Annotated in this window: 69 protein-coding genes, 1 pseudogene and 2 other annotated features (2 of these 72 only partly in view); of the genes and pseudogenes, 68 read left to right on the top strand and 2 right to left on the bottom strand. The window is 39.8% G+C overall.

The genetic code is table 11. The features are described from left to right. The 66 genes and pseudogenes from R4Z09_RS00495 to rpsI all read left to right on the top strand — a co-directional run. Positions 1 to 148, top strand: the 3' end of a protein-coding gene (locus tag R4Z09_RS00495; protein WP_338450494.1) for a UvrB/UvrC motif-containing protein. 401 nt of this gene lie to the left of the window's left edge; the window shows 148 of its 549 coding nt (coding positions 402-549); the start codon falls outside the window, past its left edge; the stop codon is at positions 146 to 148. Position 149: 1 nt separating this feature from the next. Then, the gene (locus R4Z09_RS00500; protein WP_338450495.1) at positions 150 to 1,220 is read left to right on the top strand and encodes a protein arginine kinase; all 1,071 of its coding nucleotides are present in this window, start codon (positions 150 to 152) and stop codon (positions 1,218 to 1,220) included. A gap of 13 nt (positions 1,221 to 1,233) precedes the next feature. Beyond that, positions 1,234 to 3,684, top strand: a complete 2,451-nt coding sequence (gene clpC, locus R4Z09_RS00505; RefSeq protein ID WP_338450496.1) for an ATP-dependent protease ATP-binding subunit ClpC — start codon at positions 1,234 to 1,236, stop codon at positions 3,682 to 3,684. Between the two features lie 142 nt (positions 3,685 to 3,826). Beyond that, positions 3,827 to 5,203: a DNA repair protein RadA gene (gene radA, locus R4Z09_RS00510; protein WP_338450497.1), complete on the top strand. Its 1,377-nt coding sequence runs from the start codon at positions 3,827 to 3,829 to the stop codon at positions 5,201 to 5,203. 3 nt (positions 5,204 to 5,206) lie between these two features. After that, a complete protein-coding gene (disA, locus tag R4Z09_RS00515) occupies positions 5,207 to 6,283 on the top strand; it encodes a DNA integrity scanning diadenylate cyclase DisA (protein ID WP_338450498.1) in 1,077 nt (358 codons plus the stop codon). 237 nt (positions 6,284 to 6,520) lie between these two features. After that, positions 6,521 to 7,603 carry a PIN/TRAM domain-containing protein gene (locus R4Z09_RS00520; protein WP_338450499.1) on the top strand — a complete coding sequence of 361 codons (1,083 nt, stop codon included), beginning with the start codon at positions 6,521 to 6,523 and terminating at the stop codon, positions 7,601 to 7,603. A gap of 101 nt (positions 7,604 to 7,704) precedes the next feature. Beyond that, positions 7,705 to 8,403 (top strand): 2-C-methyl-D-erythritol 4-phosphate cytidylyltransferase, encoded by a 699-nt coding sequence (gene ispD / locus R4Z09_RS00525; protein WP_338450500.1) that lies wholly within the window; start codon positions 7,705 to 7,707, stop codon positions 8,401 to 8,403. A 5-nt stretch (positions 8,404 to 8,408) separates the two neighbouring features. Next, positions 8,409 to 8,897 (top strand): 2-C-methyl-D-erythritol 2,4-cyclodiphosphate synthase, encoded by a 489-nt coding sequence (gene ispF / locus R4Z09_RS00530; RefSeq protein ID WP_338450501.1) that lies wholly within the window; start codon positions 8,409 to 8,411, stop codon positions 8,895 to 8,897. Positions 8,898 to 8,948: 51 nt separating this feature from the next. Beyond that, a complete protein-coding gene (gltX, locus tag R4Z09_RS00535; protein ID WP_338450502.1) occupies positions 8,949 to 10,403 on the top strand; it encodes a glutamate--tRNA ligase in 1,455 nt (484 codons plus the stop codon). A 47-nt stretch (positions 10,404 to 10,450) separates the two neighbouring features. Continuing rightward, positions 10,451 to 10,675, top strand: a binding site (T-box leader). Between the two features lie 205 nt (positions 10,676 to 10,880). Further along, positions 10,881 to 11,552 carry a serine O-acetyltransferase gene (gene cysE / locus R4Z09_RS00540; protein WP_338450503.1) on the top strand — a complete coding sequence of 224 codons (672 nt, stop codon included), beginning with the start codon at positions 10,881 to 10,883 and terminating at the stop codon, positions 11,550 to 11,552. Then, complete coding sequence (gene cysS, locus R4Z09_RS00545; protein ID WP_338450504.1) at positions 11,533 to 12,930, top strand: cysteine--tRNA ligase; 1,398 nt, start codon at positions 11,533 to 11,535, stop codon at positions 12,928 to 12,930. The genes cysE and cysS overlap by 20 nt, the downstream gene beginning before the upstream one ends. A 4-nt stretch (positions 12,931 to 12,934) precedes the next feature. Then, a complete protein-coding gene (locus R4Z09_RS00550; RefSeq protein WP_338450505.1) occupies positions 12,935 to 13,366 on the top strand; it encodes a Mini-ribonuclease 3 in 432 nt (143 codons plus the stop codon). After that, on the top strand, positions 13,356 to 14,105 hold the full coding sequence (gene rlmB / locus R4Z09_RS00555; RefSeq protein WP_338450506.1) for a 23S rRNA (guanosine(2251)-2'-O)-methyltransferase RlmB: 750 nt from the start codon (positions 13,356 to 13,358) through the stop codon (positions 14,103 to 14,105). Before R4Z09_RS00550 ends, rlmB begins: the two co-directional genes overlap by 11 nt. 2 nt (positions 14,106 to 14,107) lie before the next feature. Beyond that, positions 14,108 to 14,614, top strand: a complete 507-nt coding sequence (locus R4Z09_RS00560) for an NYN domain-containing protein (RefSeq protein WP_338450507.1) — start codon at positions 14,108 to 14,110, stop codon at positions 14,612 to 14,614. 74 nt (positions 14,615 to 14,688) lie between these two features. Continuing rightward, positions 14,689 to 15,348 carry an RNA polymerase sporulation sigma factor SigH gene (sigH, locus tag R4Z09_RS00565; protein ID WP_338450508.1) on the top strand — a complete coding sequence of 220 codons (660 nt, stop codon included), beginning with the start codon at positions 14,689 to 14,691 and terminating at the stop codon, positions 15,346 to 15,348. A 94-nt stretch (positions 15,349 to 15,442) separates the two neighbouring features. Beyond that, positions 15,443 to 15,586, top strand: coding sequence for a 50S ribosomal protein L33 (rpmG, locus tag R4Z09_RS00570; protein WP_338450509.1), 144 nt, complete (start codon positions 15,443 to 15,445; stop codon positions 15,584 to 15,586). A gap of 51 nt (positions 15,587 to 15,637) precedes the next feature. Further along, entirely contained in the window at positions 15,638 to 15,820 is a 183-nt protein-coding gene (gene secE / locus R4Z09_RS00575) for a preprotein translocase subunit SecE (RefSeq protein ID WP_338450510.1), read from the top strand. A 172-nt stretch (positions 15,821 to 15,992) separates the two neighbouring features. Next, complete coding sequence (gene nusG, locus R4Z09_RS00580; RefSeq protein ID WP_338450511.1) at positions 15,993 to 16,526, top strand: transcription termination/antitermination protein NusG; 534 nt, start codon at positions 15,993 to 15,995, stop codon at positions 16,524 to 16,526. Between the two features lie 180 nt (positions 16,527 to 16,706). Continuing rightward, positions 16,707 to 17,132 carry a 50S ribosomal protein L11 gene (rplK, locus tag R4Z09_RS00585; RefSeq protein ID WP_016204545.1) on the top strand — a complete coding sequence of 142 codons (426 nt, stop codon included), beginning with the start codon at positions 16,707 to 16,709 and terminating at the stop codon, positions 17,130 to 17,132. A gap of 167 nt (positions 17,133 to 17,299) precedes the next feature. Next, entirely contained in the window at positions 17,300 to 17,995 is a 696-nt protein-coding gene (gene rplA, locus R4Z09_RS00590) for a 50S ribosomal protein L1 (RefSeq protein ID WP_338450512.1), read from the top strand. 55 nt (positions 17,996 to 18,050) lie between these two features. Further along, positions 18,051 to 18,202: a sequence feature (ribosomal protein L10 leader region), on the top strand. Positions 18,203 to 18,236: 34 nt separating this feature from the next. Beyond that, entirely contained in the window at positions 18,237 to 18,737 is a 501-nt protein-coding gene (rplJ, locus tag R4Z09_RS00595) for a 50S ribosomal protein L10 (protein WP_338453169.1), read from the top strand. 54 nt (positions 18,738 to 18,791) lie between these two features. Further along, a complete protein-coding gene (rplL, locus tag R4Z09_RS00600; protein WP_338450513.1) occupies positions 18,792 to 19,154 on the top strand; it encodes a 50S ribosomal protein L7/L12 in 363 nt (120 codons plus the stop codon). Positions 19,155 to 19,280: 126 nt separating this feature from the next. After that, positions 19,281 to 19,886, top strand: coding sequence for a class I SAM-dependent methyltransferase (locus R4Z09_RS00605; RefSeq protein ID WP_338450514.1), 606 nt, complete (start codon positions 19,281 to 19,283; stop codon positions 19,884 to 19,886). A 300-nt stretch (positions 19,887 to 20,186) separates the two neighbouring features. Further along, positions 20,187 to 23,744, top strand: a complete 3,558-nt coding sequence (gene rpoB, locus R4Z09_RS00610; protein ID WP_338450515.1) for a DNA-directed RNA polymerase subunit beta — start codon at positions 20,187 to 20,189, stop codon at positions 23,742 to 23,744. Positions 23,745 to 23,872: 128 nt separating this feature from the next. Then, on the top strand, positions 23,873 to 27,472 hold the full coding sequence (gene rpoC, locus R4Z09_RS00615; RefSeq protein ID WP_338450516.1) for a DNA-directed RNA polymerase subunit beta': 3,600 nt from the start codon (positions 23,873 to 23,875) through the stop codon (positions 27,470 to 27,472). 198 nt (positions 27,473 to 27,670) lie between these two features. Then, positions 27,671 to 27,919, top strand: a complete 249-nt coding sequence (locus R4Z09_RS00620; RefSeq protein WP_338450517.1) for a 50S ribosomal protein L7ae-like protein — start codon at positions 27,671 to 27,673, stop codon at positions 27,917 to 27,919. 102 nt (positions 27,920 to 28,021) lie between these two features. Further along, complete coding sequence (gene rpsL, locus R4Z09_RS00625; protein WP_071396721.1) at positions 28,022 to 28,444, top strand: 30S ribosomal protein S12; 423 nt, start codon at positions 28,022 to 28,024, stop codon at positions 28,442 to 28,444. Positions 28,445 to 28,481: 37 nt separating this feature from the next. After that, positions 28,482 to 28,952: a 30S ribosomal protein S7 gene (gene rpsG / locus R4Z09_RS00630; RefSeq protein WP_338450518.1), complete on the top strand. Its 471-nt coding sequence runs from the start codon at positions 28,482 to 28,484 to the stop codon at positions 28,950 to 28,952. A gap of 50 nt (positions 28,953 to 29,002) precedes the next feature. Further along, the gene (fusA, locus tag R4Z09_RS00635; protein WP_338450519.1) at positions 29,003 to 31,081 is read left to right on the top strand and encodes an elongation factor G; all 2,079 of its coding nucleotides are present in this window, start codon (positions 29,003 to 29,005) and stop codon (positions 31,079 to 31,081) included. Positions 31,082 to 31,201: 120 nt separating this feature from the next. Further along, positions 31,202 to 32,389, top strand: a complete 1,188-nt coding sequence (tuf, locus tag R4Z09_RS00640) for an elongation factor Tu (protein ID WP_338450520.1) — start codon at positions 31,202 to 31,204, stop codon at positions 32,387 to 32,389. 418 nt (positions 32,390 to 32,807) lie between these two features. Further along, positions 32,808 to 33,116: a 30S ribosomal protein S10 gene (gene rpsJ / locus R4Z09_RS00645; RefSeq protein ID WP_071396717.1), complete on the top strand. Its 309-nt coding sequence runs from the start codon at positions 32,808 to 32,810 to the stop codon at positions 33,114 to 33,116. Positions 33,117 to 33,152: 36 nt separating this feature from the next. Then, positions 33,153 to 33,782: a 50S ribosomal protein L3 gene (gene rplC, locus R4Z09_RS00650; RefSeq protein WP_338450521.1), complete on the top strand. Its 630-nt coding sequence runs from the start codon at positions 33,153 to 33,155 to the stop codon at positions 33,780 to 33,782. Between the two features lie 25 nt (positions 33,783 to 33,807). Then, a complete protein-coding gene (gene rplD, locus R4Z09_RS00655) occupies positions 33,808 to 34,431 on the top strand; it encodes a 50S ribosomal protein L4 (protein WP_338450522.1) in 624 nt (207 codons plus the stop codon). After that, positions 34,431 to 34,715 carry a 50S ribosomal protein L23 gene (rplW, locus tag R4Z09_RS00660; RefSeq protein ID WP_071396714.1) on the top strand — a complete coding sequence of 95 codons (285 nt, stop codon included), beginning with the start codon at positions 34,431 to 34,433 and terminating at the stop codon, positions 34,713 to 34,715. The genes rplD and rplW overlap by 1 nt, the downstream gene beginning before the upstream one ends. 29 nt (positions 34,716 to 34,744) lie before the next feature. Continuing rightward, the gene (gene rplB / locus R4Z09_RS00665) at positions 34,745 to 35,575 is read left to right on the top strand and encodes a 50S ribosomal protein L2 (protein WP_338450523.1); all 831 of its coding nucleotides are present in this window, start codon (positions 34,745 to 34,747) and stop codon (positions 35,573 to 35,575) included. Positions 35,576 to 35,635: 60 nt separating this feature from the next. Next, a complete protein-coding gene (gene rpsS / locus R4Z09_RS00670) occupies positions 35,636 to 35,914 on the top strand; it encodes a 30S ribosomal protein S19 (RefSeq protein WP_338450524.1) in 279 nt (92 codons plus the stop codon). Positions 35,915 to 35,932: 18 nt separating this feature from the next. Next, positions 35,933 to 36,274 carry a 50S ribosomal protein L22 gene (gene rplV / locus R4Z09_RS00675; RefSeq protein ID WP_071396711.1) on the top strand — a complete coding sequence of 114 codons (342 nt, stop codon included), beginning with the start codon at positions 35,933 to 35,935 and terminating at the stop codon, positions 36,272 to 36,274. A 3-nt stretch (positions 36,275 to 36,277) separates the two neighbouring features. Next, positions 36,278 to 36,934 (top strand): 30S ribosomal protein S3, encoded by a 657-nt coding sequence (rpsC, locus tag R4Z09_RS00680; protein WP_338450525.1) that lies wholly within the window; start codon positions 36,278 to 36,280, stop codon positions 36,932 to 36,934. Between the two features lie 2 nt (positions 36,935 to 36,936). Next, positions 36,937 to 37,371, top strand: coding sequence for a 50S ribosomal protein L16 (gene rplP / locus R4Z09_RS00685; protein WP_338450526.1), 435 nt, complete (start codon positions 36,937 to 36,939; stop codon positions 37,369 to 37,371). Then, positions 37,361 to 37,564: a 50S ribosomal protein L29 gene (rpmC, locus tag R4Z09_RS00690; protein WP_003351417.1), complete on the top strand. Its 204-nt coding sequence runs from the start codon at positions 37,361 to 37,363 to the stop codon at positions 37,562 to 37,564. Before rplP ends, rpmC begins: the two co-directional genes overlap by 11 nt. Positions 37,565 to 37,583: 19 nt before the next feature. Beyond that, positions 37,584 to 37,847 (top strand): 30S ribosomal protein S17, encoded by a 264-nt coding sequence (gene rpsQ / locus R4Z09_RS00695; protein ID WP_338450527.1) that lies wholly within the window; start codon positions 37,584 to 37,586, stop codon positions 37,845 to 37,847. Between the two features lie 40 nt (positions 37,848 to 37,887). After that, positions 37,888 to 38,256 carry a 50S ribosomal protein L14 gene (gene rplN, locus R4Z09_RS00700; protein ID WP_338450528.1) on the top strand — a complete coding sequence of 123 codons (369 nt, stop codon included), beginning with the start codon at positions 37,888 to 37,890 and terminating at the stop codon, positions 38,254 to 38,256. Between the two features lie 35 nt (positions 38,257 to 38,291). Further along, entirely contained in the window at positions 38,292 to 38,603 is a 312-nt protein-coding gene (rplX, locus tag R4Z09_RS00705; protein WP_071396706.1) for a 50S ribosomal protein L24, read from the top strand. A 26-nt stretch (positions 38,604 to 38,629) separates the two neighbouring features. Next, positions 38,630 to 39,169, top strand: coding sequence for a 50S ribosomal protein L5 (gene rplE, locus R4Z09_RS00710; RefSeq protein WP_338450529.1), 540 nt, complete (start codon positions 38,630 to 38,632; stop codon positions 39,167 to 39,169). A gap of 25 nt (positions 39,170 to 39,194) precedes the next feature. Next, positions 39,195 to 39,380, top strand: a complete 186-nt coding sequence (gene rpsN, locus R4Z09_RS00715) for a 30S ribosomal protein S14 (protein WP_001085700.1) — start codon at positions 39,195 to 39,197, stop codon at positions 39,378 to 39,380. Between the two features lie 30 nt (positions 39,381 to 39,410). Further along, positions 39,411 to 39,809, top strand: a complete 399-nt coding sequence (gene rpsH / locus R4Z09_RS00720) for a 30S ribosomal protein S8 (RefSeq protein ID WP_338450530.1) — start codon at positions 39,411 to 39,413, stop codon at positions 39,807 to 39,809. Positions 39,810 to 39,839: 30 nt separating this feature from the next. Continuing rightward, on the top strand, positions 39,840 to 40,376 hold the full coding sequence (rplF, locus tag R4Z09_RS00725; protein WP_338450531.1) for a 50S ribosomal protein L6: 537 nt from the start codon (positions 39,840 to 39,842) through the stop codon (positions 40,374 to 40,376). Between the two features lie 32 nt (positions 40,377 to 40,408). After that, entirely contained in the window at positions 40,409 to 40,771 is a 363-nt protein-coding gene (gene rplR, locus R4Z09_RS00730; protein ID WP_338450532.1) for a 50S ribosomal protein L18, read from the top strand. Positions 40,772 to 40,795: 24 nt separating this feature from the next. Then, positions 40,796 to 41,296, top strand: a complete 501-nt coding sequence (gene rpsE, locus R4Z09_RS00735) for a 30S ribosomal protein S5 (RefSeq protein ID WP_338450533.1) — start codon at positions 40,796 to 40,798, stop codon at positions 41,294 to 41,296. Between the two features lie 13 nt (positions 41,297 to 41,309). Next, positions 41,310 to 41,492, top strand: coding sequence for a 50S ribosomal protein L30 (gene rpmD, locus R4Z09_RS00740; protein WP_338450534.1), 183 nt, complete (start codon positions 41,310 to 41,312; stop codon positions 41,490 to 41,492). Positions 41,493 to 41,525: 33 nt separating this feature from the next. Then, positions 41,526 to 41,966 carry a 50S ribosomal protein L15 gene (gene rplO / locus R4Z09_RS00745; protein WP_338450535.1) on the top strand — a complete coding sequence of 147 codons (441 nt, stop codon included), beginning with the start codon at positions 41,526 to 41,528 and terminating at the stop codon, positions 41,964 to 41,966. Next, a complete protein-coding gene (secY, locus tag R4Z09_RS00750; RefSeq protein WP_338450536.1) occupies positions 41,966 to 43,261 on the top strand; it encodes a preprotein translocase subunit SecY in 1,296 nt (431 codons plus the stop codon). Before rplO ends, secY begins: the two co-directional genes overlap by 1 nt. A gap of 68 nt (positions 43,262 to 43,329) precedes the next feature. Continuing rightward, positions 43,330 to 43,983, top strand: a complete 654-nt coding sequence (locus tag R4Z09_RS00755; RefSeq protein ID WP_338450537.1) for an adenylate kinase — start codon at positions 43,330 to 43,332, stop codon at positions 43,981 to 43,983. Between the two features lie 20 nt (positions 43,984 to 44,003). Continuing rightward, positions 44,004 to 44,114 (top strand): annotated as a pseudogene (locus R4Z09_RS30955) (type I methionyl aminopeptidase); the annotation flags it as partial. Positions 44,115 to 44,193: 79 nt separating this feature from the next. Continuing rightward, positions 44,194 to 44,412: a translation initiation factor IF-1 gene (gene infA / locus R4Z09_RS00760; RefSeq protein ID WP_338450538.1), complete on the top strand. Its 219-nt coding sequence runs from the start codon at positions 44,194 to 44,196 to the stop codon at positions 44,410 to 44,412. A 38-nt stretch (positions 44,413 to 44,450) separates the two neighbouring features. Then, positions 44,451 to 44,564: a 50S ribosomal protein L36 gene (rpmJ, locus tag R4Z09_RS00765; protein ID WP_003156543.1), complete on the top strand. Its 114-nt coding sequence runs from the start codon at positions 44,451 to 44,453 to the stop codon at positions 44,562 to 44,564. Positions 44,565 to 44,587: 23 nt separating this feature from the next. Beyond that, positions 44,588 to 44,953, top strand: coding sequence for a 30S ribosomal protein S13 (gene rpsM, locus R4Z09_RS00770; protein WP_150441761.1), 366 nt, complete (start codon positions 44,588 to 44,590; stop codon positions 44,951 to 44,953). Between the two features lie 23 nt (positions 44,954 to 44,976). Beyond that, entirely contained in the window at positions 44,977 to 45,366 is a 390-nt protein-coding gene (rpsK, locus tag R4Z09_RS00775) for a 30S ribosomal protein S11 (RefSeq protein WP_150441760.1), read from the top strand. A 170-nt stretch (positions 45,367 to 45,536) separates the two neighbouring features. Continuing rightward, a complete protein-coding gene (locus R4Z09_RS00780) occupies positions 45,537 to 46,481 on the top strand; it encodes a DNA-directed RNA polymerase subunit alpha (protein WP_338453170.1) in 945 nt (314 codons plus the stop codon). Between the two features lie 58 nt (positions 46,482 to 46,539). Beyond that, complete coding sequence (gene rplQ, locus R4Z09_RS00785) at positions 46,540 to 46,902, top strand: 50S ribosomal protein L17 (RefSeq protein ID WP_150441759.1); 363 nt, start codon at positions 46,540 to 46,542, stop codon at positions 46,900 to 46,902. Between the two features lie 558 nt (positions 46,903 to 47,460). Continuing rightward, the gene (locus R4Z09_RS00790) at positions 47,461 to 48,300 is read left to right on the top strand and encodes an energy-coupling factor ABC transporter ATP-binding protein (RefSeq protein WP_338450539.1); all 840 of its coding nucleotides are present in this window, start codon (positions 47,461 to 47,463) and stop codon (positions 48,298 to 48,300) included. Further along, complete coding sequence (locus R4Z09_RS00795; RefSeq protein ID WP_338450540.1) at positions 48,276 to 49,145, top strand: energy-coupling factor ABC transporter ATP-binding protein; 870 nt, start codon at positions 48,276 to 48,278, stop codon at positions 49,143 to 49,145. Before R4Z09_RS00790 ends, R4Z09_RS00795 begins: the two co-directional genes overlap by 25 nt. Continuing rightward, the gene (locus R4Z09_RS00800; RefSeq protein WP_338450541.1) at positions 49,142 to 49,939 is read left to right on the top strand and encodes an energy-coupling factor transporter transmembrane protein EcfT; all 798 of its coding nucleotides are present in this window, start codon (positions 49,142 to 49,144) and stop codon (positions 49,937 to 49,939) included. Before R4Z09_RS00795 ends, R4Z09_RS00800 begins: the two co-directional genes overlap by 4 nt. A 12-nt stretch (positions 49,940 to 49,951) precedes the next feature. Next, on the top strand, positions 49,952 to 50,689 hold the full coding sequence (gene truA / locus R4Z09_RS00805; RefSeq protein ID WP_338450542.1) for a tRNA pseudouridine(38-40) synthase TruA: 738 nt from the start codon (positions 49,952 to 49,954) through the stop codon (positions 50,687 to 50,689). A 203-nt stretch (positions 50,690 to 50,892) separates the two neighbouring features. Further along, positions 50,893 to 51,330 (top strand): 50S ribosomal protein L13, encoded by a 438-nt coding sequence (gene rplM, locus R4Z09_RS00810; protein WP_338450543.1) that lies wholly within the window; start codon positions 50,893 to 50,895, stop codon positions 51,328 to 51,330. A gap of 21 nt (positions 51,331 to 51,351) precedes the next feature. Further along, positions 51,352 to 51,744 (top strand): 30S ribosomal protein S9, encoded by a 393-nt coding sequence (gene rpsI, locus R4Z09_RS00815; protein ID WP_338450544.1) that lies wholly within the window; start codon positions 51,352 to 51,354, stop codon positions 51,742 to 51,744. A gap of 99 nt (positions 51,745 to 51,843) precedes the next feature. Here the strand turns inward: rpsI and R4Z09_RS00820 are convergent, their stop codons facing one another. Both R4Z09_RS00820 and R4Z09_RS00825 read right to left on the bottom strand, forming a co-directional pair. Beyond that, positions 51,844 to 53,016, bottom strand: a complete 1,173-nt coding sequence (locus tag R4Z09_RS00820; RefSeq protein ID WP_338450545.1) for a site-specific integrase — start codon at positions 53,014 to 53,016, stop codon at positions 51,844 to 51,846. 57 nt (positions 53,017 to 53,073) lie between these two features. Then, complete coding sequence (locus R4Z09_RS00825) at positions 53,074 to 53,865, bottom strand: helix-turn-helix transcriptional regulator (RefSeq protein ID WP_338450546.1); 792 nt, start codon at positions 53,863 to 53,865, stop codon at positions 53,074 to 53,076. Positions 53,866 to 54,034: 169 nt separating this feature from the next. Between R4Z09_RS00825 and R4Z09_RS00830 the strand changes: the two genes are divergently transcribed. Then, entirely contained in the window at positions 54,035 to 54,316 is a 282-nt protein-coding gene (locus tag R4Z09_RS00830) for a helix-turn-helix domain-containing protein (RefSeq protein ID WP_338450547.1), read from the top strand. Positions 54,317 to 54,532: 216 nt separating this feature from the next. Next, positions 54,533 to 56,174, top strand: partial view of a DUF927 domain-containing protein gene (locus R4Z09_RS00835; protein ID WP_338450548.1) — the 5' portion only. The gene runs 5 nt beyond the window's last position; 1,642 of the gene's 1,647 nt are visible here — the first part of the coding sequence; its start codon is at positions 54,533 to 54,535; its stop codon lies beyond the right edge, outside the window.

The raw sequence follows: 56,174 nt of genomic DNA on the forward strand, positions 1-56,174 counted from the left end.
GATGCATATCATGAAAAATATAGGAGAATTAAAGCAGCAATTGCAAGAACTGATAGCAAGTGAAGAGTTTGAAAAAGCTGCCATAATAAGAGACGAGATCCGCTCATTAGATCAAAAATTAGATGAAACTGCCAGAGGAGGGGAATAACTTGTCGCTGGAGCGTTTTTTAAATCAAGCCGTGAGCTCTTGGATGAGCGCTGAAGGCCCTGACTCCGATATTGTCCTCAGCTCGAGAATACGGTTAGCACGTAATATTGATCAATACAGATTTCCGCTTTTATATTCGAATGAAGAAGCTTTAGAGGTCATTCAAATCATAAAAAATAGAATGCAAAGTCTTCCGTTTACAAAAGCAGGTGAAATGGATTTACTTATTATGCAGGACTTGCAACCTCTCCAAAAGAGAGTATTAGTAGAAAAGCATTTAATCAGTCCTAACCTCGCTGAAGATTCAAACAATGGGGCATGTTTACTTTCGGAAAATGAAGAAATCAGCATTATGATTAATGAAGAAGATCATATAAGAATACAATGTATATTTTCGGGCTTACAGCTGCAAGAAGCATTGTCAATGGCGAATGAAATCGACGACTGGATTGAGGATTACGTTACTTACGCATTTGATGAAACAGTCGGCTATTTAACAAGCTGTCCAACAAATGTAGGAACCGGGCTTCGAGCATCTGTAATGATGCACCTTCCAGGACTTGTCCTTACACAGCAAATGAATCGATTGATTCCAGCAATTAATCAACTTGGGCTAGTTGTTAGAGGAATTTACGGTGAAGGCAGCGAAGCATTAGGTAACATCTTTCAAGTTTCCAACCAGATCACATTAGGTAAATCTGAAGAGGACATTGTGGAAGACTTAAAAAGTGTAGTAAGTCAGATTGTATCGCAGGAGCGTTCGGCCCGTGATGCATTATCTAAGACATCAAATATACAGTTAGAAGACAGGGTTTATCGTTCCTTCGGAGTTTTAGCTAACAGCAGGATTATTGAAACGAAGGAAGCAGCTAGATGTTTATCAGATGTAAGGCTTGGTATTGATATGGGCTATATTAAAAATATTTCCCAAAATATTTTAAATGAATTGATGATATTAACCCAGCCTGGATTTTTACAACAATATGCCGGAGGTCCATTAAGACCGAATGAACGGGATATTCGTCGGGCTACTCTCATAAGAGAAAGACTAAATTTAGAAAAACAAGAGTAGGGAGGAAGTGGACATGATGTTTGGACGTTTTACAGAAAGAGCTCAAAAGGTGCTGGCTTTAGCCCAGGAAGAGGCGATACGATTAGGTCATAATAATATTGGAACAGAGCATATTTTATTAGGACTTGTCCGTGAAGGCGAGGGAATAGCAGCAAAAGCATTGTATGCATTAGGACTCAGTTCTGAGAAAATTCAGAAGGAAGTTGAAGATTTGATTGGCAGAGGCCAGGATGCAGCTGGGTCCATTCATTACACACCACGAGCAAAGAAAGTAACAGAACTATCAATGGATGAGGCAAGAAAGTTGGGACATTCCTATGTTGGAACTGAACATATCCTTTTAGGACTAATTCGTGAAGGTGAAGGTGTTGCAGCACGTGTATTAAATAACTTAGGCGTCAGCTTGAATAAAGCACGTCAGCAAGTACTTCAGCTGTTAGGAAGCAACGAATCCGGCACACATCAAGGTGGTTCTGCAGCAAGTGCTAATACACCTACTCTAGACAGCTTAGCCCGTGACTTAACAGTTATTGCCCGTGAAGGAAGTTTGGATCCAGTTATTGGACGAAGCAAAGAAATTCAACGTGTTATTGAAGTATTAAGCAGACGTACAAAAAATAACCCTGTTTTAATCGGTGAACCAGGGGTTGGTAAAACAGCCATTGCTGAAGGTCTTGCACAGCAAATCGTAAACAATGAAGTGCCTGAAATTCTTCGAAATAAACGTGTAATGACTCTTGATATGGGAACAGTCGTTGCTGGTACAAAATACCGCGGTGAATTTGAAGACCGTTTAAAGAAAGTAATGGACGAAATCCGCCAAGCCGGCAATATTATATTATTCATTGATGAGCTGCATACATTGATTGGAGCCGGTGGAGCAGAAGGTGCCATTGATGCATCGAATATCTTAAAGCCGTCACTCGCCCGTGGCGAACTGCAATGTATCGGTGCAACAACATTAGATGAATATCGCAAATATATTGAAAAAGATGCTGCTTTAGAGAGACGTTTCCAGCCAATTATGGTTGATGAACCGACTGCTGATGAATCGATTCAGATTTTAAAAGGATTACGAGACAGATACGAAGCGCATCATAGAGTATCGATTACAGACGATGCGATTGAAGCAGCTGTTAAGTTATCTGACCGCTACATTTCTGATCGTTTCCTACCGGATAAAGCAATTGACTTAATTGATGAGGCTGGTTCAAAGGTCCGTCTTCGTTCTTATACAACACCACCTAACTTAAAGGAATTGGAAGTTAAGCTTGAAGAAGTAAGAAAAGAGAAGGATGCAGCCGTTCAAAGCCAGGAATTTGAAAAAGCTGCCTCATTAAGAGATTCAGAACAGCGCCTTCGTGAACAGTTAGAGGAAACGAAGAAAATTTGGAAGGAAAAGCAAGGAAAGGAAAACAGTGAAGTTACGGTTGATGACATAGCAAGCGTTGTCTCCAGCTGGACGGGAATTCCTGTTTCAAAACTACAGCAAACAGAAACAGACAAACTATTGAAACTGGAAGAGATCCTTCACTCACGCGTTATTGGTCAGGAAGAGGCAGTTATCGCTATTTCAAAAGCAGTTCGCCGTGCACGTGCTGGTTTAAAGGATCCAAAACGCCCTATCGGTTCATTCGTATTCCTTGGACCAACTGGTGTTGGTAAAACTGAATTAGCTCGGGCATTAGCTGAAGCGATGTTTGGCGATGAGGATGCGATGATTCGAATTGATATGTCTGAATACATGGAAAAGCATTCGACATCAAGACTTGTTGGTTCACCTCCAGGCTATGTCGGCTATGAGGAAGGCGGTCAGCTGACTGAAAAAGTGAGAAGAAAGCCATACTCTGTTGTTCTGTTGGATGAAATTGAAAAGGCACATCCGGATGTCTTTAATATCCTGCTTCAAGTATTAGAGGATGGAAGATTAACGGATTCTAAAGGACGTACAGTTGATTTCCGTAATACGGTCTTAATTATGACATCTAACGTAGGTGCATCCGCCTTACAAAGAAATAAATATGTCGGCTTCAATATTCAAGATTCAAACCAGGATTATAAGGATATGAAGGGTAAGGTAATGGAGGAGCTGAAAAAAGCGTTCCGTCCAGAATTTCTGAACCGTATTGATGAAATTATCGTGTTCCATGCATTAGAGAAGAAACATCTGAAGGAAATTGTCTCTCTAATGTCTGATCAATTAACAAAACGCTTAGAAGAGCAGCATATTTCACTTGAGCTTACTGATGCCGCTTTAGAAAAGATCTCCGTAGAGGGATATGATCCGGAATATGGTGCCCGTCCTCTTCGCAGGGCGATTCAAAAGCATATTGAGGATCGTTTGTCAGAGGAGTTATTAAAAGGAACCGTTCTAACCGGTCAAAAGGTAATCATTGATGTTGTAGATGATGAATTTACAATCAAAGCAACTGAAGTACAACCAGAATCTCAATTACAAAATTAAGGCTGCAGCAGAGAGGTACACGGGTAGAATACGTGTACCTCTTTTTAGTCAATTCATCATGAATAAGTACTTATTCTTGTCGAAAACTCGTATACTATACTTCTAGGCAAAATAGAATAGGTAGGGGAAGTGAAGGAAACAAGTGGCTAAAAGAAAAACAAAATTTATTTGTCAGGAATGCGGATATGAATCACCTAAATGGATGGGAAAATGTCCCGGCTGCGGTAACTGGAATAGTATGGTGGAGGAAGTAGAGAAGGCAGTTTCTAGGAGGGGAGCTTTCGCTCATTCAGAAGAGTCGAAAATCGCCGTAAAGCCGACGCCGATCACAGCAGTTGAAACGGTCAATGAAGCGCGTATCTATACCGATTCAAGGGAGTTAAATCGTGTATTAGGCGGAGGGATTGTCAGAGGTTCGCTTGTCCTCATTGGTGGAGATCCAGGAATAGGAAAGTCAACACTACTGCTGCAGGTTTCTTCACAATTAGCGATGAAACAGCATGCAGTTCTATATATATCTGGAGAGGAATCGCTGCGTCAAACAAAGCTAAGAGCAGACCGCTTAGGCATTTCCTCTGATAAGTTGCTGGTATATGCTGAAACAAATCTGGAGGAAATAAGTCGTACGATTGAGACCGTCAATCCTGAATTTGTCATTGTGGACTCGATTCAGACCGTCTTTCATCCGGAAATCACCTCTGCTCCGGGCAGTGTTTCTCAAGTGCGTGAATGTACATCCGAGTTGATGAGAATTGGAAAAACAAAAGGAATCGCTATTTTTATTGTCGGCCACGTAACAAAGGAAGGTTCAATAGCCGGACCGCGTTTGTTAGAGCATATGGTTGACACTGTATTATATTTTGAAGGTGAACGTCATCATACATATCGCATTCTTCGTGCTGTAAAAAACCGCTTTGGATCGACAAATGAGATGGGGATATTTGAGATGAAGGAAGCAGGTCTTGAGGAGGTAGAGAATCCTTCTGAAATTTTCCTAGAGGAACGCTCTCAAGGTGCAGCAGGTTCTACCGTTGTTGCATCAATGGAAGGAACAAGACCTGTGCTTGTAGAAATTCAAGCGCTTATTTCACCAACGAGCTTTGGAAACCCGCGCCGAATGGCAACTGGTATTGATCATAACCGTGTCCCGCTTCTAATGGCTGTATTAGAAAAAAGAGTCGGGATGCTGCTGCAGAATCAGGATGCCTATTTAAAAGTAGCAGGCGGTGTGAAATTAGATGAACCAGCTATTGATTTAGCCATTGCCGTCAGCATCGCTTCAAGCTTTCGCGACCGGCCGACTAGACCCACTGACTGCGTCATTGGGGAGGTAGGCTTAACTGGTGAAGTGAGACGGGTTTCCCGAATTGAACAACGGGTACAGGAAGCCGCAAAGCTTGGGTTTGAACGAATTATCCTGCCGGAAAATAATCTTGGCGGCTGGAAAGGACCAGAGGGCATTCAATTAATCGGGGTAGCTACTGTCAGTGAAGCATTACAAGCTGCTTTAGGGGGATAAAGAGTGGAAAACAAAAAGTCTGGCGATCAAGCAATGAGTAGAATCTTACAATTTATGGCCCCTGGAACGTCGATTCGGGAAGGGATAGATAATGTTCTTCGAGCCAATACAGGCGGATTAATCGTGTTAGGCTGTAATGAAAAAGTAAAAACACTTGTAAATGGCGGGTTTAAGATTCAATGCCCATTTTCGCCGAGCTATTTGTATGAGCTATCCAAGATGGATGGAGCCATTATTTTAAATGAATCGGGCAGTGAGATTTTAATCGCAAACGCTCAATTAGCCCCAGATACGAGCATTCCCTCATCGGAAACGGGGATGCGTCACCGTACGGCCGAGAGGGTTGCGAAACAGACAGGTGCGCTTGTTATTGCCATTTCACAAAGAAGGAATGTCATTACCCTCTATCAAGGCCAATTACGGTATGCACTAAGGGAAATTGCCGTCATTTTGGCAAAGGCGAATCAAGCCGTGCAGACATTAGAAAAGTATAAAGTAGTATTAGAGCAAAGCGTCACTAATCTAAGTATCCTGGAGCTAGAGGAGCTTGTTACCTACAGCGACCTTCTACAAACGATGCACCGATTTACAATGGTACTGAGAATTAAAAACGAACTGCTCAACTATTTAAATGAATTAGGAACAGAAGGCAGGCTGATTCAGCTGCAAATGAATGAGCTTTTGATTGATATGGAAAAGGAAGCAAAGCTGGTTATTAAGGATTATGCCAATTTAAGAAATGTAAACGTGAATGAAGTCATGAGTAGGCTGCATGAATTCGCTCATATGGAAGTCATTGAAGACAACCTTGTCTTAAAGCAGTTTGGTTATCAAGGTTATGTCCACCTTGATGAGGTGAAATATCCGCGTGGCTATCGAATGCTGAGTAAAATTCCCCGTTTACCGCTGGTGATTATTGAAAATTTAATTGACCGTTTTCATGATCTTCCTGCCATTACCAAAGCAACTGTTGCGGAATTGGATGAGGTTGAGGGCATTGGCGATGTAAGAGCAAGAAAAATTAAGGATGGCTTAAAGCTATTAAAGGATCAATTGTTAGCCGATCGCAGCTTCAAATAATCTATAGGTATATAGGAACTTATTCAGAAAAAGACTATTGAACTAGTTATAGTATTGTGTTAAAATGAAAAATTAATTATTTGACACATTCTTTTAGTGGGTGCTAATCTAAAGATAACTAAGGACAGCAATTGGATAAGAATGACAAAGGTTTAATTGACTAAAAAATAAAATATGTTCGTAAATAGGTTTCGTTTTTTGCAAATTGTTTATAATGAATAAAAAGGAGGTGAAGGAATGTTAAAACGAATCGTTCAGGCTTGTTTCCTCATTATTGGAGGAACGCTGGGACTGTTTTTAATCCCAGATTTATTAAGACTAGTTAATTTTGATGACATTCCTCTGATAAATAATCCATATGTATCCGTCATATTGGGCTCTATTATTTTTTATATTATAACGTTTTGGGCAATTGACTATGTAGTGAACTTTGTAAAGTGGCTTGAAGAGACATTAGTAAGAGCACCAATAACAGATATTATTTTTGGTAGTTTAGGGCTTGTTTCTGGACTTATTATTGCCTTTTTAATTGGCTATGCTCTTAATGCCATTGAAGTACCGATTGTCAATACGGTGGCACCGATCTTATTAACACTTTTATTTGGTTATTTAGGTTTTTCAGTTGGATTTAAAAAACGTGATGAATTGCTGGGTTTATGGGCGAACAAGAAGAAAAAACCAGTAGAAGAAGAGTCAGAGAACGAGGGTAATAATACTTTGAAGATATTGGATACGAGTGTTATTATCGATGGTAGGATTGCAGATATTTGTCAAACCGGATTTTTGGAAGGAATCATAGTTATTCCTCAGTTTGTTTTAGCAGAGCTGCAGCATATTGCTGATTCCTCAGATGTGTTAAAGAGAAATAGAGGGCGCCGCGGACTGGATATTTTGAATCGAATTCAAAAGGAACTAGCCATTAAAGTTGAAATCTATGAAGGAGATTTTGATGAAATTCAGGAAGTGGACAGCAAGCTGGTGAAGCTGGCAAAGATTACAGGCGGGGTTGTCGTGACAAATGACTTTAATCTAAATAAAGTATGTGAGCTGCAGCAGGTATCTGTTTTAAATATTAATGACCTGGCAAATGCGGTTAAACCGGTGGTGCTCCCAGGAGAAGAAATGAATGTCCAAGTGATTAAAGATGGAAAAGAACATAATCAGGGAGTTGCTTATTTGGATGACGGTACGATGATTGTTGTAGAGGATGGCCGTGATTATATTGGTAAGCACCTTGATGTACTTGTTACAAGTGTTTTGCAAACCTCTGCAGGCAGAATGATTTTTGCAAAGCCCAAATTGCTGGAAAAGGCACTCTAAATGATAGATAAAGAATAAATGCATGTTGAGCATAGATTTTAGCTCAGGCGCCGGCAGTTTATTCCGGCGTTTTCATGCGTTCATAGATAGGAGATCGGGTTATGCTTTATCAAGTCGTTATCCCTGCAGCGGGTCAGGGGAAAAGAATGGGAGCGGGAAAAAATAAACTCTTACTGAAGCTGGATGGAGTTCCAATTTTGATTCATACATTAAAGGTGTTTGAAGATGACGAGAGCTGTTCTGGGGTCATTCTTGCGGTAAACGAAGAAGATGAAAAAGAGTTTAATAGTCTTTTAAGTGAATACAGTATTGCAAAGGTGATCGGCATTGTTCCAGGCGGGGCGGAAAGGCAGTACAGCATATATAATGGGATCAAAGCTTTACGGGAAAATGGAATTGTTCTCGTTCATGATGGGGCCCGGCCATTTATTGAAAAGGGCCAAATCCATTCCCTTGTCACGGCAGCTGAGCAGCATGGGGCATCGATACTGGCCGTTCCAGTTAAGGACACAGTGAAAAAGGTAAAGGATCATAAAGTGATAGAGACGGTAGAACGTTCCAGCTTGTGGGCAGTCCAGACTCCACAAGCTTTTCGTATGCCTCTCTTGCTTAAGGCCTATGAACTGGCAGAGGAGGAAGGCTTTTTAGGCACGGATGATGCCAGTCTCGTAGAGCGGATGGGTCATGATGTCATGATTGTAGAGGGGAATTATGACAACATTAAGCTTACAACCCCTGAGGATTTATTTTTTGCGGAAACGATCATTCGAAAACGCAGAAATATGACAAAAAGGAGTTAATAGACATGTTTCGAATTGGACAAGGCTTTGATGTACATCAATTTGCTGAAAACAGGGACCTAATTATCGGCGGAATTACAATTCCTTATGAAAAGGGACTTCTCGGTCATTCTGATGCAGATGTACTGTTACATACAGTTGCGGATGCTTGCTTAGGTGCAATTGGAGAAGGGGACATTGGGAGGCATTTTCCTGATACCGACCCTGAATTTAAAGATGCTGATTCAAGTAAACTGCTCTCACACGTTTGGGGTATGGTGAAAGATCGTGGCTATGAGCTCGTGAATGCAGACTGCACGATTATCGCTCAGAAACCGAAAATGGCCCCTTACATTATTCCGATGAAGGAGAATATTGCTCTTTTACTGGAGACTAAGCCTGAGAATATTAATGTAAAGGCAACCACGACTGAAAAGTTGGGCTTTACTGGACGTGGGGAAGGGATTGCCGCACAAGCGGTTGTCTTATTGAGAAAATTAGGGTATTCTGACTAAGATATACATACGAAAATAATGATAAAGCATGTTACTGGAGGCGTTGGAGCTATGGCAAACGAAATCCGAGTACGGTATGCACCAAGTCCGACTGGACATCTGCATATCGGTAATGCTCGTACGGCGTTATTTAATTATCTGTTTGCACGGAATAAAGGTGGAAAGTTCATTATTCGGATTGAAGATACAGATCAAAAACGTAATATTGAAGGCGGAGAGCAAAGTCAGCTTAAGTATTTAAAATGGCTTGGCATGGATTGGGATGAAGGTGTCGATATTGGAGGAGAATACGGTCCTTATCGGCAATCAGAGAGAAATGACATCTATCAAAAGTACTATAACGAGCTTCTTGAAAGCGGAAAAGCATATAAGTGCTATTGCACACCAGAAGAGCTGGAAAAGGAACGCGAGGAGCAAATGGCAAGAAATGAAAACCCGCAGTATTCCGGCAAGTGCCGTCATTTAACAGCTGAAGAAAGACAGCAGCTGGAAGCGGAAGGAAGAGAGCCAAGCATCCGTTTTAGAGTTCCTGAAGGAAAAATTTTTGCATGGGATGATATGGTAAAGGGAAATGTGTCCTTCGAAAGTGACGGGATTGGCGACCATGTTATTGTGAAAAAAGATGGAATCCCAACCTATAACTTTGCCGTAACCATTGATGATCATTTAATGGAAATCTCCCATGTATTACGCGGTGATGATCATATTTCCAATACACCAAAGCAATTAATGATATATGATGCGTTTGGCTGGGAGCGGCCTACGTTTGGACATATGACTCTCATTGTAAATGAAAGCAGAAAAAAACTTAGTAAACGTGATGAATCGATTATTCAATTTATTGAGCAGTATGAAGAGCTTGGTTATATTCCAGAAGCTTTGTTTAACTTTATTGCCCTATTAGGCTGGTCTCCAGAAGGGGAAGAAGAAATCTTCACACAAGAAGAGTTTATTCAAATCTTTGACAGCAGTCGTCTGTCTAAATCTCCGGCATTATTTGATAAACAAAAGCTTGCCTGGATGAATAACCAATACATGAAAAAGATTGAGCTTGATCGTGTTGTCGGGCTTGCTTTGCCGCATTTGGTTAAAGCAGGGTATGTAAAGGAAACAAGAACAGACGAAGAAAATGTTTGGGCTCGTGAGCTGATTGCACTTAACCAGGAGAAAATGAGCTGTGGGGCAGATATTGTTGAGCTGTCAGAACTATTCTTCACGGAAGAAGTCCGTATGGACGAAGAAGCGAAAGAAGTTATTGCAGGAGAACAAGTGCCAGAAGTTCTTTCAGCCTTTTTAACTGAGATTGAGGGCTTGGGATCCTTTACGGCGGATGAAATTAAGAAGGCCGTTAAAGCGGTCCAAAAGGCGACAGGTCATAAGGGGAAAAATCTCTTTATGCCGATTCGGGTTGCGACTACTGGACAGACTCATGGTCCTGATTTAATGAAGGCAATCGAGTTATTAGGCAAAGAGAAAGTAAAAGCACGTGTAATGAATATAATTTGATTAACATATTTATAAAAGTGTAATATAGTAAATGTAGTAGAATACTGTCTAAAGTGTTGATGAGAAAGAGTAAAAAAATGATGCTTTGCTAGAGAGAACCATCAGCGGCTGAAAGTGGTTTAAGCCTCTCATTTTTTGAATGCATCTCAGAGTCCTGTGTCGAATTTTTACTAATAGTAGATATGGGCGGAATCCCTTCCGTTATAAGGGCAGAGTGGAGGTCTCTTGGAGGCCTAAACAGAGTGGAACCGCGCGGATTATGCGTCTCTGTCTTTATGACAGGGGCGCATTTTTTATTTTCATTTGTGAGAAAGTTAAGTTTTATAACTTTGTTCAGTGTCTAGCGCAAGCAGCCTATCCCCGGAAGTCTAGCCAATCCGTCTAGAAGGTTAAAGAACAACCTTCCAGCCGGCTCGTCTTATGCTTATCGGGGATGGGCAAGGCGCTTACGCTTTTCAATTGGGGAGGGTCAAACGTATGTTTAGAAATTTAAAAGAAGATGTTCAAGTTATCTTTGAGCAGGACCCTGCGGCGAGAAGTTATATAGAGGTTATCCTAACCTATTCGGGACTTCATGCTATATGGGCGCATCGTTTTGCTCATGCATTACACAAAAGGAAATTTTTCTTTCTTGCACGGGTAATCTCGCAAATAAGCAGATTTTTTACCGGGATCGAAATTCACCCTGGTGCGAAAATCGGAAGACGGCTCTTTATTGATCATGGGATGGGAGTTGTTATTGGAGAAACGTGTGAGATCGGCGATAACGTGACGGTTTATCAAGGGGTTACACTTGGCGGTACGGGGAAAGAAAAGGGAAAACGCCATCCAACTGTTAAAGATAACGCATTGATTGCAACCGGTGCTAAAGTATTGGGGAACATTATTATTGGAGAAAATGCAAAGATTGGTGCCGGTTCAGTCGTTCTTAAAGATGTTCCGCCGGATTCAACGGTTGTTGGTATACCTGGACGTGTAAAAGTGCAGGCTGGAGTAAAAGTAAATAAAGATTTAAACCATGCCAATTTACCGGACCCTGTTTCAGACCGGTTAAATGAATTGCAGGATGAAATAACAAAGTTAAAGTTTGAACTAGAAGAGCTAAGGAAGGAAAGGAGCGGTAATAACCATGACTATTCAAATTTATAATACCTTGACAAGAAAGAAGGAGGACTTTATCCCGCTTGAAGAAGGGAAAGTAAAAATGTATGTGTGCGGACCGACTGTTTATAATTACATTCATATCGGAAACGCTCGCCCGGCTATTGTGTTTGATACGGTAAGAAGATATTTGGAGTACCGTGGCTATGATGTCCGCTATATTTCTAATTTTACAGATGTGGATGATAAATTAATCAGGGCAGCTAAAGAAATTGGCGAAGATGTACCAACGGTTGCTGACCGTTTTATCGAAGCCTATTTCGAAGATGTCAGCGCGTTAGGCTGTAAACAAGCAGATATTCACCCCCGTGTAACAGAAAATATGGACATTATTATTGATTTTATTAAAACTTTAATTGAGAAGGGCTATGCCTATGAGTCTGAAGGGGATGTTTATTTTCATACGCGCCGCTTTGATGATTATGGGAAGCTTTCACAGCAATCGATTGATGAGCTGCGCGTCGGGGCTCGTATCGCCATAGGAGAGAAGAAGCAGGATTCACTGGACTTTGCTCTTTGGAAGGCTGCCAAGGAGGGCGAAATTTATTGGGAAAGCCCATGGGGAAAAGGCAGACCGGGCTGGCATATTGAATGTTCAGCAATGGCAAGAAAATATTTGGGCGATACGATTGATATCCATGCTGGTGGTCAGGACTTAACGTTCCCGCATCATGAAAATGAAATTGCCCAGTCAGAGGCGCTGACAGGAAAGCCATTCGCCCGCTATTGGATGCATAATGGGTATATCAATATCAATAATGAAAAAATGTCAAAGTCTCTGGGTAACTTTGTCCTTGTTCATGACATTATTAAACGACATGATCCCCAAGTATTACGCTTGTTCATGCTGTCCGTTCATTATCGTCATCCAATCAATTATAGTGATGAGTTATTAGAGAATACCCGTGCCGGCCTGGACCGTATCAAAACGTCGTACCAAAACTTAAGCCACAGGAAGGAAGCAAGCACAAATTTAACGGATAACAGCAGTGCATGGCTTGAGGATATGAATGGTCTGCGAGAACAATTTATTCAACAAATGGATGATGATTTTAATACTGCTAACGGAATATCTGTTCTATTTGAGCTTTCCAGCCTTGCTAATCGTTACTTAATGGAAAAAAATACGGATACCAATGTCATTGAAAGCTTTATGAAGCTGTTTGAAGAACTGTCAAATGTATTAGGACTGCAGTTGAAGGAAGAAGAGCTTCTGGATGAAGAGATTGAAGCATTAATTGAAAAACGAATCCAAGCTCGTAAGGACCGTGACTTTCAATTGGCTGATCAAATCCGTGATCAATTAAAGGATTTGAATATCATTTTAGAGGATACTCCGCAAGGTACGAGATGGAAAAGAGGCTAATGGTATGCTGCAATATGAACAAAAAGTAAATGAAAAGCTTTTAAACAGTCTCGCTCTTGCCTATATGGGAGATGCTATTTACGAAACATATGTCCGATATCATTTGCTGCAAAATGGGCAGGTGAAGCCGCATTTGCTTCATAAATCCGCAACACGTTATGTATCAGCAAAAGCCCAAGCAGGTGTACTGCACCAAATGATGGAGGAAGATTATTTTCAAGACGAAGAAATAGCGATTATTAAGAGGGGGCGGAACGCAAAATCGGGCTCCGTTCCCAAAAATACGGATGTTCAAACCTACCGGTACAGTACGGCATTTGAAGCGCTGCTTGGTTCGTTATTTCTGGCCGGAAATAACGAACGTCTCGAGGAAATTATTAACCATGCTTTTCAACTGATTGATGAGATGAAAGGAGAAGGGTCACATGGTGCATGAACATGATTATATTATGGGGAAAAACCCTGTAATCGAAGCGTTGAAATCTGAGCGGGATATTAACAAAATCCTAATTGCGGAAGGCTCACAGCGCGGACAAATGCAGCAAATTACAAGTCTGGCAAAGGATTTAAATGTTCTCGTACAATTTGTACCAAAAAAGAAATTGGATAGCTTGGTAGAGGGGAATCACCAAGGTGTATTGGCTCAGGTTGCCGCTTACCAATATGCAGAAATCGATGATTTATTTGCGAAGGCAGAAAAGAAAAACGAAACTCCTTTCTTTTTGCTTCTCGATGAAATTGAAGACCCGCATAATTTGGGCTCGATTATGAGAACAGCTGATGCCGTTGGGGCCCATGGAATTATTATTCCAAAACGCAGGGCAGTAGGTTTAACAGCTACGGTAGCCAAAGCCTCAACAGGTGCGATTGAACATATACCGGTTGTAAGAGTAACCAATATGGCCAGAACCATTGATGAACTAAAAGAGCGGGGCATTTGGATTGTGGGGACTGATGCCAAGGGGAAAGAGGATTATCGGCAATTTGACGGGACAATGCCGCTCGGTCTTGTGATTGGCAGTGAAGGAAAAGGCATGGGAAGGCTTGTTCGGGACAAATGTGATTTTCTAATCAGACTGCCAATGGCTGGAAAGGTTACTTCACTAAATGCCTCAGTAGCTGCGGCATTGCTCATGTATGAGGTTTATCGAAAACGTAACCCACTTGAGGGATAAAAATGGACATTTTGTTGGTGGACGGATATAACATTATCGGAGCATGGCCTGACCTGCAGGAATTTAAGAATAAAGATTTAGCTGCAGCAAGGGATTTATTAGTTGAGAAAATGGCTGAGTATCAAGCCTATACAGGCTATCGGGTGATCATTGTATTTGATGCCTACGGGGTACAGGGAATGGAAAAGAAGTATAAAAATTATCAGGTTGAAGTCATTTTTACAAAGGAAAATGAAACAGCTGATGAAAGAATCGAAAAGCTTGCCATTGGTTTAAGTAATCGAAAAACACAAATACATGTGGCAACCTCTGATTATACAGAGCAGTGGGCGATTTTCGGACAAGGTGCATTACGGAAGTCGGCAAGAGAACTGCTTATCGAAATGGAAATGATTGAAAAGGGTATCGAAAAGAAAGTGAAGAAAATCGAAGAAAAACGACCGCTGTCAAAAATTCCATTAAGTAAAGAATTAGCTGAAATTTTTGAAAAATGGCGCCGAGAACGGTAATGATTTGTTGACGTTGGAAAAAAATGTGCTGTATAATAACTCTAATCATGCTTTTGCGGTCGGGGGGATCTGTGTTGAATTCTTACATCGGGACGAAGCTTAACGACAGTAACGTTCAATATTTGCAACTTGAGGATGAGGAGATTATTGATTTAGTGCACAAAGGCGAAAGTGAAGCGCTTGATTTTTTGATTCATAAGTATCGCAATTTCGTTCGAGCCAAAGCAAGATCTTATTTTTTAATTGGAGCGGATCGGGAGGATATTGTTCAAGAAGGCATGATTGGTCTATTTAAAGCTATACGTGACTTTAAAGAGGACAAGCTATCATCCTTCAAGGCCTTCGCGGAGCTCTGTATTACAAGGCAAATCATTACTGCTATCAAAACGGCAACAAGACAAAAACACATTCCGTTAAACTCTTATGTGTCATTAGATAAGCCTATTTATGATGAAGAATCCGATCGTACGTTAATGGATGTTATTTCAGGAGCAAAAGTATTGGATCCTGAGGAATTGATTATTAATCAGGAAGAGTTTGATCATATAGAAGTAAAGATGACAGAACTTTTGAGTGATCTCGAACGAAAGGTTCTCGCACTTTATTTGGACGGGCAGTCTTACCAGGAAATCTCAGAAGAACTAAACCGTCATGTTAAATCAATTGATAACGCACTGCAGCGTGTAAAGAGAAAACTTGAGCGTTACTTGGAAATCAGAGAGTTTTCACAATAGTAATATCATGTGATGACAATTACCTGTTATTGACATGCCCTGCCCACCATGATACATTTTTATAGATATAAAAGAAGCTATAGTGGGTGCATAAATGAGAAAAAAAGTTATCCTTGCATGTTCAAAGTGTGGTTCACGAAACTACTCAACCATGAGTAAAAAGGATTCGCAACGTCTTGAGTTGAAAAAGCATTGTGATCAATGTCAGGCTCATACAGTACACCGTGAAACAAAATAGCGACTTTTCATAGATAGGAATATAGTATCACTTCAGTTTGGAGGTTACGAAATGCAACGCATCGTGCAATTTTTCCGTGAAGTTGGACGTGAAATGAGAAAGGTTAGCTGGCCGAAACGTAAGGATTTAATCAACTATACGGTTACTGTTATTGCTACTGTGACATTCTTTTCACTCTTTTTCGCTGTCATTGACTTAGGTATTTCTGAATTGATTCGTTTAATTCTTGAATAACTCCCAGCAACTGATGGTATAATGGGGGATAGAAACAAAAGGAAAACTTTACAAAGCCCGGAAACGGGTTTTTTGGTTTGTAAAGAAAAGTTTTTCATCCTCCAATACGTTAGTTTGAAAAACGTAAAACCTAAATTTAATACAGGGAGGGAAGGACGTTAAGTCCCCTTGAATGGAAAAAAATTGGTATGTTGTCCACACGTACTCGGGCTACGAGAACAAAGTGAAGGCAAATTTGGAAAAACGTGTAGAATCAATGGCAATGCAGGATAAAATTTTCAGGGTCATTGTACCTGAAGAAGAAGAAACAGATGTTAAAAATGGAAAGAAAAAGGTCGTTAAGAGAAAGGTATTTCCTGGCTATGTATTAGTTGAGCTGGTCATGACCGATGATTCTTGGTATGTTGTACGAAATACACCAGGTGTAACGGGATTTGTTGGATCTGCAGGTGCTGGTTCAAAACCGACTCCATTGCTGCCTGATGAAATCAATTCCATTCTTAAACATTTAGGAGTTGATGAAAGACGAGTGGATATCGACTTTGAAATTGGTGAAACGGTGAAGGTAAAAGAAGGGCCGTTTGCTAACTTTGAAGGCTCCATTGAAGAAATTGATAAGGATAAAGCAAAGATTAAAGTACTCGTTAATATGTTTGGCCGGGATACCCCTGTAGAGCTTGAATATACACAAGTTGAAAAAATATAACATGAAGAACTTGAAATCAAAATGAAAAAGTGGTAATATTTCAAAGGTCAGTATGTCCCGAATATAAAAATCGGGATGCTAATAAAGTTCTTTATTTTAAAATAGAGACTATAGATTGAGTGGGAGGGACCAAAAATTGGGACCCTATTACCACATCACGGACTTAAGGAGGTGTGTCTCGTGGCTAAAAAAGTAATTAAAGTTGTTAAATTACAAATCCCTGCAGCTAAAGCAAATCCAGCTCCACCAGTTGGTCCAGCTCTAGGTCAAGCCGGTGTTAACATCATGGGATTCTGTAAGGAGTTTAACGCTCGTACAGCTGAACAAGCTGGATTAATCATTCCGGTTGAAATCACGGTATTTGAGGACCGTTCATTTACATTTATTACGAAAACTCCTCCTGCTGCTGTTTTACTTAAGAAAGCAGCTGGAATCGAATCTGGTTCTGGTGAACCAAATCGTAATAAAGTAGCTACAGTTAAGCGTGACAAAGTACGCGAGATTGCTGAAACTAAAATGCCTGATCTAAACGCAGCAGACGTTGAAGCAGCTATGCGTATGGTTGAAGGTACTGCACGCAGCATGGGCATTGTTATTGAAGACTAATCCATGCCGTAAATGATGGTTAACAATAAGGTTGCGGGGATGAATTTGTTCTACTCGCAACCTTTATATCTGTTTACCTTCATCGCCGTATCTGAAAATTGATAGGCGATGCGCTTTTCACGTGGGAGGAAATTCCGCTAAAACCACAATATAGGAGGAAATATAAAATGGCTAAAAAAGGTAAGAAGTATTTAGAAGCTGCAAAGCTTATAGATCGTTCAAAGGCTTACCCTATCGGTGAGGCAGTAGAACTTGTTAAGAAAACAAGCTTTACAAAATTCGATGCGTCTGTAGAAGTGGCATTCCGTTTAGGAGTTGACCCTAAGAAAGCAGATCAGCAAATCCGTGGAGCAGTTGTACTGCCTAACGGAACTGGTAAAACTCAAAGAGTCCTTGTATTTGCAAAAGGTGAAAAAGCAAAAGAAGCAGAAGCTGCTGGTGCAGATTATGTTGGAGATACAGAATACATTAACAAAATCAACCAAGGTTGGTTCGAGTTTGATGTAATCGTTGCTACACCTGACATGATGGGTGAAGTTGGTAAGCTTGGTCGTACATTAGGACCAAAAGGCTTAATGCCAAACCCTAAAACAGGAACAGTAACATTCGACGTTACAAGAGCGGTAAACGAAATTAAAGCCGGTAAAGTGGAATACCGTGTTGATAAAGCTGGTAATATCCATGTTCCAATCGGTAAAGCATCTTTTGAAACTGAAAAGCTTGTTGAAAACTTCAACACAATTTTCGATACCATGGTTAAAGTTAAGCCTGCAGCTGCAAAAGGTACTTACATGAAGAACGTAGCTGTTACTTCAACAATGGGACCTAGTGTGAAAGTTGATCCTTCTACTGCAGGTAAATAATAAATAAATGTTGACAATGATGACTCTATTTACTATAATAGAGTCTGTTGTTAAAAAAATAAGTACATTTGTACCGAAGACAGCAGGTGCGACATTCGCTTAATTTCCTGCCGAGGTCATACGATAGATTGTAAAGCGCACGTTATTTAGCGGCTATTGTATACTACCTCCATGTCTGTAACAGTATGGAGGTATTTTATTGTCCGGTATAAATGCAGTAATTCTTACAGGAGGTGTAAAGATGAGCAGCATTATTGAACAAAAGAAACAAATCGTCGATGAAATCGCTGATAAACTTAAAGCAAGTGCATCAACAGTTGTTGTTGATTATCGTGGTTTAAATGTTGCTGAAGTAACTGAACTTCGTAAACAACTTCGTGAAGCAGGCGTTGAGTTTAAAGTATACAAAAACACTATGACTCGTCGTGCAGCAGATTCTGTTGAACTTTCAGGTCTTAATGAATTTTTAACAGGTCCTAATGCGATTGCTTTCAGTACTGAAGATGTAATTGCTCCTGCAAAAATCATCAATGACTTCGCTAAGAAACATGAAGCATTAGAAATCAAAGCGGGTGTTATCGAAGGAAATCTAGCTACAGTTGAAGAAGTGAAAGCTCTTGCTGAACTTCCATCTCGCGAAGGTTTACTTTCAATGTTACTCAGCGTACTTCAAGCTCCAATCCGCAACCTTGCTCTTGCTACAAAGGCTGTTGCAGATCAGAAGGAAGAACAAAGCGCGTAAGTTAATCGTTATATAATAAATTAAAAACCCACAAAATAAGGAGGAAAATCAATCATGACTAAAGAACAAATCATTGAAGCAGTTAAAAATATGACTGTTTTAGAATTAAATGACCTAGTAAAAGCAATCGAAGAAGAATTTGGTGTAACTGCTGCAGCTCCTGTAGCTGTTGTTGGTGGCGCTGCTGGTGCTGCTGCTGAAGAAAAAACTGAATTTGACGTTGTTCTTGCATCTGCAGGCGACCAAAAAATCAAAGTTATCAAAGTGGTACGTGAAATCACAGGTCTTGGTCTTAAAGAAGCAAAAGAACTTGTTGACAACACTCCAAAACCAGTTAAAGAAGGCGTTTCTCAAGCAGAAGCAGAAGAAATTAAAGCTAAGCTTGAAGAAGTTGGAGCTGGCGTTGAAGTTAAGTAATTTTTCCAACAAAAAGCTCGCTGTATAAGCGAGCTTTTTTTGTCTATCTACTCTACTTAAATGTTTACTGCTCATACCTTATTCCTCAGAAATTAACATTCTCGATTCTCCAACGGAGGTGAAAACATGTCCGAGCATTACTATTCCCGAACCCAAAATGTTGAAAGTGATCCAAAGTATTGGAACTATACCTTGCGAAATACAAGCTTCCGATTTAAAACGGATAACGGTGTCTTTTCAAAAAAGGAAGTAGACTTTGGATCTAAATTATTAATTGAAACGTTTGATATGCCGGAGGTACCCGGCGATATACTGGATGTTGGCTGCGGTTATGGGCCTATCGGTCTGTCTATTGCAAAACAATGGCCTGGTCGAACGATAAATATGATAGATGTGAACTTACGTGCATTACAGCTTGCGAAGGAAAATAGCGAGCTGAACGGTATAGGTAATGTGGTCATTTACGAAAGTGACCGTTTATCTGCTGTGAAAGAGAAAGAGTTTGCTGTAATTCTCACCAATCCTCCAATCCGGGCTGGAAAAGAAGTGATATTTGATATTTATGAACAAAGCTATCATTCACTTCTGCCTCAGGGAGAACTATGGGTCGTGATTCAAAAAAAGCAAGGGGCACCTTCGACAATTTCGAAGCTTTCTGAACTTTTTGCAGAAGTCGATACAGTTGAAAAGAAGAAAGGTTATTTTATTATAAAGGCGAAGAAGATTGGCTAAAGATACACAAATTTAATTGTCAATATGTTTAATGAAAATGGAAGAAAAATATTGACTAGCCATAACTGTTGTGATAGCATTGTAAAATGCCAATAGATTAATTTCTCTTTATTACTAATTTTATAACAGATTGTATAAAATTTGGCTAATTTGGAGAAAATAACAAAATAATAGTCGTAATGTGAGAATGTGGTTTTTGAGTTAAAAACCCTTTTTCTTTTTGTCTTATAGGCTAGGAAAATATTCCTTCTATAAGATGGCAATAAATATTAAAAACGCTTGATTTGAGGGGTGAATGAGTTGACAGGTCAACTAGTTCAGTATGGACGACACCGCCAACGAAGAAGTTACGCACGGATCAGTGAAGTTTTAGAATTACCAAATCTCATTGAAATACAGACCTCTTCCTATCAGTGGTTTCTTGATGAAGGGTTACGTGAAATGTTCCAGGATATTTCACCGATTGAAGATTTTACGGGTAATCTATCTCTAGAATTTATTGATTACAGTCTTGGCGATCCAAAGTATTCTGTTCCAGAATCGAAAGAACGGGATGTTACATATTCCGCACCGTTACGTGTGAAAGTACGTCTTGTAAATAAAGAAACAGGTGAGGTTAAAGACCAAGATGTCTTTATGGGTGACTTCCCACTTATGACAGAAACAGGTACATTTGTCATAAATGGTGCAGAGCGCGTTATCGTTTCCCAACTTGTGCGTTCACCAAGCGTCTACTATAGTGGGAAAATGGATAAAAACGGGAAAAAGGGCTTTACGGCTACTGTTATTCCGAATCGCGGCGCATGGCTTGAATATGAAACAGATGCGAAAGATGTTGTGTATGTCAGAATTGATCGTACTCGGAAACTCCCAGTTACGGTTCTTTTGCGTGCATTAGGGTTTGGCTCTGATCAAGAGATTCTTGATTTAATTGGAGACAATGAGTATCTGCGCAACACATTAGAAAAAGATAATACGGAAGGCACGGAAAAGGCCTTATTAGAAATATATGAGCGACTGCGTCCTGGTGAACCGCCAACAGTTGACAACGCAAAAAGCTTATTAGTTTCAAGGTTCTTTGATCCAAAACGTTATGATCTTGCAAATGTTGGACGTTACAAGATTAACAAAAAGCTTCATATAAAAAATCGCCTATTTGGTCAGCGTCTTGCTGAGACTTTGGTTGATCCTGAAACAGGTGAAATTATCGCTGAAAAGGGTACCTTACTTGACCGCCGTACATTGGATCGAATCATTCCAAACCTTGAGAATAATATCGGTTTTAAAACGATTACTCCATATGGCGGTGTTGTGGAAGAAGAGGTTGTTCTTCAATCAGTCAAAATTTACGCTCCAAATGAAGACGATAAAATCATTAATGTTATCAGCAATGCCTATGTGGAAGAAGCAGTTAAGCATATTTCACCGGCTGATATTATTGCTTCTATCAGTTATTTCTTTAATCTTTTACATGAAGTTGGAAACACGGATGATATTGACCACTTAGGAAACAGACGTTTACGCTCTGTTGGTGAGCTGCTGCAAAACCAATTCCGAATTGGTTTATCAAGAATGGAGCGTGTGGTTCGTGAGAGAATGTCCATCCAAGATACAAATACGATCACACCACAGCAATTAATTAATATTCGACCTGTTATCGCATCGATTAAAGAGTTCTTTGGAAGCTCTCAGTTATCACAGTTCATGGACCAGACAAATCCGCTTGCAGAGCTGACACATAAAAGACGTTTATCTGCATTAGGACCTGGTGGATTAACTCGTGAACGTGCCGGAATGGAAGTTCGTGACGTTCACTATTCCCACTACGGCCGTATGTGTCCAATTGAAACGCCTGAGGGACCGAACATCGGCCTAATCAACTCATTATCATCCTTTGCGAAGGTAAACCGTTTTGGCTTTATTGAAACGCCATACCGGAAGGTTGATCCCGATACAGGCAAAGTTACGGATCATATTGACTATTTGACAGCTGATGAAGAAGATAACTATGTTGTCGCACAGGCGAACTCTCGTCTTGATGAAAACGGCGCATTCATGGATGAAGAAGTTGTATCCCGTTTCCGCGGTGAGAACACTACTGTCCACCGTGACCGTATCGACTACATGGATGTATCACCAAAGCAGGTTGTATCAGCTGCGACAGCATGTATTCCTTTCCTTGAAAATGACGACTCAAACCGTGCTTTGATGGGAGCGAACATGCAGCGTCAAGCAGTACCGCTTATGCAGCCTGAGGCACCTCGAGTTGGAACAGGTATGGAATATGTATCTGGTAAAGACTCTGGAGCTGCTGTGATTTGTAAGAATGACGGTATTGTTGAACATGTTGAAGCGCGCGAAGTATGGGTGCGCAGAATCAAAAACATCGATGGTCAAGAGGTAAAGGGTGACCTTGATAAATATAGATTATTGAAATTTATCCGTTCCAACCAAGGAACATGCTATAACCAGCGTCCGATTGTTGCAGTTGGCAACCGTGTAACAAAAGGTGAAATTCTTGCTGATGGACCTTCAATGGAACTAGGTGAGCTGGCATTGGGTCGTAATGTCCTTGTTGCCTTCATGACTTGGGACGGTTATAACTATGAGGATGCCATCATCATGAGCGAACGCCTTGTGAAGGATGATGTATATACTTCTATTCATATTGAAGAATATGAATCAGAGTCTCGTGATACAAAACTCGGACCTGAGGAAATTACACGTGATATCCCGAATGTCGGCGAAGACGCTCTTCGTAATCTTGATGAGCGCGGGATCATCCGCACTGGTGCTGAAGTAAAAGATGGAGACCTTCTTGTTGGTAAAGTAACACCTAAAGGGGTAACGGAATTAACGGCTGAAGAACGTCTATTACATGCTATTTTTGGTGAAAAAGCACGTGAAGTTCGTGATACATCACTGCGTGTGCCTCACGGCGGCGGCGGAATTGTCTTAGACGTAAAAGTATTTAATCGTGAAGACGGAGATGAACTTCCTCCAGGTGTAAATCAGCTTGTCCGTGTCTACATTGTCCAAAAACGTAAAATATCTGCTGGAGATAAAATGGCCGGTCGTCACGGTAACAAAGGGGTTATTTCCCGAATTTTACCAGAAGAAGATATGCCGTTTTTACCAGATGGCACACCTGTTGATATCATGTTAAACCCATTAGGGGTACCATCTCGTATGAATATCGGTCAGGTGCTCGAGCTACACCTTGGGATGGCGGCAAGATATTTAAATATCCATGTTGCCACACCGGTATTTGACGGTGCAACAGAGGAAGATGTTTGGGATACGATTGAGGAAGCCGGAATGGCAACCGATGCTAAAACGATTCTATATGATGGAAGAACGGGTGAACCGTTTGATAACCGTGTGTCTGTTGGTGTCATGTATATGATTAAATTAGCACACATGGTTGATGACAAACTTCATGCCCGTTCAACTGGACCATACTCTCTGGTTACACAGCAGCCGCTTGGTGGTAAAGCCCAATTCGGCGGACAGCGCTTTGGAGAGATGGAGGTATGGGCTCTTGAAGCGTACGGTGCTGCTTATACATTGCAAGAAATCCTTACAGTCAAGTCAGATGATGTTGTTGGACGTGTGAAAACATACGAGGCGATTGTAAAAGGTGAAAATGTTCCTGAGCCTGGTGTTCCGGAATCATTTAAAGTATTAATTAAAGAACTTCAAAGCTTAGGTTTGGATGTTAAGATCCTATCTGGTGATGAAGAAGAAATAGAAATGCGTGATCAGGAAGATGAAGAAGAGATGCAGCAGGCTGAATCTATTACGATAACTCCTGAGCCGCAAAATGTTGAGTCTGAAAAAGTTGGTTTAAACGAGTAGAATTATTCTTTAAAGAGTGAACGGCTTTCAAAATCCCCCGTTACGGAATAGATGGATAGTAAAATACCATCTATCCTGTAAAGGGGGCATTAGGGTATAACCCGGAGAAGAAAAGGGAGGTAGGCCCCTTGCTTGATGTAAATAATTTTGAGTTTATGAAAATAGGTCTGGCATCACCAGATAAAATTCGCTCATGGTCTTTTGGTGAAGTGAAAAAACCAGAAACGATTAACTATCGTACATTAAAGCCAGAAAAGGACGGCTTATTTTGCGAACGTATTTTTGGACCGCAAAAAGACTGGGAATGTCATTGTGGTAAATACAAACGTGTTCGCTATAAAGGTGTAGTTTGTGACCGATGCGGTGTTGAAGTTACTCGTGCTAAAGTACGTCGTGAACGTATGGGGCATATTGAATTAGCTGCTCCTGTATCACATATTTGGTACTTTAAAGGAATTCCAAGCCGTATGGGACTTGTATTGGATATGTCTCCGCGTGCATTGGAAGAGGTTATCTATTTTGCTTCTTACGTTGTAACGGATCCAGGGGATACAACTCTTGAGAAGAAACAGCTTTTATCAGAGAAGGAATACCGTGCATATCGTGAAAAGTACGGAAATAAGTTCCAAGCATCAATGGGTGCAGAATCGATTAAAAAGCTCCTTTCAGATATCGATTTAACAAAGGAAGCCGATATGCTGAAAGAAGAGTTGAAATCAGCACAAGGGCAGCGTCGTACCCGTGCGATTAAGCGCCTTGAAGTAATTGAAGCATTCCGTGGTTCAGGCAATGAGCCATCATGGATGATTCTTGATGTTCTGCCAGTGATACCTCCTGAGCTACGTCCGATGGTTCAGCTTGACGGAGGTCGTTTTGCAACATCAGATTTAAACGATTTATATCGTCGTGTGATTAACCGTAATAACCGTTTAAAACGCTTATTGGATTTAGGAGCGCCAAGTATTATTGTCCAAAATGAAAAGCGTATGCTGCAGGAAGCTGTTGACGCTCTTATCGATAATGGACGCAGAGGCCGTCCGGTAACAGGTCCTGGTAATAGACCTCTTAAATCTCTTTCACATATGTTAAAAGGTAAACAAGGACGTTTCCGTCAAAACCTATTAGGTAAACGTGTGGATTACTCTGGACGTTCGGTTATCGTTGTTGGTCCAAACCTTAAAATGTACCAATGCGGTCTTCCAAAAGAAATGGCATTGGAGCTTTTCAAGCCATTCGTGATGAAGGAGCTTGTTGAAAAGGGATTAGCCCATAATATTAAATCAGCTAAACGTAAAATTGAAAGAGTACAGCCTGAGATTTGGGATGTCTTAGAAGAGGTTATTAAAGAGCACCCAGTTCTTCTTAACCGTGCCCCAACACTGCATAGATTGGGAATTCAGGCATTCGAACCAACGCTTGTAGAAGGAAGAGCTATCCGTCTGCACCCGCTTGTATGTACAGCATATAATGCGGACTTTGACGGTGACCAAATGGCTGTACACGTACCGCTTTCATCTGAAGCGCAAGCGGAAGCACGTTTATTAATGCTTGCTGCACAGAATATCTTGAACCCGAAGGATGGAAAGCCAGTTGTTACGCCATCCCAGGACATGGTTTTAGGAAATTATTATTTAACGCTTGAACGTGCAGGTTATGTTGGAGAAGGAATGATCGTTAACGATATTAACGAAGCGCTGTTAGCGTACCAAAATGGTTATGCACACCTGCATACTCGTATTGCCGTACGTGCAAGCTCGCTTAATAACCCGACATTTACGGAAGAGCAGAATAAAATGCTGTTAATCACAACAGTAGGAAAACTGATCTTCAATGAAATTTTACCTAAATCATTCCCTTATATAAATGAGCCGACTAAGAGTAATCTTGAAATAGAAACGCCTGCGAAGTACTTTGTTGATCCTGGTACGGATGTAAAGGCGCATATTGAAAGTATGCCTCTAGTTGATCCGTTTAAGAAAAAGATATTAGGTAATATCATTGCGGAAGTGTTCAAACGTTTTAAAATCACTGAAACGTCAAGAATGCTTGACCGTATGAAGGATCTTGGATTTAAATATTCTACCAAGGCCGGAATTACGGTTGGGGTTGCCGATATCGTCGTATTAGGTGAAAAGAAAGAAATTATTGATGAAGCTCATAAAAAAGTAGAAAATGTCTTAAAGCAGTTTAGACGTGGTTTAATTACTGAAGATGAGCGTTATGACCGTGTAATTTCCATTTGGAGTGCTGCGAAAGATACAATTCAATCAAAGCTGATGGACTCCTTGGAAAATACGAACCCAATCTTTATGATGAGTGATTCCGGAGCCCGTGGTAACGCATCAAACTTCACTCAGCTTGCAGGTATGCGTGGATTGATGGCCAACCCGGCTGGACGTATTATTGAGTTACCAATCATCTCAAGTTTCCGTGAAGGTTTAACCGTATTGGAATACTTCATTTCTACACACGGAGCACGTAAAGGACTTGCCGATACAGCGTTGAAAACGGCTGACTCAGGTTACTTAACAAGACGTCTTGTTGATGTTGCGCAGGATGTTATTGTCCGCGAGGATGATTGTGGAACAGACCGTGGTTTGCTGATTTCTGCATTAAAAGACGGTACTGAAATTATTGAATCCTTAGATGAACGATTGATCGGCCGTTATACTAGAAAAGCAGTTAAACATCCGGAAACAAAAGAAGTGATTGTACCGGAAAACAGTTTAATAACAGAGGATCTAGCTGTTGAAATCATGAAGGCCAATATTGAACAGGTTTGGATTCGTTCTGCCTTTACATGTAATACCCGCCATGGCGTATGTAAAAAATGTTATGGTCGTAACCTTGCAACAGGCCAAGAGGTTGAAGTGGGTGAAGCGGTTGGTATTATCGCCGCACAGTCTATCGGTGAGCCAGGTACACAGTTAACAATGCGTACATTCCATACCGGAGGGGTTGCCGGAGATGATATCACTCAAGGTTTACCGCGTATCCAGGAAATTTTCGAGGCGCGTAATCCAAAAGGCCAAGCAGTCATCACTGAAATTGATGGTGTTGTTGTAGGTATTAACGAAGGCCGTGATCGTCAGCATGAGATTGTGATTCAAGGTCAATTAGAAACTAGAACATATACAGCACCATATACAGCTAGATTAAAGGTTGCTGTTAATGACCATGTTGAAAGAGGTCAAGAGCTAACAGAGGGTTCTATCGATCCGAAGGAATTAATCAAGGTAAAAGATGTTATGTCCGTACAAGAGTACCTGCTTAAAGAAGTACAAAAGGTATATAGAATGCAGGGTGTTGAAATCGGCGACAAGCACGTTGAGGTTATGGTTCGTCAAATGCTCCGTAAAGTCCGTGTGATCGAAGCTGGTGAAACAGATGTACTTCCAGGTACACTTCTCGACATACATCAATTCACGGATGCTAACGAAAAGGCATTGCTCGAAGGTAAAATGCCGGCAACCGGGCGTCCTGTGTTACTTGGTATTACAAAGGCTTCTCTGGAAACAGACTCCTTCTTATCTGCTGCGTCCTTCCAAGAAACGACGAGAGTTCTTACAGATGCAGCGATCAAAGGAAAACGTGATGAATTACTAGGCCTGAAGGAAAATGTAATAATAGGTAAATTAATTCCTGCAGGAACTGGAATGTCACGTTATCGCAGAGCTGAACCATATACAAACGAGGAAGTATCAGAAAGTCCAGTAACAGTAGAGTAAATGGAGATACAGCACTCCCTTCAAAGGAGTGCTGTATCACTGTTATCTAAGAAGTTCGTATTTATCGGCAGAAACTCAGTACTGCACATATATTTATATAGTTTTAAAAAAAAGCAATAACGATGTTGACATCGTTGACTCGAAGTGATAATATTCTAAAGGTGCTCCTAATACCCGGATACTTTGGAGGATATTTTAATGTCTTATGAAAAAGTATATCTGGCAAAAAGCATTATCATAGGAACAAAGCAAACTGCAAGAGCTCTTAAAACTGTGAGCATTTCTGAAGTACTGGTTGCGATGGATGCGGATCCTAGGTTGACGACGAAAATCGTATCACAGGCAGAAGAAGTAAATGTTCCAGTAACATATGTTGAATCGATGAATAAACTCGGCAAGACATGTGGTATAAAAGTAGGGGCAGCAGTTGTAGCGATTATTAGTTAATAATGTTTTTGTAGAATTGTTCTGCAAAGACTTTGTTTTTACTTTAAAATGGTCCACCTGGATGTGTGGGCTTAAGAAATTTGTGAAAGGAGGAAACTTAAAATGCCTACTATTAATCAATTAGTACGTAAACCACGCCAAACAATCGTGGAAAAGTCAAAATCACCAGCACTTAACAAAGGGTACAACAGCTTTAAGAAATCTCAAACAAACTTAACATCACCTCAAAAACGTGGGGTTTGTACTCGTGTTGGTACAATGACACCGAAAAAACCAAACTCAGCGTTACGTAAATATGCCCGTGTACGTTTATCTAACGGAATCGAGGTAACTGCTTACATTCCTGGTATTGGACACAATCTACAAGAACACAGTGTTGTGTTAATCCGTGGTGGACGTGTAAAAGATTTACCAGGGGTACGTTACCACATTGTCCGCGGTGCTTTAGATACTGCTGGAGTTAACAACCGTATGCAAGGACGTTCGAAATACGGTACAAAGAGACCAAAACCTGCAAAAAAATAATCTAAGATAATAACACTTCTTGAAAGGAGGAAATAATATGCCACGTAAAGGTCCTGTAGCAAAGAGAGACGTGTTACCAGATCCTATTTACAATTCAAAGCTTGTTACTCGCCTGATCAACAAAATGATGATCGATGGTAAAAGAGGTAAATCACAAGCGATTCTATATTCTGCATTTGATATCATTCGCGAGCGTACTGGCAAAGAGCCAATGGAAGTATTCGATCAAGCGCTTAAAAACATCATGCCTGTTCTTGAAGTAAGAGCACGCCGTGTTGGTGGTGCAAACTACCAAGTACCAGTTGAGGTGCGTCCTGATCGCCGTACGACACTTGGTCTTCGTTGGTTAGTAAACTATTCTCGTCTTCGCGGTGAGAAAACAATGGAAGAGCGTTTAGCTAACGAAATTCTAGATGCAGCTAACAATTCTGGTGCATCTGTTAAGAAACGTGAGGACACTCACAAAATGGCTGAAGCTAATAAAGCTTTCGCTCACTATCGTTGGTAAAATTAACTTAATTCTAAAAACATCCTCAAACAAGGAAGGAGAAATACAATATGACAAGAGAGTTCTCCTTAGCAAATACACGTAATATCGGCATCATGGCTCACATCGATGCCGGTAAAACAACAACCACTGAGCGTGTCCTTTATTATACAGGCCGTATCCATAAGATCGGTGAAACACATGAAGGTGCATCTCAAATGGACTGGATGGAACAAGAACAAGAACGTGGTATTACGATCACCTCCGCTGCGACTACTGCGCAGTGGGCTGGTCACCGCGTTAACATCATTGACACACCAGGACACGTAGACTTCACTGTTGAAGTTGAACGTTCTCTTCGTGTTCTTGATGGTGCAGTAGCTGTTCTTGATGCTCAATCAGGTGTAGAACCGCAAACTGAAACAGTTTGGCGTCAAGCAACAACATACGGCGTTCCACGTGTTGTATTTGTTAACAAAATGGATAAGCTTGGAGCGGACTTTATCTATTCATTAGGTACATTGCATGAGCGTCTGCAAGCAAATGCCCATGCAATTCAGTTACCAATCGGAGCAGAAGATCAATTCGAAGGAATTATCGACCTAGTTGAAATGAAAGCAACTATGTATGTAAATGATCTTGGTACTGATATGCAAGAAGTTGAAATTCCTGAAGCTTACAAAGATCAAGCTGAAGAATATCGCGAAAAATTATTAGAAGCAGTTGCTGAGTTAGATGAGAATCTAATGGAAAAATATCTTGGCGGAGAAGAAATTACAACAGCTGAATTAAAGGCTGCTATCCGTAAAGGTACTTGTAACGTTGAATTCTATCCGGTTATCTGCGGATCTGCATTCAAGAACAAAGGTGTTCAAAAAATGTTAGACGCAGTTGTAGATTACCTACCATCACCACTTGATGTTCCAGCAATCAAAGGAACTCTACCAGATTCTGATGAAGTAATAGAACGTCATTCAAGTGATGAAGAGCCATTCTCAGCTCTAGCCTTCAAAGTTATGACAGACCCTTATGTAGGTAAATTAACATTCTTCCGTGTGTACTCTGGTACACTTCAATCTGGATCATATGTACAAAACTCTACAAAAGGTAAGCGTGAGCGTGTAGGACGTATCCTGCAAATGCACGCAAACAGCCGTCAAGAAATCTCTGAGGTTTACGCTGGAGATATTGCAGCTGCAGTTGGTTTAAAAGATACAACAACTGGTGATACTCTTTGTGATGAAAAGAATCTAGTTATTCTTGAATCTATGGAATTCCCAGAGCCTGTTATCCAACTTTCAGTTGAACCAAAATCAAAGGCCGACCAAGATAAGATGACAACAGCTTTACAAAAACTTCAAGAGGAAGATCCTACATTCAGAGCTCATACTGATCAAGAAACTGGACAAGTTATCATTGCTGGTATGGGTGAGCTTCACTTAGATATCATCGTTGACCGTATGCGTCGCGAATTCAAGGTTGAAGCAAATGTCGGTGCTCCACAGGTTTCTTACCGTGAAACATTCCGCCAATCTGCACAAGTTGAAGGTAAATTCGCTCGTCAATCTGGTGGACGTGGACAATTCGGACATGTTTGGATTGAGTTCTCTCCAAATGAAGAAGGTAAAGGCTTTGAGTTTGAAAATGCAATCGTTGGTGGGGTTGTCCCTCGTGAATACATACCGGCTGTTGAAGCAGGTCTTGAAGATTCACTTCAAAGAGGTGTATTAGCAGGATTCCCATTGGTTGACGTTAAAGCTAAGTTATTTGACGGTTCATACCATGATGTCGACTCAAGTGAGATGGCGTTTAAAATTGCAGCTTCACTTGCATTGAAGAACGCTGCATCAAAATGTAACCCAGTTATCCTTGAACCTGTTATGAAGGTTGAAGTTGTTATTCCTGAAGAATATTTAGGAGATATCATGGGTCAAATTACAGCTCGTCGTGGACGTGTTGAAGGTATGGAAGCACGCGGAAACGCACAAGTTGTAAAAGCAATGGTTCCACTTTCAGAAATGTTTGGATATGCAACATCACTTCGTTCTAGTACACAAGGACGTGGAGTATTCTCTATGCACTTTGATCACTATGAAGAAGTACCAAAATCAATTTCTGAAGAAATCATCAAAAAAAATAAAGGTGAATAATTGATTTTACCTATTATTTCAAGTATAACTACTTATGTAAGTTAAGCTGTGGGAAGGGGCCCCTTCCCTGCAGTCATTAAAAATACTTAAACTTTTTTATATTAAAGGAGGATTTTCCTAATGGCAAAAGCTAAATTCGATCGTTCTAAGCCACACGTTAACATTGGTACAATTGGTCACGTTGACCATGGTAAAACTACTTTAACAGCTGCAATCACAACTGTTCTTGCAAAAGCAGGCGGCGGTGAAGCACGCGGTTATGATCAAATTGATAACGCTCCAGAAGAAAAAGAGCGTGGAATCACAATCAACACTTCTCACGTAGAGTATGAAACTACTAACCGTCACTATGCACACGTTGACTGCCCAGGACACGCTGACTATGTTAAAAACATGATCACTGGTGCTGCTCAAATGGACGGCGGTATCCTAGTAGTATCTGCTGCTGACGGCCCAATGCCACAAACTCGTGAGCACATTCTTCTTTCTCGTCAAGTAGGTGTACCTTACCTTGTTGTATTCATGAACAAGTGTGATATGGTTGACGATGAAGAATTATTAGAATTAGTTGAAATGGAAATTCGTGATCTATTATCTGAATACGATTTCCCTGGCGATGATATTCCAGTTGTTAAAGGTTCTGCTCTTAAAGCTCTTGAAGGTGAAGCAGAATGGGAAGAAAAAATCATCGAACTTATGGCTGCAGTAGATGAGTATATCCCAACTCCAACTCGTGACACTGACAAACCATTCATGATGCCTGTTGAGGACGTATTCTCAATCACTGGTCGTGGTACTGTTGCTACAGGTCGTGTTGAGCGTGGACAAGTTAAAGTTGGTGACGTAATCGAAATCATCGGTTTAACTGAAGAGCCAAAATCAACTACTGTAACTGGTGTTGAAATGTTCCGTAAGCTTCTTGATTATGCTGAAGCTGGAGATAACATTGGTGCACTTCTTCGTGGGGTTGCTCGTGAAGATATCCAACGTGGTCAAGTATTAGCTAAACCAGGTTCAATTACACCACACACAAAATTTAAAGCACAAGTATATGTATTATCTAAAGAAGAAGGTGGACGTCACACTCCATTCTTCTCAAACTACCGTCCTCAGTTCTACTTCCGTACAACTGACGTAACTGGTATCATCCAACTTCCAGAAGGCGTAGAAATGGTTATGCCTGGCGATAACATCGAAATGACTGTAGAACTTATCGCTCCAATCGCTATCGAAGAAGGAACTAAGTTCTCAATCCGTGAAGGTGGCCGTACTGTAGGCGCTGGATCTGTTGCAACTATCTCTGAGTAATAACTATTTAATAGAAAACAGATGGGTGACGACCCATCTGTTTTTTTGTATTTTAAATGTAACTTTAAAGAGTAAATGTTTGTACTTGTTTCTTCTTATATATATTAGTTAAAATTTGTATACTGTTCATTTTCCATTCTGACAAAAAATAGGCAAAGGTACCAATCTAAAATCCTTTAATCTTACTTGAAATTTGCTACATAACCCATTATAATAGGAAAAGTGTTCGAGAGAGAGAAAGAAATAATAATTACTGTTGCTTTTCTTAACTCTTTTCTGTATAATAGACAATGTTGGTTTTCGACTGCGATGATGCAGGAGGTTGCCGACACACCCGGCCGCTTTGCCATGGCGAGTGTGTAGGGATATTTCTGCGGAGAATGTCTATTTTAAAATAGGCGATAAAGGAGGGAAAATAATGGCAAAACAAAAAATTCGTATCCGACTTAAAGCATATGATCACAGAATTCTTGATCAATCTTCTGAAAAGATTGTTGAAACTGCGAAACGTTCTGGTGCAGCTGTATCTGGTCCGATTCCGCTTCCGACCGAGAAATCTGTATACACGATTTTACGTGCGGTTCATAAGTACAAAGATTCTCGTGAACAATTTGAGATGCGTACTCACAAGCGTTTAATTGATATTATTAATCCAACACCACAAACTGTTGATTCATTAATGCGTTTGGATTTACCATCCGGTGTTGATATCGAAATTAAATTATAATAAACATAATTAACTAATAATTAGGAGGTGTGACTAATGACCAAAGGAATCTTAGGAAGAAAGATCGGTATGACTCAAGTATTCGTAGAAAATGGTGACCTTATTCCAGTAACAGTTGTTGAGGCTGTTAATAACGTGGTTCTTCAAAAGAAAACAGCTGAAGCTGATGGATACGAAGCAATCCAAATCGGTTTTGAAGACAAACGCGAAAAGCTATCTAACAAACCTGAAAAAGGACACGTTTCTAAAGCAAATACTGCTCCTAAGCGCTTCGTTCGCGAATTCCGCGGAGTTGACTTAGCAGCATATGAAGTTGGTCAGGAAGTCAAAGTTGATATTTTCGCAGAAGGCGATGTAATCGATGTAACAGGTGTATCAAAGGGTAAAGGATTCCAAGGCTCAATTAAACGCCATGGACAATCACGCGGCCCAATGGCTCACGGTTCTCGTTATCACCGTCGTCCTGGATCAATGGGTCCAGTTGCTCCAAACCGTGTGTTCAAAGGTAAATTATTACCTGGTCGTATGGGTGGAGAACAAGTAACTGTACAAAATCTTGAAGTCGTTAAGGTTGATGCTGAACGTAACCTTCTTTTAATCAAAGGTAATGTACCAGGGGCTAAAAAAGCTTTATTAAAAATTAAAAGTGCGATTAAAGCAAAGTAATTAAACTGGAAAGGAGGAAATAAGAATGCCGAAAGTAGATTTATATAGCCAAAACGGTTCAAAGGTTAGTGAAATCGAACTTAATGAATCTGTATTTGGTATCGAGCCTAACCAACATGTGTTATTCGAAGCAGTTGTCATGCAAAGAGCATCACTACGCCAAGGAACACATAAAACTAAAATCCGCTCTGAAGTATCTGGCGGTGGACGCAAACCATGGCGTCAAAAAGGAACTGGACGTGCGCGTCAAGGTTCAATTAGATCACCTCAATGGCGTGGGGGCGGTACAGTATTTGGTCCAGTACCACGCAGCTACAGCTACAAATTACCAAAAAAAGTTCGTCGCTTAGCGATTAAATCTGCGTTATCATCTAAAGTGCTAGATGAAAACTTATTAGTATTAGAAAGCCTAGCTTTCCAAACTCCAAAAACAAAAGATTTTAAAGGTGTACTAAGTGCACTTTCAGTTGATTCTAAAGCACTAATCGTAACTGCTGATCTTGATGAGAACGTAGCACTATCTGCTCGTAACCTTCCAGGAGTAACAGTATTAACTGCTAATGGAATCAATGTACTAGATGTTCTTAATCATGATAAATTAATCATGACTAAAGCTGCAGTTGAAAAAGTAGAGGAGGTGCTTGCATAATGGATGCACGCGATATCATTAAGCGCCCCGTTATTACTGAACGTTCTACTGATTTAATGGCTGATAAGAAATATACTTTTGAAGTTGATGTTAAAGCTAACAAAACTCAAGTTAAAGATGCCGTTGAAGAAATTTTTGGTGTGAATGTTGAAAAAGTAAACATCATGAACTACAAAGGTAAATTCAAGCGCATGGGTAAATTCGGTGGTTATACAAATAAACGCCGCAAAGCGATTGTTAAGTTAACAGCCGATAGTAAAGAAATCGAAATCTTTGAAGCGTAAATTTAAAATAAGTAGAGGAGGGAAATAGAATGGCGATTAAAAAGTACAAACCTACCTCCAACGGTCGTCGCGGCATGACAGTGTCTGATTTCGCTGAAATCACTACTGATAAACCAGAGAAATCCTTACTTCAGCCTTTAAATAGAAAAGGCGGCCGTAACAACCAAGGTAAGTTAACAGTTCGTCATCAAGGTGGTGGCCATAAGCGTCAATATCGTGTAATCGATTTTAAACGTGATAAAGATGGCATACCAGGACGCGTTGCTACAATTGAGTATGATCCAAATCGTTCTGCTAACATCGCGTTAATCAATTATGTAGATGGAGAAAAGCGTTATATCCTAGCTCCAAAAAACCTAGTAGTAGGTTTAGAAATTATGTCAGGACCAGATGCTGACATTAAAGTAGGAAATGCTCTTCCATTAGCAAACATTCCAGTTGGTACAGTTATTCACAACATCGAGCTTAAACCAGGTAAAGGCGGACAATTAGTTCGTTCAGCAGGTACATCTGCACAAGTACTTGGTAAAGAAGGTAAATATGTTCTTGTTCGTTTGAATTCTGGAGAAGTTCGTATGATCTTAGCTACTTGCCGTGCAACTGTAGGTCAAGTTGGTAACGAGCAGCATGAACTTATTCACATCGGTAAAGCAGGTCGTTCTCGTTGGTTAGGTAAGCGCCCAACTGTTCGTGGATCTGTAATGAACCCTAACGATCACCCACACGGTGGTGGTGAAGGACGTTCTCCAATCGGACGTAAATCACCTATGTCTCCATGGGGTAAACCAACTCTTGGTTACAAAACTCGTAAGAAAAGCAACAAGTCAGATAAATTTATTGTTCGTCGTCGTAAAAAATAACGGGGTTGACCTACGGTTCAACGATGGGGCCGTAGAGCAATCACGAAGGGAGGTTCAAATATGGGTCGCAGCTTGAAAAAAGGACCTTTTGTTGATGGGCATTTAATGACAAAGATCGAAAAGTTAAACGAAACGAGTGGTAAGCAAGTTGTTAAAACTTGGTCTCGTCGTTCTACGATCTTCCCACAATTTATTGGGCATACTATTGCCGTTTATGATGGTCGTAAACATGTACCTGTATATATTACTGAAGACATGGTCGGACACAAACTTGGAGAATTTGCTCCAACACGTGCATACAAAGGCCATGGAAATGACGATAAGAAAACAAGACGTTAATGAGAGGAGGGCATTCTAATGCAAGCTAAAGCTGTTGCAAGAACAGTTCGTATTGCTCCTCGTAAAGCTCGTTTAGTCGTAGATCTTATTCGAGGAAAGCAAGTTGGCGAAGCAGTAGCCATTTTAAAACTTACTCCAAAGGCTGCTTCTCCGATCGTAGAAAAAGTATTAAATTCAGCTATGGCAAATGCCGAGCATAACTATGAAATGGACGTTAATAATTTAGTTGTAGCTCAAGCTTTTGTTGACGAAGGACCAACAATGAAACGTTTCCGTCCACGTGCACAAGGCCGCGCTAGCCAAATTAACAAACGTACTAGTCATATTACAATCGTTTTATCAGAAAAGAAGGAGGGATAATTAGTGGGTCAAAAAGTAAATCCAGTCGGTTTGCGTATCGGTGTTATCCGTGATTGGGAATCAAGATGGTACGCAGGCAAAGACTATGCTGATCTATTACACGAAGACCTTAAAGTACGTGAGTATATTACAAAGCGTTTGAAAGACTCTTCAGTTTCTAAAGTTGAAATTGAACGTGCTGCTAACCGTTTAAATATTACTATCCACACTGCTAAGCCTGGTATGGTAATCGGTAAAGGCGGAACTGAAGTTGAAGCTTTACGTAAAGCATTAAACTCACTTACTGGCAAACGTGTTCACATTAACATTCTTGAAATCAAAAAAGCTGACATCGATGCGAAATTAGTTGCGGAAAATATTGCTCGTCAATTAGAAAACCGTGTATCATTCCGTCGTGCTCAAAAACAAGTAATTCAACGTGCGATGCGCGCTGGTGCAAAAGGTATCAAAACAATGGTATCTGGTCGTCTTGGCGGTGCTGATATTGCTCGTTCTGAATCTTATAGTGAAGGTACTGTTCCTCTTCATACTTTACGTGCAGATATCGACTATGCTACAGCAGAAGCTGATACAACATACGGTAAACTTGGCGTAAAAGTATGGATTTACAAAGGTGAAGTCCTTCCTGCAAGAAAGAATACTGAGGAAGGAGGCAAATAATTATGTTATTGCCTAAACGCGTAAAGTATCGTCGTGTACACCGTGGAAAAATGCGCGGTCAAGCAAAAGGTGGTACTGAAGTAACTTTCGGTGAATATGGTCTTCAAGCAACTGAAGCATCATGGATCACAAACCGCCAAATTGAAGCTGCCCGTATTGCAATGACACGTTATATGAAACGTGGTGGTAAGGTTTGGATTAAAATCTTCCCTCATAAGCCTTACACTGCTAAACCTCTTGAAGTACGTATGGGATCCGGTAAAGGTGCTCCTGAAGGATGGGTTGCAGTAGTAAAACCAGGCAAAATTATGTTTGAAATCGCTGGTGTATCTGAAGAGATCGCTCGTGAAGCATTACGTCTTGCAGCACACAAACTTCCTGTTAAATGTAAGTTTGTAAAACGAGAAGAAATTGGTGGTGAATCAAATGAAAGCTAATGAAATTCGTGACCTTACCACTGCAGAAATTGAACAAAAAGTAAAATCTCTAAAAGAAGAGCTTTTCAACCTACGCTTTCAATTGGCGACTGGACAACTTGAAAACACAGCTCGTATTCGTGAAGTACGCAAAGCGATTGCTCGCATGAAAACTGTGATTCGTGAAAGAGAGATCGGCGTCAACAATCGATAAATCGAGAGGAGGTTCATAAATGAGTGAACGTAACCAACGCAAAGTGTACACTGGACGTGTTGTTTCCGATAAGATGGATAAAACCATTACTGTAGTCGTAGAAACATATAAAAAGCATTCTCTGTACGGTAAACGCGTAAAGTACTCTAAAAAGTTCAAAGCTCATGATGAGCAAAACCAAGCAAAAACTGGTGATATAGTTCGTATTATGGAAACTCGTCCATTGTCTGCTACAAAACGTTTTCGTCTTGTAGAAGTTGTGGAAAAAGCAGTAATTATATAATTGTTCGGAATATGCATGATCCCGAAGGGAGGTTACACACATGATTCAACAAGAAACACGTTTAAAAGTTGCTGATAACTCTGGTGCTCGTGAGGTCCTTACTATTAAGGTACTTGGCGGTTCTGGCCGTAAAACTGCAAACATCGGTGATGTGATCGTTTGTACAGTAAAACAAGCAACACCAGGTGGCGTTGTTAAAAAAGGTGATGTAGTAAAAGCTGTTATTGTTCGAACTAAGTCAGGTGTTCGTCGTAATGATGGAAGTTACATTCGTTTTGATGAAAACGCATGTGTTATAATCCGTGACGATAAGAGTCCACGTGGAACTCGTATCTTCGGACCTGTTGCACGTGAATTACGTGATAACAACTTTATGAAAATCGTTTCATTAGCTCCAGAAGTTCTATAATTTAAATTAAATTGCCTTTAAGGAGGTGCGAACAGATGCATGTGAAAAAAGGTGACAAAGTCATGGTCATCTCTGGTAAAGACAAAGGCAAAACAGGTGTTATTCTTGCTGCTTTCCCTAAGAAAGATCGCGTTTTAGTTGAAGGCGTGAATATTGTGAAGAAGCACTCTAAGCCATCTCAAATGAATCCACAAGGTGGAATCTTTAACCAGGAAGCACCTATTCATGTATCAAACGTTATGCCTATCGATCCAAAGACCGGTGAACCAACTCGTGTAGGTGTAAAAGAAGTGGACGGTAAAAATGTACGTTATGCTAAAAAATCCGGTGAAGTTCTAGATAAATAGTCAAATGAAGAAGGGAGGTACAACGAATGAACCGCCTAAAAGAAAAATATGTTAAAGAAATTACTCCTGCTTTAGTAAGCAAATTTAACTATAAATCAGTTATGCAAGTTCCTAAAATCGAAAAGATCGTAGTTAACATGGGTGTTGGTGATGCTGTTCAAAACGCAAAAGCACTTGATAGTGCTGTTGAAGAACTATCACTAATTACTGGTCAAAAGCCATTAGTCACTCGTGCTAAGAAATCAATTGCTGGTTTCCGTTTACGTGAAGGCATGCCTATCGGCGCGAAGGTAACTCTTCGTGGAGAGCGCATGTACGAATTCTTCGATAAATTAGTTTCTGTATCTCTTCCACGTGTACGTGACTTCCGTGGTATTTCTAAGAAGTCATTTGATGGACGCGGAAACTACACATTAGGTGTAAGAGAGCAATTAATTTTCCCTGAAATTGATTATGATAAAGTAAGTAAAGTACGCGGTATGGATATCGTTATCGTAACTACTGCTAATACTGATGAAGAAGCTCGTGAACTTTTAACTCAATTCGGAATGCCATTCCAAAAGTAATCTCTAAATAGAGGGAGGCGAAGACGTGGCTAAGAAGTCAATGATTGCGAAACAAAAGCGCACGCCAAAATTCAAAGTGCAAGAATATACACGTTGCGAACGTTGTGGACGTCCACATTCTGTATACCGCAAATTTAAGCTTTGCAGAATTTGTTTCCGTGAATTAGCGTACAAAGGACAAATTCCTGGTGTTAAAAAAGCAAGCTGGTAAAACCCAAAACTGGGAAGGAGGTAAAATTAAATGGTCATGACAGATCCTATTGCAGATTTGCTTACTCGTATTCGTAATGCAAATATGGTTCGTCACGAAAAATTAGAAGTTCCTGCTTCTAATATTAAGAAAGAAATTGCTGAAATTCTAAAGCGTGAAGGTTTCGTTCGTGATGTAGAATATATTGAAGATAATAAACAAGGTATTATCCGCATTTTCTTAAAATACGGTGCAGGCAATGAGCGTGTAATCACTGGTCTTAAGCGTATTAGTAAACCAGGACTTCGTGTGTATGCAAAATCTAACGAAGTGCCACGTGTACTAAATGGATTAGGTATCGCATTAGTATCTACTTCTCAAGGAGTTCTTACTGATAAAGAAGCTCGCGCTAAGCAAGTTGGCGGAGAAGTACTAGCGTACGTTTGGTAATAGATTTTTCAATGAATGGAGGTGCCATAAATGTCTCGTGTAGGAAAAAAACCAATCGAAATTCCAGCTGGAGTTACGATTACATTAGATAAAAACACAGTGACTGTAAAAGGTCCTAAAGGTGAACTAACTCGTTCATTTAACCCTGATATCGAAATTAAAGTGGAAGAGAACGTGATCACTGTATCACGTCCATCTGATGCGAAAGAACACCGCGCATTGCACGGAACGACTCGCGCGTTACTTTTTAACATGGTTGAAGGAGTATCTAAGGGCTTCGAAAAGTCACTAGAATTAATAGGTGTCGGATACCGTGCTCAAAAACAAGGAAAAAAACTTGTATTAAACGTTGGTTATTCTCACCCTGTTGAAATTGAACCTGAAGAAGGTATCGAAATTGAAGTACCTTCAAATACAAAGGTAATTGTTAAAGGTACAAATAAAGAGCATGTAGGTGCATTGGCTGCCAATATCCGTGACGTTCGTCCTCCAGAGCCATATAAAGGTAAAGGAATTCGTTATGAAGGCGAGTTTGTACGTCGTAAGGAAGGTAAAACAGGTAAGTAATGCTGCTTAGCTAAACGAAAGGAGTGACCAAGATGATTACGAAGGCTGATAAAAATGCAGTTCGTAAGAAAAGACACGCACGCGTGCGTTCTAAACTTTCTGGAACTGCTGCTCGTCCTCGTTTAAATGTGTTCCGTTCAAATAAACACATTTATGCACAACTAATTGATGATGTTAACGGAGTTACTTTAGCAAGTGCTTCTACATTAGATAAAGAAGTTAGTGTTGAATCTGCTGGTAATATTGATGCGGCTGCTAAGATCGGTGAACTAGTAGCTAAACGCGCTGTTGAAAAAGGTATTTCATCTATTGTTTTTGACCGTGGAGGATACCTATATCATGGACGTGTAAAAGCATTAGCAGATGCTGCACGCGAGAACGGTTTAGAATTCTAATAGACAAAGGAGGGACATAAAAAGATGCGTCGCATTGATCCAAATAAGCTTGAACTAGAAGAACGCGTAGTTACGGTTAACCGTGTTGCGAAAGTTGTTAAAGGTGGACGTCGTTTCCGCTTCACTGCTCTTGTAGTAGTTGGCGATAAAAATGGTCACGTAGGCTTCGGTACTGGTAAGGCTCAGGAAGTTCCTGATGCTATCCGTAAGGCAATCGAAGATGCTAAGAAAAATCTAATTGAAGTGCCAATGGTTGGTACAACAATTCCACATGAAGTGGTTGGACATTATGGTGCTGGTGAAATTCTTCTTAAGCCTGCTTCAGAGGGTACAGGAGTTATTGCTGGTGGACCTGTTCGTGCGGTACTTGAGTTAGCTGGTGTAGGTGATATCCTTTCTAAATCTCTAGGTACAAACACGCCAATTAACGTTATTCGTGCAACGATTGAAGGTTTAACACAATTGAAACGTGCTGAAGACGTAGCAAAATTACGTGGTAAATCAGTAGAAGAACTGTTAGGATAAGGGGGGAAATAAAATGGCAAACAAATTACAAATTACCCTCACTCGCAGTGTTATTGGTCGTCCACAAGACCAAAGAGAAACTGTTAAGGCTCTTGGTTTGCGTAAATTACACCAAACAGTTGAGCAGCAGGACAATCCTGCAATTCGCGGAATGATTAACAAAGTTGCTCACTTAGTAACTGTAAAAGAAAATTAATATCATTCTTCTTAAAAATAAGGAGGTGCCAAAATGAAACTTCATGAATTAAAACCTGCAGAGGGTTCTCGTCACGAGCGCAAGCGTAAAGGACGTGGTATCGGATCTGGTAATGGTAAAACTGCTGGTAAAGGTCATAAAGGACAAAATGCCCGTTCTGGCGGTGGTGTTCGTCTTGGATTTGAAGGTGGTCAAACTCCTTTATTCCGTCGTCTACCAAAACGTGGTTTTACAAACATTAACCGTAAAGAGTATGCAATTGTAAATCTTGATACTCTTAACAGATTTGAAGAGGGAACAGAAGTTACTCCAGAATTATTAATCGAAACTGGTGTTGTAAGTAACGAAAAATCTGGAATCAAGATCCTTGGAAAAGGAACACTTGAAAAGAAATTATCTGTTAAAGCTCACAAATTCTCCTCTGCTGCAAAGGAATCAATTGAAGCTGCCGGCGGTAATGCTGAGGTGATTTAATGTTTCAGACAATCTCCAATTTTATGCGCGTGGGTGATATAAGACAAAAGATCATATTCACCCTTTTAATGTTGATTGTATTTCGCATCGGTACATTTATCCCTGTACCGAATGTGAATGCAGAGATCCTTGCTGCGCAAGATCAGCTTAGTGTATTTGGAGTATTGAATACATTTGCTGGGGGAGCATTAAAGAATTTCTCCATTCTTGCAATGGGTATTATGCCGTATATTACTGCTTCGATCATCATTCAGTTATTACAAATGGATGTTGTTCCAAAATTTACGGAATGGTCAAAACAAGGTGAGGTTGGACGTCGTAAGCTAGCACAATTTACTCGTTATTTTACTGTTATTCTTGGATTTATCCAAGCAATAGGGATGTCATATGGATTTAATAATATGGCAGGCGGAATGTTAGTTGAAAATCCTAGCATTGGCACATATTTATTAATTGCAATTGTTTTAACAGCAGGTACTGCATTTCTTTTGTGGCTGGGTGAGCTAATTACTTCAAAGGGTGTTGGAAATGGTATTTCCATTATCATCTTTGCGGGTATTGTCGCGGGAATCCCAACTACGGTCAACCAAATATATGCACAACAATTCGAAAATGCTGGTGAAGATATCTTCATTCGTATTGTTACGGTATTGTTAATTGTTATAGCTATTATTGCGATTGTTGTTGGAGTTATTTTTGTTCAAGAAGCATTAAGAAAGATTCCAATTCAATATGCAAAACGCATGGTTGCCGGTCGTACTCCTGTCGGAGGCCAATCAACTCATTTGCCATTAAAGGTAAATGCTGCTGGTGTTATCCCTGTTATTTTTGCAGTATCATTTATTGTGACACCTAGAACGATCGCCTCATTTTTTGAACAAAATGATGTGACGCTTTGGATACAAAAGGTCTTTGATTATACCCATCCAATCGGAATGGTAATCTATGCAATTCTAATCATTGCCTTTGCTTATTTCTATGCCTTTATTCAAGTAAATCCTGAACAAGTAGCAGATAACTTGAAGAAACAAGGTGGATATATACCCGGTATTCGTCCTGGGATCAATACACAGCAGTATTTAACCAGAACGTTATATCGTTTAACATTTGTAGGCTCCTTATTTTTGACTGCGATTGCTATTTTACCGGTCTTTTTCACAAAAATTGCCGGATTACCGCAATCTGCACAAATTGGAGGAACCAGCTTATTAATTGTAATCGGTGTTGCACTTGAAACGATGAAGCAGCTGGAATCACAATTAGTGAAACGTCATTATAAAGGGTTTATCAAATAAATTATTTTTTAGGAATGTAGACGTGATTTGTTCCTAATCAAACTCATTGGACTGAGGGGGGATTACGCATGAACTTAGTATTAATGGGGCTCCCTGGTGCCGGAAAAGGTACACAAGCTGAGAAAATCGTCGAAAAATACGGCATCCCTCACATTTCTACTGGGGATATGTTCCGTGCTGCCATTAAAGAAGGAACTGAACTAGGCTTGAAGGCCAAGTCCTTTATGGATAAAGGAGACTTAGTTCCTGATGAAGTAACAATTGGTATTGTACGTGAACGTTTAAGTAAAGATGATTGTAATAAAGGGTTCTTGCTTGATGGATTTCCAAGAACGGTACCACAAGCAGAGGCACTTGAAAATATTCTTTCTGACTTGAACAGAAAAATAGATTTTGTAATAAACATTGATGTGGACCAAGAGATTCTTATGGAGCGCTTAACAGGCAGACGTATTTGTAAGTCTTGTGGTGCTACTTATCATCTTGTTTTTAACCCTCCTGCCAATCCAGATGTTTGTGATAAGTGCGGCGGAGAGTTATATCAACGTGCAGATGATAACGAAGAAACAGTTGGTAATCGCTTAGAAGTTAATCTAAAGCAGACGAAACCATTGCTTGATTTTTATGAAACAAAAGGATACTTACGTAATATCAACGGACAACAAGATATTCGTATCGTTTTTGCTGATCTCGATAAATTACTCGGGAGCTTACATGAATGATCCTTTGTAAACATTTGCGACTAGGTGAACGTTTATCGAACATCTCCCACACCATTCAATCGTATACAGAATCAAACGGCCTTTCCATTGCGCAAGAGTATGTGGGATCTAGCATGGGGCAAGACTTACATTAGGATCTACGATTAGGGCGCTTTAGGAGTAAAGCCTTGAATAAGATACAATTTGAAAAAAGAAGGGAGTATGTTCTCGATGGCTAAAGACGATGTAATTGAGATAGAAGGTACGGTTATTGAAACTTTACCTAACGCTATGTTTAAGGTAGAGTTAGAAAATGGTCATTCTGTTTTGGCTCATGTATCTGGTAAAATTAGAATGCATTTTATCCGCATTTTACCTGGCGACAAGGTAACTGTTGAGCTTTCACCTTATGATTTGACTCGCGGAAGAATCACTTACCGTTTTAAATAAATCTCATTGCACTCCGTACTATTAAGGAGGTTAGGATAATGAAAGTTAGACCATCAGTAAAGCCGATCTGCGAGAAGTGTAAAGTTATCCGCAGAAAAGGTAAAGTCATGGTTATCTGCGAAAACCCTAAACATAAACAAAAACAAGGTTAATAAGAAGGAGGTGCACATTTCGTATGGCACGTATTGCAGGTGTAGATATTCCACGTGAAAAACGTATTGTTATCTCATTAACATATATCTATGGTATTGGTAAAATTACTGCTCAAAAGGTTTTAGCTGAAGCAGGTGTATCTGAAGACACACGCGTTCGCGATTTAACTGAAGATGAATTAAACAAAATCCGTGAAATCATTGACAGATTAAAGGTTGAGGGTGACCTTCGTCGTGAAGTTTCCCTAAACATCAAACGTCTAATGGAAATCGGATGCTACCGCGGTCTTCGTCACCGTCGTGGTTTACCAGTTCGTGGACAAAATACTAAAAACAACGCTCGTACTCGTAAAGGTCCTCGTAAGACTGTAGCGAACAAAAAGAAATAATCGGTAAAGGAGGTCAACTATAAATGGCACGTAAAACTAATACACGCAAACGTCGTGTGAAAAAGAATATTGAATCAGGAGTTGCACATATCCGTTCAACTTTTAATAACACAATTGTAACAATCACTGACGTTCATGGGAACGCACTATCATGGTCAAGTGCTGGTGCTCTAGGCTTTAAAGGATCTCGTAAATCAACTCCATTTGCTGCTCAAATGGCTGCTGAAACTGCTGCAAAAGCTTCAATGGAACATGGTATGAAAACTTTAGAGGTTACTGTTAAAGGACCAGGTGCTGGACGTGAAGCTGCTATCCGTGCTCTTCAAGCTGCTGGCTTAGAAGTAACAGCAATTAAAGACGTAACTCCTGTTCCTCATAACGGTTGTCGTCCTCCAAAACGTCGTCGTGTGTAATTTTTCTGTATAGAATTTGTAACCTTGTCTATAATGGGTTATGATAGAAATTATTTTCTTTATACAGAATCATTATTCCAGTTGTTGTGCACAAATGGGATTGTATACTGGGGGAATTTCGGTTAGGAACCTAGCCGGGGTTTCGACGTTTTGAAGGAGGGTATATTTTGATGATCGAAATAGAAAAACCAAAAATCGAAACGATTGAGATCAGCGATGATGCCAAATATGGAAAGTTCGTCGTGGAGCCGCTTGAGCGTGGATATGGTACTACATTAGGTAACTCCTTACGTCGTATTTTGTTATCCTCACTTCCTGGCGCTGCTGTTACATCGATTCAAATTGACGGAGTACTTCATGAGTTCTCTACAATTGAAGGTGTAGTTGAAGATGTTACGTCAATCATCTTAAACATTAAAAAAATGGCACTTAAAATCTATTCTGATGAAGAAAAGACTCTTGAAATTGATGTACAAGGCGAAGGTATTGTGAAAGCTGCGGATGTGACTCACGATAGTGATGTTGAAATCCTAAATCCTGATCTTCACATTGCAACGCTTGGTTCAAATGGTCATCTACGGATGAGATTGACTGCCCGCCGCGGGCGAGGATATACTCCTGCTGATCAAAACAAACGGGAAGACCAACCAATCGGTGTAATTCCTATCGACTCTATTTACACTCCAGTTTCGCGTGTCTCTTACCAGGTGGAAAATACACGTGTCGGTCAAATGACAAACTTTGATAAGTTAACATTTGATGTTTGGACAGATGGCAGTACAGGACCACAAGATGCAATTGCACTTGGAGCAAAGATTTTAAATGAGCATTTAAACATTTTTGTCGGCTTGACAGATGAAGCTCAAAACGCTGAGATTATGGTTGAAAAAGAAGAAGATCAAAAAGAAAAAGTTCTAGAGATGACAATTGAAGAATTAGATCTTTCTGTTCGTTCATATAACTGCCTAAAGCGTGCAGGCATCAACACTGTTCAGGAATTAGCGAATAAGACTGAAGAAGACATGATGAAAGTACGTAATCTTGGTAGAAAATCTCTTGAAGAAGTAAAACATAAACTTGAGGAACTTGGGTTAGGCTTACGTAAAGATGATTGATTCAGATAGTAATCAATAACTCAAGATTCAAAACTTCAACAAAGGAGGGAAACTTTCCATGGGATACAGAAAGTTAGGACGTACTAGCTCACAACGTAAAGCTATGCTACGCGATTTAGCTACAGACTTAATTATCAACGAGCGCATTCAAACAACTGAAACTCGCGCAAAAGAACTTCGCTCAGTTGTGGAAAAAATGATTACGCTTGGTAAACGTGGAGATCTACATGCTCGTCGTCAAGCAGCTGCTTTTATTCGTAATGAGGTAGCAAACGCTGAAACGAATCAAGATGCTCTACAAAAGTTATTTGTTGATATCGCACCTCGTTATGAAGAGCGTCAAGGCGGATATACTCGTATCATGAAACTTGGACCACGTCGTGGTGACGGTGCTCCAATGGTTATCATTGAACTAGTTTAATTAAGATGTAACAATCAACAAGGGCATAGGACAGTTTTACATTGAACTTGTTCATGCCCTTTTTTTCAAAATCATCGAACGGTGAGAATATAATCTCACGCAGCCAAAAAAGAGCGTTACGATGAGCATGTCCCTCTATGTAATAGATGGTACATAATCACTTATGATTATGTGCTTGTGTCCTATGATTTACAGTGACATTTGCTGATATGACTCGTCTAGCTCATGCGTCTTTTCACATAATTGGAAACGGTTTATACTTTGTCCAGTGAAAAGACGCAGGCTTTTTTGTGCTAACCCTTGATTTATGAGCAATGATTTGGGTGGCAATCACTAATCACAGATGGCAGAAAAAGCTTTTTAACTAGCATCGATTTCTGCACATGTGTCACATATATTCAGTCAGCTATATCGATTGCTTCACAGTCATAAGCTCGCCAAAATGGCGAGTATTTTTTTTATTCCTTATATACTAGATTTCATTGGGATTAGTTTAGTATAGTGTAGAAAGATAACGAATCGTGTCCAAGCGATTAACGAGCTGAGAGGAGGACCAGGATGCGAAAGGCGCTTGTTCAGATAGAAAATATTTCATATCAATATGATGATCAAACATCCTTTGCTCTTGATGATGTCTCAATGACAATCTATGAGGGAGAATGGCTGGCGATTGTTGGTCATAATGGGTCGGGAAAATCAACGCTGGCAAAGCTGCTTAACGGACTTCAATTTCCAAACAGTGGAAAGATCACTGTTTGTGGAATTCCTTTAACAGAGGAAAATGTATGGGAGGTCCGAAGACAGGTAGGGATGGTGTTTCAGAATCCTGACAATCAGTTTGTCGGAGCAACTGTTCAGGATGACGTTGCATTTGCTTTAGAAAATAACGGCATCCCAAGAGAAGAAATGGTTCAACGAGTAAAAAGTTCATTAAAAAAAGTCAAAATGGATTCTTTTCTAAACCAGGAACCGCATAATCTTTCCGGCGGCCAAAAGCAAAGGGTGGCAATTGCAGGTGTCATCGCTCTCCGTCCTGCGATTATTATTTTGGATGAAGCAACGTCCATGTTAGATCCACGCGGCAGGGAAGAGGTATTAAATACTGTTAGAGAGTTAAAGGGAGACCATAATATGACCGTTATTTCTATCACACACGATTTAGAAGAAGCTGCGAAGGCAGATCGAATCATTGTGATGAATAAAGGTAAGCTGTATCGCGAAGGGACTCCGGAAGAGATTTTCCAAATGGATGAGGAACTGATTGAGCTTGGCTTAGATATTCCTTTTCCGGTAAAAATGAGCAAGCTGTTAAAAGAAAAGGGCGTAGAGATTGATAAGCCCTATTTATCAGAAAAAGAGTTGGTGACAGAGCTATGGACATCTCACTTCAACAGGTAGAATACCGTTATCAGGCTAATACCCCTTTTGAACGGCTTGCATTAAATAATGTATCCTTTGAAATTCCTGAAGGCACATACCTTGCCATTATCGGTCACACTGGTTCCGGTAAATCAACGGTGCTGCAGCATCTAAACGCACTGTTAAAACCGACAAAGGGAAAAATTATCATTGGTGATACAGAAATAACGGCTGGTCAAAAGCAGAAAAATTTAAAAAAGGTCAGACAAAAAGTCGGGATTGTTTTTCAATTTCCTGAGCACCAATTATTTGAAGAAACAATTGAAAAGGATATTTGTTTTGGCCCGATGAATTTTGGTGTAACAGAGGAAGAAGCAAAACGAAGAGCAAGGGAAGTAATTAAACAAGTTGGTTTATCGGAGGATTTTTTGCAAAAGTCTCCTTTCGATTTATCAGGCGGACAAATGAGACGGGTAGCCATTGCTGGTGTTCTGGCTATGGATCCAGATGTGATTGTATTAGATGAGCCGACTGCCGGCCTTGATCCACGCGGCCGCAAAGAAATCATGAATATGTTCTATTCTCTTCACAAAGAAAAGAAATTATCAACGATTCTCGTTACACATAGTATGGAGGATGCGGCCCGTTATGCCGATCAGATCATTGTCATGCATAAAGGCGAGGTCTTTAAAAAAGGAACACCTGAGGAAATCTTTGCTGCTCCCGAAGGACTGATAGAACTGGGCTTAGATGTGCCGGAGGTTATCCGTTTTCAAAAGAGCTTTGAGGAAACCTGTCATGTTAAGCTTGACCGGATCTGCCTGACAACAGAGCAATTAGCAGAGTCCGTTGCTGAATGTATGAAAAGAGGTGTGCCAAAATGATGGATAAAATGATTTTTGGCCGCTATGTTCCAGCAGAATCACTGCTTCATCGGATGGACCCACGGTCAAAGCTTCTTATTGTTTTTTTCTTTGTCTGTATTGTTTTTATCGCAAATAACGCGATTACCTATGGTGTTTTATTAGTGTATACGATTTTTATGATCATGCAGTCAAAGGTACCTATACGTTTTATTTTTACTGGTCTTATTCCTGTTTTATGGCTTGTCCTGTTTACTTTGCTGCTGCATTTCTTTTTTACCCGTGAAGGGGAGGTCCTACTTGATTGGGGCTGGTTAAAGATTTATGAAGAAGGAGTCAGAAAAGGGATTTTCATTTCCCTGCGCTTTTTCCTCCTTATCTTGGTGACATCGTTATTGACACTAACGACTACGCCAATCGAGATAACGGACGGAATCGAGTTTTTGCTCGCGCCGCTAAAAAAAGTGAAATTCCCAGTTCATGAGCTCGCTTTAATGATGTCGATTTCGCTTCGCTTTATTCCAACGCTTATGCAGGAAACAGATATCATTATGAAGGCACAGACTGCCCGTGGAGTTGATTTTTCCAGCGGCCCTGTAAAGGATCGGCTTAAGGCGATTATTCCGCTTCTCATTCCGTTATTTATCAGCTCTTTTAAAAGGGCGGAGGAGCTCGCGGTTGCCATGGAGGCAAGAGGCTATCGCGGCGGTGAAGGCAGAACAAAGTACCGGCTGTTAAAATGGTCATTTGCCGATACGGCTATGCTGTTATTATTGGCTGTCATTACAGTCTTATTAATACTATTTAGAACGTAACGAGGGTAAAGGATGCAGCGATATAAATGTACGATTAGCTACGATGGTACGCTTTTCTCCGGCTATCAGGTTCAGCCTCAGAAAAGGACTGTCCAAAGTGAGATCGAAGAGGCGCTTAAAAAACTTCATAAAGGCAGTCCGATTAGAATTACGGCATCAGGCAGAACCGATGCAGGTGTTCATGCTAGGGGACAGGTTATTCATTTTGACTCACCCTTACATATACCTGAAGACAAGTGGGTAAATGCATTACATTCCCTTCTGCCTGATGATATAGCGGTTAAAAAGGTTGAAAAGGCCGCTCCTGACTTCCATGCGCGTTTTGATGCAACAGGTAAGGAGTATCGCTATTTTGTAAGGCTGTCAAACTATAAGGATCCTTTTACGCGGCATTATCAGTTTCAATATGGGTACCCGCTCGATATCAAACAAATGAAGGCCGCTGCAGACTATCTAGTAGGGACTCATGACTTTACGAGTTTTTGTTCAGCAAAAACAGAAGTAGAAGACCGGGTTCGGACCATTCTTAGAGTTGGCATCGAAATGAGCAGAGAACAATTAATGTTCCGCTTTGTCGGTGACGGCTTTCTTTACAATATGGTCAGAATCCTCGTCGGTACCCTTTTAGAAACAGGGCGCGGTCTACATCAGCCTGAAGATATGAAGACGATTTTGGCTGGAAAGGACCGCAGTCTGGCAGGAAAAACTGCAGCTGCGCATGGCTTGTATTTATGGGAAGTTTTCTATTAAAACCGCAGTTTCTAAAGCGGTTAGAAATTTTTCTTCATAACAACTAAACCTGGCGTAACATTTTCTTGACATTAGGTATGTTAGGATATATTATTATATGGTATGATTTTTAATCCCACGATAAGCCCCGGAACTTATTGTGATTAAATATGCGAAATGAACTTTTTTTAAAAAATTAACAGTTACTTTTAGGAGGGAAACTCATGCGTACAACGTTTATGGCAAATGCACAAAATATTGAGCGTAAATGGTACGTTGTTGATGCGGAAGGCAAAACTCTAGGTCGTCTTGCTACTGAAGTTGCATCCATCTTACGCGGTAAACATAAACCAACTTACACACCACATGTTGACACTGGTGATCACGTGATCATCTTAAATGCTTCAAAGATCCAATTAACAGGTAATAAATTACATGATAAAATTTACTACCGTCACAGCTTACACCCAGGCGGTTTAAAAACTAGAACGGCTCTTGAAATGCGTACAAACTATCCAGAAAGAATGCTTGAACTAGCAATCAAAGGTATGCTTCCTAAGAATACTCTTGGTCGTCAAATGTTCAGCAAATTACATGTATACGCTGGTAGCGAACATCCGCACCAAGCTCAAAAACCTGAAGTTTACGAACTTCGTGGATAATTTATAAGGGAGGTTATTATCTTGGCACAGGTTCAATATATTGGTACTGGTCGTCGTAAAAGCTCCGTTGCACGTGTTCGTTTAGTTCCAGGCGACGGTAAAGTAATTATCAATGGTCGTGAAATGGTTGATTATATCCCATTCGCAGCATTACGTGAGGTTGTTAACCAACCTTTAGTAGCTACTGAAACTCTTGGCAGCTATGATGTTCTTGTAAATGTAAATGGTGGAGGTTACACTGGTCAAGCTGGAGCAATCCGTCACGGTATCGCTCGTGCATTACTTCAAGCTGATCCAGAATTCCGTCCAACTTTAAAGCGCGCTGGATTATTAACTCGTGACCCACGTATGAAAGAACGTAAGAAATACGGTCTTAAAGGCGCTCGTCGTGCACCTCAGTTCTCAAAACGTTAATATTGGCTTTATATCAACGTTTTCAAACCCTTTCTCAACTTTCGAGAAAGGGTTTTTTAATGACTTCAAAAGTAATTGAATACCCTTTGAATACCCTTTTCAAAATTCCATATAGTTTTCGAATAGATGAGCTACCTTTTCTTTAGCTGCATTTGTGACATGAGTATAGATGTTCATGGTCGTTTGAATGTCACTATGTCCCAAACGTGCTTGTACATCTTTAATACTTGCACCAGCTTCAAAAAGTAATGATGCATGCGTATGACGTAATCCATGTATAGTAATGGGCTCGAATTCCGTATGACGTTTAAAGAAACTTGAGAGCTGGTCATTTGGAGTAGCAAGACGAATAAACTTCATTTTACTTTCTTCGTGCGAATAGCGAGTGAAGATTGGTTGGATATCATCAGTAGCAATTTCTATACTCAAATGCTCATAAGCCTTTGTTTGCTCTGTACGCCATTTTTTTAGTATTTCAAGTGTTCCCTCATCTACACTAATAACTCGTCTAGAAGAGGCTGTTTTAGGTGTCTGAAGCAATTGTTTGCCCTTTGTTTCTACAAGAGTCCTTTTAAAAGTGATTGTACGATTGCCAAAGTCAATATCAGACCAATGTAACGCAAGTACCTCACCCTTACGCGCTCCGGTAAATGCAAGCAATCGTATAATAGTAAATGTTTTATAATTCTCTTCTTTTTCTAGAAAAGATAAGAAACGCTTCAATTCTTCCTTTGTAAAGAAATTTACTTTTTCATCAAGTTCATCGTATAGCAACTCTTCTTGTCTTTTTGGGATTGTTACAAATTGCATTGGATTTTGTTGGATGATACCAATCTTTTGAGCATGCTTAAAAACGAGATTGATCTGTATTTTATAGTCATTAACCGTTTTAAGCTCTTTAGACCAATCATTAATAACTTGCTGACAGTAGCCTCTTGAAATGTTATTAATTATTAAATGACCAAACTTCGGCAAAATCCTTTTAAATTTACTAACAATAACATCGTAAGTAGAAACTTTAATTTCATTCCTATGATGCTCAATCCACAGTTCATATACCTCTTGGAACGTTAAATTACTAATAGTACCAATGCCCTGTTCCTCTAATTCTAATCGTAACTTAGACAGTGCTAAATTAGCTTCTTTGCGTGAAGTGAATCCACGTCTAGTTGTTCGTTTCTTTTTTCCTGTTATTGGATCAATTCCTAAATAGAGATTAAACATATAGGCTTTAGAGCCATCTTTTTTCGTATACGGCTTAATTTCAGCCATAATATCATTCCTTTCCAATACGCTGGCGAGCAATATGTGTAAAAGGAATGTAGCTAGTTACTTTGAATAGATTGAAATCGATGTTTTACCAGTTTCAGCATTGTGTGAGACATTTTTAATATTAGGAAAAGTTCTAGTCAATGAATTTAGATCCGCAATAAATGGACTAACATAATCAAATTTTAATTCAGTTGTGTTGCCATCCGAAACACTAAGCTCATAAGGAAATGGTTTGATCAATATATCATTGCAATTATGAGAAACATTAGGGAAGCCATACCAACTGAATAATATAGATGAATTGTGATTTATACCTTCGCTTTGATAATTCCATAATAACTCTGTTGCAATAAGATGTGCTAAAGCAGTCATTAAGGAATCATCGGCATTTTTGATAAAGAATGATAATTCCTTATCAGATTCATTTTCCAGAATAAAATCCATAAATAAAATCTGAATAGATATTTTATCAATATTTGATTTAGGTAAATGGACTTTATTTAATAATGCTGAAACCTGAATTTTTAGAATTCCCGTTTTACCGTTATCCTGGTTTTTAAATTGAATATTATATGCAAATGGCTTCGCTTCTAAATTAGTGAATGAACCGTAATTATTTGAATCCCTTAACAGTGAAATTGTATATAAAGAACCTACATTGTGAATTAACTCTTCCACCCGACACCCAGTAGCATCTAGTATTTTCTCTAAAGTATGAAACTGGATACCGTTACTTTTTCCATTAGCTAAAGCACCTAAAGAATTAGTAGATATTCCCGTTAGTTCCGATAAATCAGTTAATGATAATTTCTGGTCTTTCATTATCTGTTTTAAATTTAATTTAATCAATTTATATCACCTCCAATTCAAAATTAACATACATGCTTTGTTAAAATCAACAAGTATGGTTATGTTTTTCTTGACAATATATAATGTCATATAATATCATTCAATTGTAAAGTAAACTTGTTTAATAAAAACAAGTATAATTGTCTTTAGGGAGGGGGGGAGAAATTTTATGCAGTCCACTACGATATTACCACTGCAACTGCCAAAAGAGTTTTTAGAATCATATCAACAACTTTTATTGAAACTAGCACGGGATAGCTTTGAACGTGCTAAAGAGGGTTCAACTTTTAAACCGTATATGAATAAGAAAGAAGCGTCTAATTACATTGGAGTAAGTTTCAATACTCTTCAAAAGTTTATTGAAAGTGGGTTACCGGTGATTGAAGTGGAAAATGTGAAGTTATTAAGTAAGAAGGATATTGATGAGTTCTTGGAAAGTAATAAACGATAAAGATCTGGCGAGCAATATGTATAAGTTTTAGTCTAAAATTTAGATTGAGTATTTGTAATATTCGTAACTCGGAGGAAGAATAAATGTTTCTGTACAAAAAAGGCCCATTAACTCATTGCCGTGAGTTAATGGGGCATGTAAATAAAGATAAACACTTATATTTTATAGTAAAGAGTGTCCCCTTTGCAACCGTTCTCTACGAGGGGGGACAAATAAATGACGGCTTATAAATCATTTTTAGAAGAAGTGAGAGGATTTAAAATACCATTACCTTTCGACATAAACAATAACAAGTTGTGTAAGCATATTGAAAAAGAAGGAAAGGTAGAAAAGGTGGAAGTAAGTCGGCAGGTTCCATATGTCACGAAATACTTTGATGATATAGAGCAAAATAATGTTAAGTATGAATTGAAATGGTTTAGTAATGGACGAATTTATACAGAAATCGTACCTGCTATTACATTAGCTTCAAGAAGGGAAATCATTCAACTTGCTAATAAAGGATTTAGTAGCAATGATTTAAATGCTAGAAGTCTAATTGAATATTTCAACAAGTATTTAGATGTAAATCGAATCAACAAAGCCAAAATGATACGCCACATAGGATATGGGGGTGAAGACTTTATACACCCTTTAATAAGTACAGATTACTATATTGAACCACCAGACACTGGTGAGATCAAATTACTAAATTCTTTTGGCCAAAAGGGAAGTGTAAAAGAATGGATAGATGAATATTTTGCACCGATTAGAGGATACAACAAAGCAGTTATTCCAGTAGTCGCTTCTTTTGCATCAGTGCTATTTGAAGAATTTAAATTAAGCCCAATTATTATTGATATATCTGGTCCAAGTTCAGTTGGAAAAACAACTGCACAGATTATTGCAGCTAGTGTTTGGGCAAATCATAAAAGCTATATGATAACCTTTAATGCTACAGATGTGGCGATTGAAAGAAGAGCAATATTCCTCAATGCTTTTCCTGTCATTTTGGATGATACCAATGAAGTTAAGGATCCAAATATGCTACAGGATATTATCTACCGATTTGGAAATGGGACTGGTCGTGCAAGAGGTTCATTAGAAGGAATGAGAGAAACCGGAAAGTGGAATTCAGTCTTAATTAGTACAGGGGAAAATAATATGCTAGAGTATACAACCGCACAAGGGACTGCTGCACGAGTTATTCCGATTACAAATTATAATTTAAAGTCATATAATGATAAATTAGCAAATTTCAAAGATGGATCAAAAGAGCTGTATGGCACTATTGGAATAGAGTTCTTAAAACGTTGGGCGCAACGTAAGGGTGAATTCTTGCCTCGATATTCTAAATTAGTAACCCTATTTCAAGATTACGCTAAAGGAAATAACATAATGCATCGGATCGCTAAACCGTACGCATTTATTGTTTTTATCGCTGAAGTGTTAAACGACTTGTTTAGGGATGAAGGAATGAAGATTCCAATTGCTAATCTTGCAGAATTATTTTTAGAAATCTGTAATGAAAACAATCATGTGGATCGGGCTAAGAATGTTTTAATCGAGATTCTTGAGGAATTAGAAGCAAATAGAAATCATGTTTACGCTGAGTATGAACCAGCGAATGGAATACATGCAATAAGCAATGCAAAAGGGTTATTCTTAACAATTGATTATTTGAAAAAAAAGTTACGAACAGACATGAGGCAAATAAGAGAAGCTTGGAAAAATCAGAGTCTGACGGTTAGTCAAAAGAATAATGTTAAAGTGGTAGATTATTTGTCAATCACACATAAAGGTCAATCATTTCGAGTTGTACAAGTTAGTTCAGATTTTTTAAAAGAGCAGGGATTTACTTTTTCTAGATTAGACTTTA

It is taken from the genome of Niallia oryzisoli, from assembly GCF_036670025.1.
In the GTDB taxonomy this organism is placed as follows: Bacteria; Bacillota; Bacilli; order Bacillales; family Cytobacillaceae; genus Bacillus_BD; species Bacillus_BD oryzisoli.

Coding starts and splice junctions, on each gene's coding strand:
- rpsL (WP_071396721.1), top strand. CDS start 28,022: ATGCCTACTATTAATCAATTAGTACGTAAACCACGCCAAACAATCGTG.
- rplB (WP_338450523.1), top strand. CDS start 34,745: ATGGCGATTAAAAAGTACAAACCTACCTCCAACGGTCGTCGCGGCATG.
- cysS (WP_338450504.1), top strand. CDS start 11,533: ATGACTATTCAAATTTATAATACCTTGACAAGAAAGAAGGAGGACTTT.
- rplJ (WP_338453169.1), top strand. CDS start 18,237: ATGAGCAGCATTATTGAACAAAAGAAACAAATCGTCGATGAAATCGCT.
- rpsQ (WP_338450527.1), top strand. CDS start 37,584: ATGAGTGAACGTAACCAACGCAAAGTGTACACTGGACGTGTTGTTTCC.
- rplP (WP_338450526.1), top strand. CDS start 36,937: ATGTTATTGCCTAAACGCGTAAAGTATCGTCGTGTACACCGTGGAAAA.
- R4Z09_RS00820 (WP_338450545.1), bottom strand. CDS start 53,016: ATGGCTGAAATTAAGCCGTATACGAAAAAAGATGGCTCTAAAGCCTAT.
- rpsH (WP_338450530.1), top strand. CDS start 39,411: ATGGTCATGACAGATCCTATTGCAGATTTGCTTACTCGTATTCGTAAT.
- R4Z09_RS00620 (WP_338450517.1), top strand. CDS start 27,671: ATGTCTTATGAAAAAGTATATCTGGCAAAAAGCATTATCATAGGAACA.
- ispF (WP_338450501.1), top strand. CDS start 8,409: ATGTTTCGAATTGGACAAGGCTTTGATGTACATCAATTTGCTGAAAAC.
- rpsE (WP_338450533.1), top strand. CDS start 40,796: ATGCGTCGCATTGATCCAAATAAGCTTGAACTAGAAGAACGCGTAGTT.
- R4Z09_RS00830 (WP_338450547.1), top strand. CDS start 54,035: ATGCAGTCCACTACGATATTACCACTGCAACTGCCAAAAGAGTTTTTA.
- cysE (WP_338450503.1), top strand. CDS start 10,881: ATGTTTAGAAATTTAAAAGAAGATGTTCAAGTTATCTTTGAGCAGGAC.
- rpsG (WP_338450518.1), top strand. CDS start 28,482: ATGCCACGTAAAGGTCCTGTAGCAAAGAGAGACGTGTTACCAGATCCT.
- nusG (WP_338450511.1), top strand. CDS start 15,993: ATGGAAAAAAATTGGTATGTTGTCCACACGTACTCGGGCTACGAGAAC.
- R4Z09_RS00795 (WP_338450540.1), top strand. CDS start 48,276: ATGGACATCTCACTTCAACAGGTAGAATACCGTTATCAGGCTAATACC.
- rplX (WP_071396706.1), top strand. CDS start 38,292: ATGCATGTGAAAAAAGGTGACAAAGTCATGGTCATCTCTGGTAAAGAC.
- tuf (WP_338450520.1), top strand. CDS start 31,202: ATGGCAAAAGCTAAATTCGATCGTTCTAAGCCACACGTTAACATTGGT.
- infA (WP_338450538.1), top strand. CDS start 44,194: ATGGCTAAAGACGATGTAATTGAGATAGAAGGTACGGTTATTGAAACT.
- rplR (WP_338450532.1), top strand. CDS start 40,409: ATGATTACGAAGGCTGATAAAAATGCAGTTCGTAAGAAAAGACACGCA.
- rplN (WP_338450528.1), top strand. CDS start 37,888: ATGATTCAACAAGAAACACGTTTAAAAGTTGCTGATAACTCTGGTGCT.
- rpmC (WP_003351417.1), top strand. CDS start 37,361: ATGAAAGCTAATGAAATTCGTGACCTTACCACTGCAGAAATTGAACAA.
- ispD (WP_338450500.1), top strand. CDS start 7,705: ATGCTTTATCAAGTCGTTATCCCTGCAGCGGGTCAGGGGAAAAGAATG.
- rplC (WP_338450521.1), top strand. CDS start 33,153: ATGACCAAAGGAATCTTAGGAAGAAAGATCGGTATGACTCAAGTATTC.
- clpC (WP_338450496.1), top strand. CDS start 1,234: ATGATGTTTGGACGTTTTACAGAAAGAGCTCAAAAGGTGCTGGCTTTA.
- R4Z09_RS00560 (WP_338450507.1), top strand. CDS start 14,108: ATGGACATTTTGTTGGTGGACGGATATAACATTATCGGAGCATGGCCT.
- fusA (WP_338450519.1), top strand. CDS start 29,003: ATGACAAGAGAGTTCTCCTTAGCAAATACACGTAATATCGGCATCATG.
- secY (WP_338450536.1), top strand. CDS start 41,966: ATGTTTCAGACAATCTCCAATTTTATGCGCGTGGGTGATATAAGACAA.
- R4Z09_RS00755 (WP_338450537.1), top strand. CDS start 43,330: ATGAACTTAGTATTAATGGGGCTCCCTGGTGCCGGAAAAGGTACACAA.
- rplQ (WP_150441759.1), top strand. CDS start 46,540: ATGGGATACAGAAAGTTAGGACGTACTAGCTCACAACGTAAAGCTATG.
- R4Z09_RS00520 (WP_338450499.1), top strand. CDS start 6,521: ATGTTAAAACGAATCGTTCAGGCTTGTTTCCTCATTATTGGAGGAACG.
- rpsS (WP_338450524.1), top strand. CDS start 35,636: ATGGGTCGCAGCTTGAAAAAAGGACCTTTTGTTGATGGGCATTTAATG.
- rplO (WP_338450535.1), top strand. CDS start 41,526: ATGAAACTTCATGAATTAAAACCTGCAGAGGGTTCTCGTCACGAGCGC.
- R4Z09_RS00800 (WP_338450541.1), top strand. CDS start 49,142: ATGATGGATAAAATGATTTTTGGCCGCTATGTTCCAGCAGAATCACTG.
- rplE (WP_338450529.1), top strand. CDS start 38,630: ATGAACCGCCTAAAAGAAAAATATGTTAAAGAAATTACTCCTGCTTTA.
- rplD (WP_338450522.1), top strand. CDS start 33,808: ATGCCGAAAGTAGATTTATATAGCCAAAACGGTTCAAAGGTTAGTGAA.
- rplA (WP_338450512.1), top strand. CDS start 17,300: ATGGCTAAAAAAGGTAAGAAGTATTTAGAAGCTGCAAAGCTTATAGAT.
- secE (WP_338450510.1), top strand. CDS start 15,638: ATGCAACGCATCGTGCAATTTTTCCGTGAAGTTGGACGTGAAATGAGA.
- rplW (WP_071396714.1), top strand. CDS start 34,431: ATGGATGCACGCGATATCATTAAGCGCCCCGTTATTACTGAACGTTCT.
- rpmD (WP_338450534.1), top strand. CDS start 41,310: ATGGCAAACAAATTACAAATTACCCTCACTCGCAGTGTTATTGGTCGT.
- R4Z09_RS00780 (WP_338453170.1), top strand. CDS start 45,537: ATGATCGAAATAGAAAAACCAAAAATCGAAACGATTGAGATCAGCGAT.
- R4Z09_RS00605 (WP_338450514.1), top strand. CDS start 19,281: ATGTCCGAGCATTACTATTCCCGAACCCAAAATGTTGAAAGTGATCCA.
- rpsK (WP_150441760.1), top strand. CDS start 44,977: ATGGCACGTAAAACTAATACACGCAAACGTCGTGTGAAAAAGAATATT.
- rplL (WP_338450513.1), top strand. CDS start 18,792: ATGACTAAAGAACAAATCATTGAAGCAGTTAAAAATATGACTGTTTTA.
- rpmJ (WP_003156543.1), top strand. CDS start 44,451: ATGAAAGTTAGACCATCAGTAAAGCCGATCTGCGAGAAGTGTAAAGTT.
- truA (WP_338450542.1), top strand. CDS start 49,952: ATGCAGCGATATAAATGTACGATTAGCTACGATGGTACGCTTTTCTCC.
- gltX (WP_338450502.1), top strand. CDS start 8,949: ATGGCAAACGAAATCCGAGTACGGTATGCACCAAGTCCGACTGGACAT.
- rplF (WP_338450531.1), top strand. CDS start 39,840: ATGTCTCGTGTAGGAAAAAAACCAATCGAAATTCCAGCTGGAGTTACG.
- rlmB (WP_338450506.1), top strand. CDS start 13,356: ATGGTGCATGAACATGATTATATTATGGGGAAAAACCCTGTAATCGAA.
- rpsM (WP_150441761.1), top strand. CDS start 44,588: ATGGCACGTATTGCAGGTGTAGATATTCCACGTGAAAAACGTATTGTT.
- rpmG (WP_338450509.1), top strand. CDS start 15,443: ATGAGAAAAAAAGTTATCCTTGCATGTTCAAAGTGTGGTTCACGAAAC.
- R4Z09_RS00790 (WP_338450539.1), top strand. CDS start 47,461: ATGCGAAAGGCGCTTGTTCAGATAGAAAATATTTCATATCAATATGAT.
- R4Z09_RS00550 (WP_338450505.1), top strand. CDS start 12,935: ATGCTGCAATATGAACAAAAAGTAAATGAAAAGCTTTTAAACAGTCTC.
- rplV (WP_071396711.1), top strand. CDS start 35,933: ATGCAAGCTAAAGCTGTTGCAAGAACAGTTCGTATTGCTCCTCGTAAA.
- rpsJ (WP_071396717.1), top strand. CDS start 32,808: ATGGCAAAACAAAAAATTCGTATCCGACTTAAAGCATATGATCACAGA.
- rplM (WP_338450543.1), top strand. CDS start 50,893: ATGCGTACAACGTTTATGGCAAATGCACAAAATATTGAGCGTAAATGG.